Origin of the sequence: Kitasatospora sp. NPDC094015, assembly GCF_040304075.1 — a bacterium.
Classification (GTDB): Bacteria; Actinomycetota; Actinomycetes; order Streptomycetales; family Streptomycetaceae; genus Kitasatospora.
In genome coordinates this window covers 55770-112331 of record NZ_JBEOUL010000015.1, presented here as the reverse complement: position 1 = coordinate 112331, position 56562 = coordinate 55770, and the positions used below count along the sequence as shown (strand labels likewise).

Annotated in this window: 53 protein-coding genes and 1 pseudogene (2 of these 54 running past the window's edge); 30 read left to right on the top strand and 24 right to left on the bottom strand. The window is 74.6% G+C overall.

Annotated elements, in window-relative coordinates; genetic code table 11:
* The 4 genes from ABT014_RS19645 to ABT014_RS19630 all read left to right on the top strand — a co-directional run.
* A protein-coding gene (locus tag ABT014_RS19645) for a hypothetical protein (protein ID WP_350640251.1) crosses the window boundary here: on the top strand, positions 1-2820 show its 3' portion. The gene continues 1068 nt to the left of window position 1, outside the view; only the last 2820 of its 3888 coding nucleotides appear in the window; its start codon lies beyond the left edge, outside the window; its stop codon occupies positions 2818-2820.
* Positions 2817-3929, top strand: coding sequence for a type IV pilus twitching motility protein PilT (locus ABT014_RS19640; protein WP_350640250.1), 1113 nt, complete (start codon positions 2817-2819; stop codon positions 3927-3929). Before ABT014_RS19645 ends, ABT014_RS19640 begins: the two co-directional genes overlap by 4 nt.
* Before the next feature lie 180 nt (positions 3930-4109).
* Positions 4110-5144, top strand: coding sequence for an SGNH/GDSL hydrolase family protein (locus tag ABT014_RS19635; RefSeq protein ID WP_350640249.1), 1035 nt, complete (start codon positions 4110-4112; stop codon positions 5142-5144).
* A gap of 271 nt (positions 5145-5415) precedes the next feature.
* Complete coding sequence (locus ABT014_RS19630) at positions 5416-7194, top strand: hydrogenase maturation protein (protein ID WP_350640248.1); 1779 nt, start codon at positions 5416-5418, stop codon at positions 7192-7194.
* 567 nt (positions 7195-7761) lie between these two features.
* Here the strand turns inward: ABT014_RS19630 and ABT014_RS19625 are convergent.
* From ABT014_RS19625 to mgrA, 3 genes are all read right to left on the bottom strand, one after another.
* A complete protein-coding gene (locus ABT014_RS19625) occupies positions 7762-7926 on the bottom strand; it encodes a hypothetical protein (protein ID WP_350640247.1) in 165 nt (54 codons plus the stop codon).
* Between the two features lie 159 nt (positions 7927-8085).
* Positions 8086-8922: an undecaprenyl-diphosphate phosphatase gene (locus ABT014_RS19620; RefSeq protein WP_350640246.1), complete on the bottom strand. Its 837-nt coding sequence runs from the start codon at positions 8920-8922 to the stop codon at positions 8086-8088.
* Positions 8923-9109: 187 nt separating this feature from the next.
* Positions 9110-10150 carry an L-glyceraldehyde 3-phosphate reductase gene (mgrA, locus tag ABT014_RS19615; protein ID WP_350640245.1) on the bottom strand — a complete coding sequence of 347 codons (1041 nt, stop codon included), beginning with the start codon at positions 10148-10150 and terminating at the stop codon, positions 9110-9112.
* Positions 10151-10427: 277 nt separating this feature from the next.
* On the opposite strand from mgrA, the gene ABT014_RS19610 reads away from it, so the two are divergent.
* Positions 10428-11411, top strand: coding sequence for a cytochrome c oxidase assembly protein (locus ABT014_RS19610; protein WP_350640244.1), 984 nt, complete (start codon positions 10428-10430; stop codon positions 11409-11411).
* A gap of 97 nt (positions 11412-11508) precedes the next feature.
* Here the strand turns inward: ABT014_RS19610 and ABT014_RS19605 are convergent, their stop codons facing one another.
* On the bottom strand, positions 11509-12837 hold the full coding sequence (locus ABT014_RS19605; RefSeq protein ID WP_350640243.1) for a DUF2254 domain-containing protein: 1329 nt from the start codon (positions 12835-12837) through the stop codon (positions 11509-11511).
* Positions 12838-12900: 63 nt separating this feature from the next.
* Here ABT014_RS19605 and ABT014_RS19600 point away from each other — a divergent pair.
* Together ABT014_RS19600 and ABT014_RS19595 are read left to right on the top strand one after the other, a co-directional pair.
* Positions 12901-13794: pseudogene (locus ABT014_RS19600) on the top strand (helix-turn-helix domain-containing protein); the annotation flags it as partial.
* A 28-nt stretch (positions 13795-13822) separates the two neighbouring features.
* The gene (locus tag ABT014_RS19595) at positions 13823-14050 is read left to right on the top strand and encodes a DUF397 domain-containing protein (RefSeq protein ID WP_502895033.1); all 228 of its coding nucleotides are present in this window, start codon (positions 13823-13825) and stop codon (positions 14048-14050) included.
* Here ABT014_RS19595 and ABT014_RS19590 read toward each other — a convergent pair.
* Complete coding sequence (locus ABT014_RS19590; RefSeq protein WP_502895032.1) at positions 14037-14510, bottom strand: MarR family winged helix-turn-helix transcriptional regulator; 474 nt, start codon at positions 14508-14510, stop codon at positions 14037-14039. The genes ABT014_RS19595 and ABT014_RS19590 overlap by 14 nt on opposite strands.
* Positions 14511-14613: 103 nt before the next feature.
* On the opposite strand from ABT014_RS19590, the gene ABT014_RS19585 reads away from it, so the two are divergent.
* The 3 genes from ABT014_RS19585 (at position 14614) to ABT014_RS19575 (ending at position 18835) form a co-directional block, all read left to right on the top strand.
* The gene (locus ABT014_RS19585; protein ID WP_350640241.1) at positions 14614-16083 is read left to right on the top strand and encodes an MFS transporter; all 1470 of its coding nucleotides are present in this window, start codon (positions 14614-14616) and stop codon (positions 16081-16083) included.
* A 105-nt stretch (positions 16084-16188) separates the two neighbouring features.
* Positions 16189-17445, top strand: a complete 1257-nt coding sequence (locus ABT014_RS19580) for a hypothetical protein (RefSeq protein ID WP_350640240.1) — start codon at positions 16189-16191, stop codon at positions 17443-17445.
* 136 nt (positions 17446-17581) lie between these two features.
* Positions 17582-18835: an alpha/beta hydrolase family protein gene (locus ABT014_RS19575; protein ID WP_350640239.1), complete on the top strand. Its 1254-nt coding sequence runs from the start codon at positions 17582-17584 to the stop codon at positions 18833-18835.
* A 22-nt stretch (positions 18836-18857) separates the two neighbouring features.
* On the opposite strand, the gene ABT014_RS19570 is transcribed toward ABT014_RS19575, so the two are convergent.
* From ABT014_RS19570 to ABT014_RS19540, 7 genes are all read right to left on the bottom strand, one after another.
* Positions 18858-19655, bottom strand: a complete 798-nt coding sequence (locus ABT014_RS19570) for an urease accessory protein UreD (RefSeq protein WP_350640238.1) — start codon at positions 19653-19655, stop codon at positions 18858-18860.
* On the bottom strand, positions 19639-20343 hold the full coding sequence (gene ureG / locus ABT014_RS19565; protein WP_350640237.1) for an urease accessory protein UreG: 705 nt from the start codon (positions 20341-20343) through the stop codon (positions 19639-19641). The genes ABT014_RS19570 and ureG overlap by 17 nt, the downstream gene beginning before the upstream one ends.
* A complete protein-coding gene (locus tag ABT014_RS19560; RefSeq protein WP_350640236.1) occupies positions 20333-20983 on the bottom strand; it encodes an urease accessory protein UreF in 651 nt (216 codons plus the stop codon). The genes ureG and ABT014_RS19560 overlap by 11 nt, the downstream gene beginning before the upstream one ends.
* A complete protein-coding gene (locus ABT014_RS19555) occupies positions 20983-22707 on the bottom strand; it encodes an urease subunit alpha (protein WP_350640235.1) in 1725 nt (574 codons plus the stop codon). The genes ABT014_RS19560 and ABT014_RS19555 overlap by 1 nt, the downstream gene beginning before the upstream one ends.
* Positions 22700-23011 carry an urease subunit beta gene (locus tag ABT014_RS19550; RefSeq protein ID WP_350640234.1) on the bottom strand — a complete coding sequence of 104 codons (312 nt, stop codon included), beginning with the start codon at positions 23009-23011 and terminating at the stop codon, positions 22700-22702. Before ABT014_RS19550 ends, ABT014_RS19555 begins: the two co-directional genes overlap by 8 nt.
* Positions 23008-23310 carry an urease subunit gamma gene (locus ABT014_RS19545; protein WP_350640233.1) on the bottom strand — a complete coding sequence of 101 codons (303 nt, stop codon included), beginning with the start codon at positions 23308-23310 and terminating at the stop codon, positions 23008-23010. The genes ABT014_RS19550 and ABT014_RS19545 overlap by 4 nt, the downstream gene beginning before the upstream one ends.
* Before the next feature lie 266 nt (positions 23311-23576).
* A complete protein-coding gene (locus ABT014_RS19540; RefSeq protein ID WP_350640232.1) occupies positions 23577-24392 on the bottom strand; it encodes a TetR/AcrR family transcriptional regulator in 816 nt (271 codons plus the stop codon).
* 73 nt (positions 24393-24465) lie between these two features.
* On the opposite strand from ABT014_RS19540, the gene ABT014_RS19535 reads away from it, so the two are divergent.
* Positions 24466-25320: a siderophore-interacting protein gene (locus ABT014_RS19535; RefSeq protein ID WP_350640231.1), complete on the top strand. Its 855-nt coding sequence runs from the start codon at positions 24466-24468 to the stop codon at positions 25318-25320.
* A gap of 58 nt (positions 25321-25378) precedes the next feature.
* Positions 25379-26422: a HEAT repeat domain-containing protein gene (locus ABT014_RS19530; protein WP_350640230.1), complete on the top strand. Its 1044-nt coding sequence runs from the start codon at positions 25379-25381 to the stop codon at positions 26420-26422.
* A 36-nt stretch (positions 26423-26458) separates the two neighbouring features.
* On the opposite strand, the gene ABT014_RS19525 is transcribed toward ABT014_RS19530, so the two are convergent.
* Positions 26459-27271, bottom strand: coding sequence for an alpha/beta fold hydrolase (locus ABT014_RS19525; protein WP_350640229.1), 813 nt, complete (start codon positions 27269-27271; stop codon positions 26459-26461).
* Positions 27272-27334: 63 nt separating this feature from the next.
* On the opposite strand from ABT014_RS19525, the gene ABT014_RS19520 reads away from it, so the two are divergent.
* Positions 27335-27763 carry a MarR family winged helix-turn-helix transcriptional regulator gene (locus ABT014_RS19520; protein WP_350640228.1) on the top strand — a complete coding sequence of 143 codons (429 nt, stop codon included), beginning with the start codon at positions 27335-27337 and terminating at the stop codon, positions 27761-27763.
* A 53-nt stretch (positions 27764-27816) separates the two neighbouring features.
* Here the strand turns inward: ABT014_RS19520 and ABT014_RS19515 are convergent, their stop codons facing one another.
* The gene (locus ABT014_RS19515) at positions 27817-28782 is read right to left on the bottom strand and encodes an NAD(P)-dependent oxidoreductase (RefSeq protein ID WP_350640227.1); all 966 of its coding nucleotides are present in this window, start codon (positions 28780-28782) and stop codon (positions 27817-27819) included.
* A 13-nt stretch (positions 28783-28795) separates the two neighbouring features.
* Between ABT014_RS19515 and ABT014_RS19510 the strand changes: the two genes are divergently transcribed.
* Positions 28796-29350, top strand: coding sequence for a CGNR zinc finger domain-containing protein (locus ABT014_RS19510; RefSeq protein WP_350640226.1), 555 nt, complete (start codon positions 28796-28798; stop codon positions 29348-29350).
* Between the two features lie 14 nt (positions 29351-29364).
* Here ABT014_RS19510 and ABT014_RS19505 read toward each other — a convergent pair whose 3' ends face one another.
* Entirely contained in the window at positions 29365-30666 is a 1302-nt protein-coding gene (locus tag ABT014_RS19505) for an MFS transporter (RefSeq protein ID WP_350640225.1), read from the bottom strand.
* A gap of 389 nt (positions 30667-31055) precedes the next feature.
* Between ABT014_RS19505 and ABT014_RS19500 the strand changes: the two genes are divergently transcribed.
* Positions 31056-32519: an APC family permease gene (locus ABT014_RS19500; protein WP_350640224.1), complete on the top strand. Its 1464-nt coding sequence runs from the start codon at positions 31056-31058 to the stop codon at positions 32517-32519.
* A gap of 131 nt (positions 32520-32650) precedes the next feature.
* Here ABT014_RS19500 and ABT014_RS19495 read toward each other — a convergent pair whose 3' ends face one another.
* Positions 32651-33184, bottom strand: a complete 534-nt coding sequence (locus tag ABT014_RS19495; RefSeq protein WP_350640223.1) for a DUF4240 domain-containing protein — start codon at positions 33182-33184, stop codon at positions 32651-32653.
* Positions 33185-33391: 207 nt separating this feature from the next.
* On the opposite strand from ABT014_RS19495, the gene ABT014_RS19490 reads away from it, so the two are divergent.
* Positions 33392-35230 (top strand): protein kinase domain-containing protein, encoded by a 1839-nt coding sequence (locus ABT014_RS19490; RefSeq protein ID WP_350640222.1) that lies wholly within the window; start codon positions 33392-33394, stop codon positions 35228-35230.
* A 40-nt stretch (positions 35231-35270) separates the two neighbouring features.
* On the opposite strand, the gene ABT014_RS19485 is transcribed toward ABT014_RS19490, so the two are convergent.
* Both ABT014_RS19485 and ABT014_RS19480 read right to left on the bottom strand, forming a co-directional pair.
* Complete coding sequence (locus tag ABT014_RS19485) at positions 35271-36041, bottom strand: TetR/AcrR family transcriptional regulator (RefSeq protein WP_350640221.1); 771 nt, start codon at positions 36039-36041, stop codon at positions 35271-35273.
* A gap of 83 nt (positions 36042-36124) precedes the next feature.
* Positions 36125-37648 carry an MFS transporter gene (locus tag ABT014_RS19480; RefSeq protein ID WP_350640220.1) on the bottom strand — a complete coding sequence of 508 codons (1524 nt, stop codon included), beginning with the start codon at positions 37646-37648 and terminating at the stop codon, positions 36125-36127.
* Between the two features lie 169 nt (positions 37649-37817).
* On the opposite strand from ABT014_RS19480, the gene lepB reads away from it, so the two are divergent.
* On the top strand, positions 37818-38483 hold the full coding sequence (gene lepB / locus ABT014_RS19475; RefSeq protein WP_350640219.1) for a signal peptidase I: 666 nt from the start codon (positions 37818-37820) through the stop codon (positions 38481-38483).
* Between the two features lie 122 nt (positions 38484-38605).
* Positions 38606-39820: a glycerophosphodiester phosphodiesterase gene (locus ABT014_RS19470; RefSeq protein WP_350640218.1), complete on the top strand. Its 1215-nt coding sequence runs from the start codon at positions 38606-38608 to the stop codon at positions 39818-39820.
* 227 nt (positions 39821-40047) lie between these two features.
* Here the strand turns inward: ABT014_RS19470 and ABT014_RS19465 are convergent, their stop codons facing one another.
* The 3 genes from ABT014_RS19465 to ABT014_RS19455 form a co-directional block, all read right to left on the bottom strand.
* On the bottom strand, positions 40048-42159 hold the full coding sequence (locus ABT014_RS19465; protein ID WP_350640217.1) for a SpoIIE family protein phosphatase: 2112 nt from the start codon (positions 42157-42159) through the stop codon (positions 40048-40050).
* 147 nt (positions 42160-42306) lie between these two features.
* Positions 42307-42510 carry a type II toxin-antitoxin system antitoxin gene (locus ABT014_RS19460; protein WP_350640216.1) on the bottom strand — a complete coding sequence of 68 codons (204 nt, stop codon included), beginning with the start codon at positions 42508-42510 and terminating at the stop codon, positions 42307-42309.
* A gap of 12 nt (positions 42511-42522) precedes the next feature.
* On the bottom strand, positions 42523-43425 hold the full coding sequence (locus tag ABT014_RS19455; RefSeq protein WP_350640300.1) for an SPFH domain-containing protein: 903 nt from the start codon (positions 43423-43425) through the stop codon (positions 42523-42525).
* A 196-nt stretch (positions 43426-43621) separates the two neighbouring features.
* Between ABT014_RS19455 and ABT014_RS19450 the strand changes: the two genes are divergently transcribed.
* The 5 genes from ABT014_RS19450 to ABT014_RS19430 all read left to right on the top strand — a co-directional run bounded on the left by ABT014_RS19450 (position 43622) and on the right by ABT014_RS19430 (position 50455).
* On the top strand, positions 43622-44545 hold the full coding sequence (locus ABT014_RS19450) for a DMT family transporter (protein ID WP_350640214.1): 924 nt from the start codon (positions 43622-43624) through the stop codon (positions 44543-44545).
* A gap of 63 nt (positions 44546-44608) precedes the next feature.
* Positions 44609-45232, top strand: a complete 624-nt coding sequence (locus ABT014_RS19445) for an FxLYD domain-containing protein (protein ID WP_350640213.1) — start codon at positions 44609-44611, stop codon at positions 45230-45232.
* A 401-nt stretch (positions 45233-45633) separates the two neighbouring features.
* Complete coding sequence (gene sph / locus ABT014_RS19440) at positions 45634-46635, top strand: sphingomyelin phosphodiesterase (RefSeq protein WP_350640212.1); 1002 nt, start codon at positions 45634-45636, stop codon at positions 46633-46635.
* A gap of 116 nt (positions 46636-46751) precedes the next feature.
* A complete protein-coding gene (locus ABT014_RS19435; protein ID WP_350640211.1) occupies positions 46752-49058 on the top strand; it encodes a glycoside hydrolase family 65 protein in 2307 nt (768 codons plus the stop codon).
* 5 nt (positions 49059-49063) lie between these two features.
* On the top strand, positions 49064-50455 hold the full coding sequence (locus ABT014_RS19430) for an NADP-dependent succinic semialdehyde dehydrogenase (RefSeq protein ID WP_350640210.1): 1392 nt from the start codon (positions 49064-49066) through the stop codon (positions 50453-50455).
* A gap of 9 nt (positions 50456-50464) precedes the next feature.
* Here ABT014_RS19430 and ABT014_RS19425 read toward each other — a convergent pair whose 3' ends face one another.
* Entirely contained in the window at positions 50465-50737 is a 273-nt protein-coding gene (locus ABT014_RS19425; RefSeq protein ID WP_350640209.1) for a hypothetical protein, read from the bottom strand.
* 203 nt (positions 50738-50940) lie between these two features.
* Here ABT014_RS19425 and ABT014_RS19420 point away from each other — a divergent pair, with 203 nt between their 5' ends.
* The 6 genes from ABT014_RS19420 to ABT014_RS19395 all read left to right on the top strand — a co-directional run bounded on the left by ABT014_RS19420 (position 50941) and on the right by ABT014_RS19395 (position 55057).
* Complete coding sequence (locus ABT014_RS19420) at positions 50941-51237, top strand: DUF6317 family protein (RefSeq protein WP_350640208.1); 297 nt, start codon at positions 50941-50943, stop codon at positions 51235-51237.
* Positions 51234-52532, top strand: coding sequence for a putative T7SS-secreted protein (locus ABT014_RS19415; RefSeq protein WP_350640207.1), 1299 nt, complete (start codon positions 51234-51236; stop codon positions 52530-52532). The genes ABT014_RS19420 and ABT014_RS19415 overlap by 4 nt, the downstream gene beginning before the upstream one ends.
* A complete protein-coding gene (locus ABT014_RS19410; RefSeq protein ID WP_350640206.1) occupies positions 52532-53224 on the top strand; it encodes a hypothetical protein in 693 nt (230 codons plus the stop codon). The genes ABT014_RS19415 and ABT014_RS19410 overlap by 1 nt, the downstream gene beginning before the upstream one ends.
* Positions 53221-53760: a hypothetical protein gene (locus ABT014_RS19405; RefSeq protein ID WP_350640205.1), complete on the top strand. Its 540-nt coding sequence runs from the start codon at positions 53221-53223 to the stop codon at positions 53758-53760. Before ABT014_RS19410 ends, ABT014_RS19405 begins: the two co-directional genes overlap by 4 nt.
* A gap of 86 nt (positions 53761-53846) precedes the next feature.
* Positions 53847-54773, top strand: coding sequence for a non-homologous end-joining DNA ligase (gene ligD / locus ABT014_RS19400; RefSeq protein ID WP_350640204.1), 927 nt, complete (start codon positions 53847-53849; stop codon positions 54771-54773).
* A gap of 86 nt (positions 54774-54859) precedes the next feature.
* Positions 54860-55057: a YegP family protein gene (locus ABT014_RS19395; RefSeq protein WP_350640203.1), complete on the top strand. Its 198-nt coding sequence runs from the start codon at positions 54860-54862 to the stop codon at positions 55055-55057.
* A gap of 247 nt (positions 55058-55304) precedes the next feature.
* Here the strand turns inward: ABT014_RS19395 and ABT014_RS19390 are convergent, their stop codons facing one another.
* Both ABT014_RS19390 and ABT014_RS19385 read right to left on the bottom strand, forming a co-directional pair.
* Positions 55305-55817, bottom strand: coding sequence for a hypothetical protein (locus ABT014_RS19390; protein WP_350640202.1), 513 nt, complete (start codon positions 55815-55817; stop codon positions 55305-55307).
* A 40-nt stretch (positions 55818-55857) separates the two neighbouring features.
* Positions 55858-56214 (bottom strand): DUF488 domain-containing protein, encoded by a 357-nt coding sequence (locus ABT014_RS19385; protein ID WP_350640201.1) that lies wholly within the window; start codon positions 56212-56214, stop codon positions 55858-55860.
* A gap of 122 nt (positions 56215-56336) precedes the next feature.
* Here ABT014_RS19385 and ABT014_RS19380 point away from each other — a divergent pair, with 122 nt between their 5' ends.
* Positions 56337-56562: the beginning of an NUDIX hydrolase gene (locus ABT014_RS19380; RefSeq protein WP_350640200.1), read on the top strand. 860 nt of this gene lie beyond the right edge of the window; 226 of the gene's 1086 nt are visible here — the first part of the coding sequence; it begins with the start codon at positions 56337-56339; its stop codon lies beyond the right edge, outside the window.

The following is a 56562-nucleotide window of genomic DNA, read 5'->3' as shown; positions in this document are numbered from 1 at the left end:
GGGGTCCAGCCGTCGAAGCCGTCCCACACGCTGCGGGCGACCGCCGTGGTCGCGAACACCGGTTTCGCGAACCCGGCCCAGGCCCTGATCGGTGGCGAACGGCCGAACCTGCCCGGATGTCCGCAGCCGTCGGGCCCGGCGGGCTGCACGGCGGACGCCGTTCTCGGCCCGGCGAACCACGGGTCGGCCTCGATCCAGCTCGCCGGTTTCACCCCGCAGGTGCCGCCCGGCTCGCTCGTCACCGGCGCGACGCTGCACGTCAGGCATGCCGAGGACGGCGACCCGGCCGTCCCCGGCGGGCCGACCGTCACCGCCGCCGTCGGCCAGGACACCTGCCGCACCGACGGCCTGCCCCGGCACACCGCGCTCGCCACGGATCCCGCGATCGACCTGCTGGGCCCCTGCGGACTCACCGATCCGACCCGGCTCGCCGGCCTGACGGTGACCTACGCCGCTGCCCCGGACACCACCGGCGCCACCATGACGGAACGCCTGGACGGCATCTGGCTGGAGGTCGCCTACCGGACGCCGACCACGTTCAAACCGGCTGCCGTGGCCGCGTCGAGCGGGTTCACCGCCGCCGGCACCGATCCCGGCGACGCCCTGGAGATCGGCGAGCAGCCGACACCGTCGGTGGCCCGCGCCGACCTGAGCTCGGCGGCCCGGTCCGCGTCGATCACCTTGGCCGGGTTCGGCCGGCCGCCCCTGCCGCCGGGGTCGACCGTCGATTCCGCCGTGCTACGGGTGGCCCACCGGGAGACCGGCGACGCGGCGGCACCCGTCGTCACCGTCACCCCCGCGGGTGGCGGCGGCAGGTGCACCGCCCTGCCGCTCACCGCGCGGGCCGACCTGGGCGAGGACCGCATCGACCTGCGGGCCTGCGGTATCACCGACCCCGCCCAGCTGACCGGCCTGACCGCGACCTACACCGCCGCGCTGACCGCGGGCGGCGCCGCGGGCACCGGTTCGCTGGACGGCATGTGGCTCGAAGTCGTCCACGACCCGCCGCCGGCGCGTCCGGCGACGAGCGCGGAGTCGACGACGTTCGTCACTCCGGGCAACGCCGAGGCGATCGACGGCGCCGCCACGGCCCGCGCCGCCCTCGGCCCGGCCACGCCGACCGCCACCATCGACCTCGGCGGATTCGACACCGCCGCCGTGGCGACCGGCTCGGTCCTGGACGGGGCCCTGCTGCACGTCGCCCACCGCGACGATCCCGGGGCGGCCGGCGGACCGCCGCCGACGGTCGCGGTCACCCTGTCCGGCCCCGGCGCGCCCGGCCCCTGCACCACCCCGCAGCGCCTCCCCACCCACCAGGGCGCCCTGGGCACCGACACCCTGGACCTGGTCGCCGCCTGCGGGCTGACCGACCCCGCCCAGCTGACCGGCCTCGTCGTGACGTACACCGCCGGCCTCGGCGCCGGCAGCACCACCGCCACCGATCAGCTCGACGGCGTCGCGCTCGAACTGGTCTGGCGCCCCCCGGTCCCGGTCCGGCCCACCACGGCGGTCAGCACCGCGAAGCCCGCCGCCGCGGCGTTCACCGAATCCCGGAACGCGCAGGCGATCGACACCACGACCGCGAACGCGACGCTCGCCACGGCCACCCCGTCGGCGTCCATCCGGCTCGGTACGTTCGCGATGCCGCCCCTGCCGGCGGGGTCGGTGATCGACAAGGTCGTGCTGCGCGTGTCGCACCAGGACGACGACACCGGCCCGGCCCCGCCTCCGCCGGCGGAGCCACCCACGGCCGACCCGCCGAAGCCGCCGGCCCCGCCGACCGCCGCACTGACCGTCTCCGGCACCGGCACCGCCTGCGACGCGGTGCACGTCCTGACGAGCCATCAGGAGCGGTTCGGTGTCGACCTGGTGGACCTCGGCGCCTGCGGGGTGACCACGGGCGACCAGGTGTCCGCGCTCGTGGTCGACTACGCGGCGACCTTGGGCGCGGGCAGTACCGGCGCCGAAGCCCGACTCGACGGCGTCGAGCTCGACGTCGTGGTCCGGGCCCCGTCCATCCGGGCCCTGTCCGGCTGCCTCACCGCGGGCCGCGGCTGCGCGGTGCTGAGGTCGACCGACGACGCCGACACGGCCACCGATCACAGCCGCCTGGTGATCAACGGCACCGTCTACGCGCCGACCGGCGCCGTCGACCTGTCGATGGCCCAGGTCGGCTCGCAGGTCGTCACCCGCGGCATCATCGCCCGGACCATCGAGCTCGGCATCGCCCCGGCCCCCGGCTACCTCCGGCCGGTGATCGGAATCCCGCCGGAGCCGGTGCAGTTCACGACCTACCCGGCCGTGAGCGCCCGGCCGACCTCGGTCACGGCGGTCACCGGGTTCACGGCCCCGGCCCCGGGCGCTCCGGTCGACCTCGCGGACGCCGCCGTCCCCGGCGGTGGCCGGGCGTCCCTCACGCTCGGCGGCTACGCCCCGCCGGCGCCGGCCATCACCCGGCCGCTCGACCACGCCGCGCTCCAGGTGACGCACCACGAGAGCGGCGACGTGGCGTCGGTGAAGGTGTCGGTGGACTTCACCGGCAGCACCTGCAGCGGCGTCGACCGGGCACCGGCCCTCCCGGTCCGACCCGGCTCGGACGGCCCCGTGACCGACCGGATCGACCTGACGGCGTGCGGCCTGACCGAAGCCTCCCAACTGGCCGGGCTGACCGTGACCTGCATCGTCACCGCCGGGAGCAGCGGCGCGACCGAACACCTCGGCGGCACCCGGATCGACCTGCTGTCCGGCCCGCTGCTGCGGGCCGCCGTGTCCTTCGACGGCCACGCCGCCACCGTCAAGCAGTGGAGGGTCCTGCCATGAGCGAGCGCACCACCCCGGAGGCCACCCGGCCCGGTCCGGGTTCCGCAGTCATCGACCACCTGCTCGGCGAGCTGTGGCAGCGGGGCGGCAGCGACCTGCTGCTCACCGCCGGCTCGGCGCCGTTCCTGCGCGTCGACGGCGCCCTGCGACCGGTCGAGGGCGCCCCGCTGACCGAAACCGAGGTCGATCGCCTGGTGACCGGGGTGCTGGGTGGGGAACTCACGGACCGGTTCCGCCGCGAGAAGCAGGTCGACTTCGCGTTCAGCTGGGGCGAGCGGGCCCGGCTGCGCGGGAACGCCTTCGTGCAGCGCGGCGCGTCGGCGCTGGCGCTGCGGATCATCCCGTACGACGTGCCGTCCTGCGAGCAGCTCGCGCTCCCGGCGGTGGTCGCCGGGTGGGCGGGCCTGCCGCGCGGGTTCGTGCTGGTCACCGGGCCGACCGGGTCGGGGAAGTCGACCAGCCTGGCGGCGCTCCTCGACCACGTCAACCGGCACCGGCCGGCGCACATCCTCACCATCGAGGACCCGATCGAGTACCTGCACCACCACAAGCGCTCGGCGGTCAACCAGCGCGAGATCGGCACCGACACCGACTCGTTCCCTGCCGCGCTGCGCTCGGCCCTGCGCGAGGATCCCGATGTCCTGCTCCTCGGCGAGATGCGCGACCCGGAGAGCATCTCCGCGGCCCTGACCATCGCCGAGACCGGGCACCTGGTGCTCGCCACCCTGCACACCAACGACACGGCGCAGACCCTGGACCGAATCGTCGACGTGTTCCCGGCCGCACAACAGCCGCAGATCCGGCTGCAGTTGGCGCACACCCTGGTCGGTGTCCTGAACCAGACGCTGGTCCCCCGGATCGGCGGGGGCCGGGTGGCCGCCTTCGAGGTGCTGGTGGGCACGCCGGCGATCCGCAACCTGATCCGCGAGGGCAAGACCCGCCAGATCCGCAACCTGATCGCGACCGGCCACCGCGACGGCATGCAGACCCTGGAGACCGGCCTCAACGTGCTCGTCGCGACAGGCACCGTCGCCTACGAGGAGGCCGTGCGGCACACGGCCCACCCGGAGGACGTCCGGCGCCCGCCCGCCCCGGCCGGCCACGGCTGACATCCCGACGCGCTGCTCCGCCCGAGCCAGGTGGGCGGACGCGACGGGAAGGCGGAGGGCGCCCGGCCCGATCCGTGATCACCGGACCATCACTGTCCGTACACTGACCGATACGGTACGTAGTGATCCGGTCCCTCACCGTGCGGGGCCCGACGAAAGGGCGCAGCCATGCCATCGGCCATGCAGAAGAAGACCACGACACCTCCACCGGCGCGGCGGCTGGCCGCCGCGGCCGTAGCGCTGGGCTCCTGCCTCGCGCTGGCCGTCCCGGCGGGCAGCGCCGGCGCGGCGGCGCCCGCCGAGGCGGTGCAGACCGTGTTCTTCGGCGACTCCTACACCGCCAACTTCGGCATCGCCCCCCTCAACCACATCGACAAGCCCGAGGGCTGGTGCTTCCAGGCAACCGAGAACTACCCCGCCGTCGCCACCCGGCAGCTGGCGGACCAGGGCATCACACTCCGCGTCCAGGCGGACGTCTCCTGCGGCGGCGCCCTCGTCCACCACTTCTGGCAGAAGCAGGAACTGCTGCCCGGCAGCGGCCTGACGGTCCCGGCGCAGCAGGACGCGCTCAAGGAGGACACCCGGCTGGTCGTGGGCAGCATGGGCGGCAACACGCTGGGTTTCAGCAGCATCCTCAAGCAGTGCTCCGCCAAGCTCCGGGACCAGGCCCTGGTGCCCGGCGCACCGGTCGACCCGGACTCACCGGCCGGCGAGTGCAAGGACTTCTTCACCTCGGGCGACGGGAAGGCATGGCTCGATTACAAGCTCGAGCAGGTCGGGTACGAGCTGGAGGAGATGCTCCTGCGTGCGAGCTACCGCTCCCCGGGCGCCGAGCGCGTCCTGGTCGGCTACCCCCGGCTCGTACCCCAGGACACGGTCAAGTGCCTGACCGCGGCCCCCGGTCAGACGGACCTGCCGTTCGCCGACATCCCCGCCGACGCGCTGCCCGTCCTCGACCAGGCCCAGAAGCGGCTGGACGACGTCATGAAGCAGGCCGCCGCCGACGACGGCGCCGATTTCGTGGACCTCTACGAGCACACCGGGAGCACCACCGCGTGCGACGGCGCGAACCGGGGCATCGGCGGCCTGCTGGAGAAGTCCGAGCTCGAACTCCTCGGCCAGGCGATCCCGTGGTACGCCCACCCCAACGAGAAGGGCCGCGACATCCAGGCCCGGAAGGTCGCCGACAAGATCGCGGAGGTCCTCAACCGCTGACCGGGCCACGCACCCCCGCACCCGAAGGACTCCGGCTCACGTGGGTCAGCCGCGTGCTCGCACCCGGTGAGGTACTCGTCCGGGCGGGGGACCGGGCGGGGCTCGGGCGGCTCGCCTTCCGGCTGATCGCCCGGTGGCGCGCTACGGTCCGAGTCCGGCCGGCCCCGGCCGGAGTTGATGACGGTCCGTCACGGTCCTGGCGCCCGCGTCGGGTCCGATCCGCTCCGGCGCCGGCTGTTCCGGGCGGGCCGCCGTGCCGCCGGAGGGCGCCGTGCGCATCCTGCTCCTCGCCAGTGCGTTCAACAGCCTGACCCAGCGCATCCACTGCGACCTGCGCGAGCAGGGCCACACCGTCGGCGTGGAGCTGATCCCCGGCCGGGAGCCTCCGGCCGCCGCTGTCGAACGCTTCGCCCCCGACCTGCTGGTGGCGCCGATGCTCACCCGGGCGGTCCCCGAGGACGTCTGGCGCCACCACCCCGTACTGATCGTGCACCCCGGCCCGCCCGGCGACCGCGGGCCCTCCGCACTGGACTGGGCGATCACCGACGGCGCCGCCGCCTGGGGCGTCACGGTGCTCCAGGCCACCGCCGAGATGGACGGCGGGCCGGTCTGGGCGTCCGTACCGTTCGCCGTCCGGCCCTGCGACAAAAGCGAGCTGTACCGCACCGAGGTCGCCGACGCGGCCGCCGAGGCCGTCGCGCTCGCGGTCGAACGCTGGGCCGGCGGCTCCTTCGTCCCCGCCGCGGGCGCCACCGGCCCGCTGCGCCCGTACCACGCGCAGGAGTTCCGCCGGATCGACTGGGCGGTGGACGGCACCGGGGACGTGCTGCGCCGGCTGCGCGCCGCGGACTCCCAACCCGGCGTGCTGGACGTGCTGTTCGGCCGCGAGTACTACCTGCACGGCGGCCACCGGGAGGACCGGCTCCGGGGCGAGCCGGGCGCCCTGCTGGCGACCAGGGACGGCGCGCTCTGCCGGGCCACCGCGGACGGCGCGGTGTGGATCCCGCAGCTGCGCCCGCGCCGGGAGCCGGGCGGCCCGGCGACGTTCAAGCTGCCCGCCGCCCACGTGCTCGGCGACGCCCTCACCGGGGTGCCCGAGGTGCCGGTGACCCCGGCCGCGGCGGCCTGCCGGGACACCTGGTCCGAGCTGCGCTACCGGGAGCGGGCCGACGTCGGATACCTCGAATTCGCCTTCCCTGGCGGGGCGATGAGCACCGGGCAGTGCGAACGACTGCTGGCCGCCTACCGCGCGGCGTGCGAACGGCCGACCGCGGTCCTGGTGCTCGGCCCGGCCCGGGACTTCTTCTCCAACGGCATCCACCTGAACGTGATCGAGGCCGCCGCGGACCCGGGCGAGGAGTCCTGGCGGAACATCAACGCCATGGACGACCTGGTGGAGGCGGTGCTGACCACCGAGAAGCCGACCGTCTCGGCGCTGGCGGGCAACGCCGCGGCCGGCGGCCTGATGCTCGCCCTCGCCGCCGACGAGGTGTCGTGCCGGGCCTCGGCGGTGCTCAACCCGCACTACCGGCTGATGGGCCTGTACGGCTCCGAGTACTGGACCCGCACGCTGCCCCGGCGGGTCGGCGAGGAACAGGCCCGGCGGCTGACCGGGGCCGCACTGCCGGTCGGCGCGCACGAGGCCGCCCGACTGGGGCTGGTCGACCGGGTGCGGGACGACGGCACCGCGGGGTTCCGGGCCTGGGTGGAGCGGGAGGCGGCGGCGCTGGCCGCCGAACCCGAGCTCACCGAGCGGTTGCTCGCCAAGAAGCAGCGCCGGTCCGCCGAGGAGCGGGAGCGGCCGCTGGCGGCCTACCGGGCGCACGAACTGGCCCGGATGCGGGAGACCTTCTTCGACCCCGACGCGCCCTACCACGCGCTGCGGCGGGCGTTCGTGCACCGCACCCCCGCCGCCGGAACACCGGAGCACCTGCGGGGCCAGGCACCGCGGCGGCCCGGAGAGCCGGGGCCGGCTCCGGTGGGGCTCGGTGACGCGACCGAAGTTCGGGTGCGACCGGTCACCGCGATGGTGTGGGATGCGGGGACATGACGATCGTTCTGAACGAGCCCGGGGCCGGCGGGCTGACCGATGCCGTGGACGCGCTCCGCGCCTGGCAGGACGACCGGAGGCCGCTGCAGCTCCATCCGGGGGACCTCGGCTGGGCCTGGGCGCCGGGCGCGGAGCGGCTGGCCACGGCCGCCCGTACCTGGAGTGCCGGCGGGCGGGTCGTCGCCGTCGGATACCTGGACGCCCCTGATGTGCTGCGCCTGACGACCGCGCCGGACCTGAGCCGGGACGAGGCGCTGGCGCGCCGGCTGGAAGCCGGACGAGCCGTGGACGCCGTTCCGCCGCGACCTCTCCGAGCCGGTCGAGGCGTCCGGGCTGCGGATCGAGGTGGCCGGCCCGGGGACGGCGGAGGTGCGGACCGCGGTGCACCGCTCGGCGTTCGGCAGCCCGAGGTTCACCGAGGAGGTCTGGCACGTCCTGGCGGCCGGGCCGGTCTACGCCGACGCCCGCTGCCTGATCGGCTACGACCACCGGGACAACGCGGTGGCCGCCGTGACGGTGTGGCCGGCCGGCGCCGGCAGGCCCGGCCTGCTCCCCCGCCGCCCGGGGTCAGCCGGTGGAGCGGGCGTGACGGGGACGCCCGGTGTCCTCGCCCCGGCTCCGTGCGACCGCGGCCCGCGCGCCGCGATGGCGCGGGTCACGGCCGGGAGCCGTGGCGGTCACGACGGCCGCGAGCACGAGCGGGGCCAGCAGCAGCACCGTGGTGGTGGTCATGCGCACCTCCGGAGATCGACCGTTACGTGACCATCGACTGCCCCCACCGGCGGAGAACATGTCGGCGTACGCACGGGTTCACCCCACCGGCCCACCCGGTACGGCGAGAGGCCGCCCCCGCGCGCGGTGCGGGGGCGGCCTCTCGGCGAGCAGTTGGGATCAGGCGTCGATGACGCCCGCGCCCAGCAGGCCGAACAGCAGGAAGCCGATGATCAGGCGGTACACCACGAAGGCGTTGAAGGAGTGCTTGGCGATGTACTTCAGCAGCCAGGCGATCGAGGCGTAGGCCACCACGAAGGACACCAGGGTGCCGACGGCCAGCGGGGCGATGCCGACGCCGCCGCCGGTCGCGTCCTTGAGCTCGTACAGGCCGGCGCCGGTCAGGGCGGGGATGGAGAGGAAGAACGAGAGGCGGGTCGCCGCCACCCGGTCCAGGTCACGGATCAGCGCGGTCGACATGGTGGCGCCCGAGCGGGAGAAGCCGGGGAAGAGCAGCGCGAGGATCTGCGAGGAGCCGACGATCATGGCGTCGGCGAGCGTGATGTCCGCCTCGCCGCGCCGGTGGCGGCCCATCTGGTCGGCGCACCACATCACGATGCTGCCGGCGATCAGCGAACCGGCCACCACCCACAGCGAGGCCAGCGGCCCGTCGATGAGCGGCTTGGCGGCCAGGCCGACGACCACGATCGGGATGGTGGCGTAGATGACCCACCAGGCGAACTTGTAGTCGTGGTTGGCGCGTTCGGAGCGGTTGACGATGCCCCGGCCCCAGGCGGTGACGAAGCGGAGGATGTCCTTGAAGAAGTACAGCAGCACCGCGGCGATCGCGCCGACCTGGATGACGGCGGTGAAGCCGACCACCGCCTTGTCGTCGACGGGGATCCCCATCAGCCCTTCGGTGATCTTCAGGTGTCCGGTCGAGGAGATCGGGAGGAACTCCGTCACTCCTTCCACGATGCCGAGGATGACGGCCTGGCCGACACCGATTGCGCTCATCTGAAATGTCCTCGCGGTGGTCTGAACGGTCGGAAATGCAGTGCCCAGCGCACGGCAGAGTCGGCCGGACGGCCACGGCTGCGTCTACAGGCTTGTAGATGCTAGGGGATGAAGATGTCGGCCCGCACCGCCGGGTACCACCGGGCCGCACCCTCGGGTGCGGCCCGGGGCCCGACAGCCCGTCCGGTCAGCCCTCGGTGGACCGCGCCCAGAGGTTGAGACCCGCGTCGGTCGCGTACTTGTCGATCTCGGCGAGCTCCTCCTCGGTCAGCTCGGGGCCCTGGATCGCGGCGACGTTGGTCTCCAGCTGCGCCACCGAGGAGGCGCCGATCAGCGCCGAGGTCATCCGGGGGTCGCGCAGCAGCCACTTCAGGGCGAGCTGGGCCAGCGACTGACCGCGGCCGGCGGCGACCTCGTTGAGCTTGTTCAGCTTGTGCCGGGTCTCCTCGGTGAGCGCCGCCGGGTCCAGCGACTTGCCCTGCGCGGCGCGGGAGCCGGCCGGGATGCCCTGGAGGTAGCGGTCGGTCAGGATGCCCTGCGCGAGCGGCGCGAAGCCGATGCAGCCGGCGCCCTCCTCGGCCAGCACGTCGAGCAGGCCGTCGTCCTCGATCCAGCGGTTGAGCATCGAGTACGAGGGCTGGTGGATCAGCAGCGGCACGCCCAGGTCGCGCAGGATGGCGGCGGCCTCGCGGGTCTTCTCGGCGTTGTACGAGGAGATGCCGGCGTAGAGCGCCTTGCCCTGCCGGACCGCGGAGGCGAGCGCCCCCATGGTCTCCTCCAGCGGCGTCTGCGGGTCGAAGCGGTGCGAGTAGAAGATGTCCACGTAGTCCAGGCCCATCCGCCGCAGCGACTGGTCCAGGCTGGCCGTCAGGTACTTGCGCGAGCCCCACTCGCCGTACGGGCCGGGCCACATGTCGTAGCCGGCCTTGGTGGAGATGATCAGCTCGTCCCGGTACGGGTGGAGGTCGGCGGCCAGGTGCCGGCCGAAGTTGGCCTCGGCGGAGCCGTACGGCGGGCCGTAGTTGTTGGCCAGGTCGAAGTGGGTGATCCCGAGGTCGAAGGCGCGGCGCAGGATGGCGCGCTGGGACTCCAGGGTGCGGTCGTCCCCGAAGTTGTGCCACAGGCCGAGCGAGATCTCCGGCAGCTGGAGGCCGCTGCGGCCGCTGCGGCGGTACTGCATGGACCCGTCGTAGCGGTCCTCGGCGGCCCGGTAGGGGGCGGTGGTCATCAGTGCCTCCAGAAGAGATTTGTTTCGTTCAAGAACATATCGGATCGGGCAGCCCACCCCAAGCTGCGAGTCCACCACGCCCCCACCGGCCCGCTCCACCGGGCGCGCCGGACCGGGCCGGCCCGCGCGCCGGACGGGGGCGGCGGGGGCGCGCCGGACCGGGGGCGGGTGCGGGCGCCGCGTAAGCCCCGCCTAGGCTGGGCCCGAAGCAAAACGGACGAAACCGGACCGCGGCCCGGGCCCGACCGACGCAGCACGAGGAAAGCAGGACGCGCCGATGGGCGACGGCATGGCAGGCATGCACCACCACGGAGGGGACCCGCTCGGCCCGTTCACCCTCTCCGCCAGCCTCGGCTGGTCACCCGACTGGCCGTTCCTGATCGGCGCCCTGCTGGCCCTCGGCCTCTACCTCGGCGGCGCCGTCCGGCTCTGGCGCCGCGGCGACCGCTGGCCGATCGGCCGGGCCGTCGCCTGGGTCGCGGGCATCGGCTCGATCGGCCTGGTGACCTGCACCGGGCTGAACGACTACGGCATGGTGCTATTCAGCGCCCACATGATCCAGCACATGGTGCTGAGCATGCTCTCGCCGATCCTGCTGCTGCTCGGCGCCCCGATCACGCTCACCCTGCGCGCGCTGCGCCCGGCCCGCAAGGGCAGCGGCCGCGGGGCGCGCGAGCTGGTGGTGGCGCTGCTGCACAGCCGGTACATCCGGGTGGTCTCGCACCCGGCCTTCACCATTCCGCTGTTCGTCGCCAGCCTGTACGCGCTGTACTTCAGCCCGCTGTTCGACTTCCTGATGAAGTACCGCCTCGGGCACATCGTGATGATGGTCCACTTCCTGGCGGTCGGCCTGCTGTTCTTCTGGCCGATCATGGGCGTGGACCCGGGCCCGCACCGGCCCGGCTTCGTGATGCGGATCATCGAGCTGTTCATGGGGATGCCGTTCCACGCGTTCTTCGGCGTCGCGGTGATGATGGCCACCCACCCGCTGGTCACCACCTTCAGCGCCGGGTCCGCGCCGCCCGGCACCGACCTGCTGAACGACCAGAAGATCGCCGGCGGCATCACCTGGGCGTTCGGCGAGATCCCGACCGCGATCGTGCTGATCGCCCTCACCCTGCAGTGGGCGAAGTCCGAGGAACGGCAGGCCCGCCGCCGCGACCGCGCGGCCGACCGGGACGGGGACGCCGAGCTGGTCGCCTACAACGCCTACCTGGCCTCGCTGGACAAGCGCGGCCGGCAGGCGACCGAGGCCGGCTGAGCGCAGCCCGTACCCCACCTCCGCCGGGCCCCGGCCGACCCTCTGCCCGAGGGCCGGCCGGGGCCTTCGCCGTCGCGGCGGCGCGACCGGGTACCGGTCAGCCGATGCCCTGGCGGTCGGGCCGCAGGGCGAAGGCCCGGTCCTCCGGGTCGCCGACGTTCGCCGCGACCGCCCTCACCAGCAGCTCGCGCTGGGCCCGCAGCGGCGGGCGGTGCGGCTCGGGCGCGATCCGGAGCAGGTCGTCCAGGGCCGCCGCGAGCCGCCGGGTGACCTGGGGGTGGGCGGCGCCGCAGAGCCGGATCTCGGTGAAGGCCAGGTCGACGGTGTCCGCCCAGCCCGCCACCGGCTGCACCAGCCGGACCCGGCCCGCCCGGTCGCGGTAGCGGAGCTCGCCGAAGGACTCGGCCGCCAGCACCGCGGTCAGCTGGTAGATCCGGTCGATGGCCTGGACGGCCGTGGTGGGGTCGTTGACCGCCGGGGAGAGCGCCCGGATGGCGATGTCCACCAGCTGCCGGAACCCGAAGCTGAGGTCCTGGTGCATGGTGCGGTCGACGCCGACGTTCAGCGCGGCCGCGATCCGGCGCGGACGCGGGGCGCCGGCGCCGGTCACCACCACGGTGGGGGTGCCGGGGGCGATGAAGTCCCCGATCCGCGGCACCAGGCGGAGCACCACGTCGTGCCGCCGGGCCACCCGGACCAGCCGGCCGATGTTGACGTCCCGGAGCACCCCGGCGCTGCCCTCGTGCAGCAGGGTGCGACCGCCCTGCGGCCGGCCCGGCTCGGCCTCCTCGGGGGCCAGCCGGTGGTACTGCGTCAGGACGGCGAGCGACTCCCGGGTCACCCGGTCGATCACGTGCGGCACCCGCAGCAACCGCAGGGTGGCCTGGACGTACAGCACGAAGAAGGCGAGGCTCAGCATGACCAGCAGCACGGCCGCGAGGGTCGAGGTGATCGGGACGGACACCGCCTTGGCGGGGTCGGTGGTGTCGTCGTAGGTGAGCTGCACCAGCAGGGTGAAGACGAAGGTGGCCAGGCAGGTCGAGAAGGTCGCCTTGGTGAGCCGGCTGCGGACGTACAGCCGGAGCACCCGGGGGCTGAACTGGCTGGCGGCCATCTGGAGCGACACCAGCGAGATCGAGAACACCACCCCGATGAACGTGAGCATCGCCGAGCTGACCGTGGAGACCACGCTCTTGGCGGCGCCGGTGAAGCGGAGCAGGTCCTCGGCGGACCCGTTCTCCCGGAGCGTCGAGCGGTAGACCTCCTGGTCGAGCCAGTCGGTCAGCCCGGCCAGCAGCACCGCCCCGACGCAGGCGACCAGCGGGGCCACCCAGAACGAGTCCCGCAGGTGCTCGCGCAGCGGGGAGAGCGGCCGGTACCGCCGCTGCCGCCCGGGCTGCCTCGGGGCGGGCCGACGGTCGCTCATGCCCTCACGGTAGGGCCTGGCGATGGGGGGCGCACGGGCGCGTTACACGCGCTCCCTCGCTGGATGGGCTTCCGGCATCCGGGGTTGGCAGGGGCGGTCAACGGCGCAGAATTGGTATCGGTCCGTGCGGGGTGTGTCACGGACCGTACCGGCACAGCGGGAGGGGATCGCATGGGAGCCACGACGACACGGACCTGGGGCACCGTGCTGCGGGACCACCGGGAGGCACAGGGGCTCAACCAGGGGGAGGTGGCCCACCGGATGCACTGCCACCAGTCCATGATCAGCCGCCTGGAGCTGGACAAGAGCCCGCCGACCCGCAGCTGGGCCGAACGGCTGGACGAGATCCTCGGCAGCGGTGGGCAACTTCTGACGGCGTACGAGCTGGTCGCGCCCTACCTCCAGGGGCGGCACCCGCGGTGGGACTGGTTCGAGGAGTTCGTCCGGGCGGAACGGACGGCCCGGTGCATCCGTGAGTTGCAGACGGGGCACGTCTCGGGCCTGTTGCAGACCGAGAGCTACATGCGTGCGCTGTTCGAAGCGCACAATCCGACCGACTCGCCGATCCAGATCGGCGAACGGGTCGCAGCGCGACTCGAACGCCAAGCACTGCTGTCCGGGCCGAAAGCACCGCTGCTGGTCAGCCTGCTGGACGAGGCCACCCTACGGCGGGTCATCGGTTCACCGGCGGTGATGCGCGAGCAGCTCGAACACCTGCTGACACTGGGCCAGGAGTCCGGCGCCGTGATCCAGGTCCTGCCTTTCGGCGAGGGCGAGGCCACCTGGACGCACATGACGGGCATGATCCTGCTGGAGCTGCCGGACGGGCAGCACCGGATCTACTCGGAGAGCCTGGCCCGCGGACACTTCATCGAGGATGAGGCGGACATCGCCCGGTTCACCGAGGACTACGATCGGATCCGCTCCCACGCCCTACCGAAATCCCGGTCCGAACAGCTGATCCGTCGCATCCTGGAAGGGTTCGATGACCATGCCCCCGCTCCCCGAGCTTCGCAGCACCGTCTGGGTCAAGAGCAGCTACTCGGGCGGCAACAGCGGCAACTGCGTCGAATGGGCCCCCGGGTGCGCATCCCGCGGCGTCGTTCCGGTGCGTGACTCCAAGGATCCGGACGGCCCCGCGCTGACCTTCTCCACCACCGCGTGGGCCGCGTTCACCCGGGCCGTGAAGAGCGGGGAGTTCAGCCGGCCCTGACCACGGGCGGGCGGGGCCAGCTGCGGCCCTCCTTCCGCTCGATGCTGGCGTTCAGCCGGGCGAGCATGCGGGCCAGGTCGGCGATCTCGTCGGCGGGCCAGTCGGCGAGCACCCCGCCGAGGCCGGCGATCGCCCAGTCCCGGTCGGCGTGCAGGCGGCGCAGGCCCTCGTCGGTGATCCGCAGCTTGCGGGCGAGGCCACCGTCCGGGTCCGGGATCCGTTCGACCAGGCCCTGCCGGAGCATGGCTGCGGTCTGCCGGTTGACGGTGGAGGCGTCGAGGGAGAAGGCCTCGGCGAGCCCGCCGATGGTCATCGGCCCCTCGGCCTCGATCCGGCTGAGCAGGGTGTACGCGCTGCGCTCCAGGCGGTCGGCCGGGCCGGTGGTGCGCAGCGCGGCCATCGCCTGGTGGCGGCCGATCAGCATCAGCTCGCGTTCGATCTCGCCGAGCTCCTCGCGCACCGTGTGCTCCTCCGTCTGCTTCCGTCCGCTCCCCGTCAAGGCTATCCCCCGACCATCACCTATGCATCATGCACATCATGTGTACGATACATAATCTGATCTCGTGAGTGGAGAACCCGTGCGCACAAGCTCCCCCGTCCCGCAGCGCAGCGGCACCGTGGTCGCCGTCCTGGCCGGTGCCGGCATCGTCGTCTCGCTGATGCAGACGCTGGTGGTACCGCTGATCCCCGAGCTCCCGCAGCTGCTGCACGCCAGTTCCGCGAACGCCTCCTGGACCATCACCGCGACCCTGCTGGCCGGCGCGGTCGCCACCCCGGTGCTCGGCCGGCTCGGCGACATGTACGGCAAGCGCCGGGTGCTGCTGCTCAGCCTCGGCCTGATGGTGGTGGGCTCGGTGGTGTCCGCGCTCGGCGGCTCGCTGGTGCCGATGGTGGTCGGCCGCGCCCTCCAGGGCTGCGCGATGGCGGTCATCCCGCTCGGCATCAGCATCATGCGCGACGAGCTGCCGCCGGAGCGGATGGGTTCGGCAATGGCGCTGATGAGTTCCTCGCTCGGGGTCGGCGGTGCGCTCGGCCTGCCCGCCGCCGCCGTGCTGGCCCAGCACACCGACTGGCACGTGCTGTTCTGGACCTCGGCCGCCTTGGGCGCGGTGGTGGCGGGCCTGGTGCGGGCGCTGGTGCCGGAGTCGCCGCTGCGCACCGGGGGCCGGTTCGACGTGATCGGCGCGCTGGGCCTGTCGGTCGGGCTGGTCTGCCTGCTGCTGGCCGTCTCCAAGGGCGGTGACTGGGGCTGGACCAGCGGGCCGGTGCTCGGCCTGGCCGCCGCCGCCGTCCTGGTGCTGCTGCTGTGGGGCGCGTGGGAGCTGCGGGCCCCCGGCCCGCTGGTCGACCTGCGCACCAGCGCCCGTCCGCAGGTGCTGATGACCAACCTGGTGTCGGTGGTGGTCGGCTTCGCGATGTACGCGATGTCGCTGATCGTCCCCCAGCTGCTCCAGCTGCCCGCCGCCACCGGGTACGGGCTCGGCCGGTCGATGGTGGAGGCCGGCCTGTGCGTGGCGCCGTCCGGGCTGGTGATGATGGCGGTGTCGCCGCTGTCCGCCCGGCTCTCGGCGCGCAAGGGCCCGAAGGTCTCGCTGTTCACCGGCGCGCTGGTGATCGCACTCGGGTACGCGCTGGCGCTCGTGCTGATGGACCGGGTCTGGGGCGTGGTGCTGTTCGCCTCGCTGATCGGCGCGGGCATCGCGTTCGCGTACGCGGCGATGCCGGCGCTGATCATGTCCGCGGTGCCGGCCTCCGAGACGGCGGCCGCCAACGGGCTCAACAGCCTGATGCGGGCGATCGGCACCTCGACCTCCAGCGCGGTGGTCGGCGTGGTTCTGGCCCAGCTGACGGTGCGGATGGGGCCGGTGGTCCTGCCGTCCGAGCAAGGGTTCCGGGTCGGGTTCATGATCGGCCTCGGCGCCGCGGTGCTGGCCGCCCTGGTGACGCTGGCGATCCCGGCCCGCCGCCCGTCCGGGGCGATGCCCCCGGCGGCTCCGCAGGCCGTCCCCGCCCGAGCGGCGGACCGGGTCTGAGGAGGCAGCGCCGCGCCGTTCCTGCCGTCCGACCTGCCCGTTCAACGGTTGTGTATCGGCTCGCGCCATCCTTGCGCCCACTCAGCAGCACCGGAGGAGGAACAGATGACCACCCCCGCCCAGCCCGCGAACACCAAGGCCCTCGCCCCCAACACCGGCAAGGTCGTGCCCCGCAGGAAGGGCTGGGCGGTCGGACCCATCAGCAACGGCAAGGAGAGGTACGCCCTGCCGGCGGAGTGGCAGAAGGGCGCACTGCACCACAAAATCTCCAAGGAGAAGCTGGCCTCCGTCGCCGAGCAGATCGCCCTCCTCCACAACAGCGAGCCGGGGAAGCTGAAGGATGCCGTGCAAGCCTTCTGGAGGCTCTGCTGGCAGCTGGCCGGGCGGGCGGTCACGGACGCGGTGCGGGACGCGGAGCCGAAGGTCAGCGCCCACCGGCTGCTGTGGAACCTGCCGATCAACCTCTCGCTGGGCCCCCTGAGCCCGGCCACCGACCCCGGCCAGGCCTTCGACCCCGACACCGTGCCCGACCCGCAGACCCCGGGCGGGCGCATGCTGGACGGCGTCAGCGCCAAGCTCCACGAGCTGGAGCAGCGGTGGGACGCGGCGAGCGCCGTCAACGACGGACAGGGCGACTTCAGCACGCCGGCCCTGTGGGAGGATCTGACCACCCTGCTCCGCGCGGCGCACGAGGCGGCCGACCAGACTACCCGCGAAGATCGGCTGCTCTACCCGCCGATGCCGGAGCAGTGGCTCTACGACACCAAATCCCACCTGCGCAAGGGCACCACCGAGTTCCTGGACGCGGCGGTGGGCGAACAGCGCTTCCGGGAGGCCCGGTTGAACGCGCCCTCGATCGAGGCCCACAAGGCCTCCGGGACCGCGCTGGCCACCGCACAGGCCACCACCACCTACCAGGGGAAATCCGTCACCCTGACGGTCACCATCACCGAGGAGGTCCTCCACCACGTCGCCGAGCGCCACACCTTCACCTTCTTCGCGTTCCCCGGTCGGCCCCGCCCCATCACCACCCTGTGGCCGCGCGTCCGCACCTTCGCCGACCTCACCACGACCGCCGGCGAGCTGGCCCCGCACCTGGCCGCCATCTGCCTGGCGCACCTGGTCGGCCTGGAGAGCGCCGACCCGGCGCGGTGGCCGTGGGAGGACATCGAGCTCGTCCAGCAACCGGCCGGCAAGCATTGCGTCTACTTCCACGCCGGCGTCGAGAGCATCGAGGAAGATCCCGCCGGCGTCACCGTCGACATCGCCATCAAGACCTTCGCCCCCAACGGCCCGAGCGGCCCCGGCCTCCTCCGGCCGGACCTGGTCACCATCGGAGAGGCCCTGAAAGCCCGCCCGTAGGAACGGCATCGGCGGCGCCGGGCGAACCCGGCAGCCGTCACGGTGAGCACCGTCGCGGCACCAGGGAGAATCCAGGGTCCGGATCAGGAGTGTCCCCGATGCCGCCCGGGCCCACCGGCGTAGCAGCATCGGGTCCATGACGACCCATCATTCGCCTGCCCCCGGCCGCCGGACCGCCCGGCGGGCGGCGGCCACCGCCTGCGCGGCGGCCGTGCTCGCGCTGCTCGGCACCGCCGTGCCCGCCGCAGCGGCCGACCGGCCCGCGCCCATCCGGCTCACCCTGCCCGCGCCCACCGGGCCGTACCAGGTCGGCGTGAGCGCCCTGCACCTGGTCGACCCGGGTCGGGCCGACCCGTGGCAGCCCGACCACGGCCGGCGCGAGCTGATGGTCAGCGTGTTCTACCCGGCCGCCGGGGCGGGCGGCCGGCCGCAGGCTCCGTACATGCTGCCCGCCGCGGCCGCGCACTTCGACGCGGTGACGGCCGACGACTACCTCCAGCTGGGCGTGCCGGCCGGCCGCGCCGACTGGGCGGCCACCCGGACGCACGTGCGGCAGGACGCGCCGGTGGCGCCCGAGCGGGGCGGGCGGCCGGTGCTGATCTACTCCCCCGGCCTCGGCGAACCGCGCACCTGGGGCACCACGCTGGTGGCCGACCTGGCCAGCCGGGGCTACGTGGTGGTGACCGTCGACCACACGTACGAGGCGCCCGAGGTCCAGTTCCCGGACGGTTCGCTGGCGACCATGGTGGCGCCGGGCGACCCCGACGCGTTCATCCGCAAGGCGCTCGCGGTCCGGGTCGACGACACCCGGTTCGTGCTGGACCGGCTCCACCAGCTGGCCGCCGGGCGGAACCCGGACGCGGACGGGCGGGCGCTGCCCGCCGGGCTCGGCCGGGCGCTGGACCTGTCCGAGGTGGGCATGGTCGGGCACTCGATGGGCGGCACGGCGGCGGCTCTCACGATGGACGCCGACCGGCGGATCGCGGCCGGCCTCGACCTCGACGGCAACCTCACCAACGTCGACGGCTCCCTGATGCCGGTGGCCGAGCACGGGCTGGACCGGCCGTTCCTGCTGGTGGGCAAGGACGGCGAGACCGACACCGGGCCGGGCTGGCAGGCGTTCCGCGCCCACACCCCGGGCTGGACGCGGCAGTTGACGCTGGCCGGGGCGGAGCACGCCTCCTTCACCGACGCCGAGGCGCTGATCCCGCAGCTCGGCCTGGATCCGGAGGTACGGGCCGCCGACATCGGCAGCATCGAACCCGCCGTCGCGATCCGCACCACCGAGGCCTACGTCGCGGCGTACTTCGACCACTGGCTGCGCGGCCGGTGCGGCACCCTGCTGGACGGGCCGTCACCGCTCTACCCGGAGATGGAGTTCGTCGGCTGACCCGCCCGCCGGCCGCCCCCGGTCAGCCCGGCGGGAGGGTGAGCAGGCGGCGCAGCGCCAGCGCGTCCGGGGCGAGGGCGGTCAGCAGGGTGGCGCCGGTGCCGGGGAGGGCGAGCAGGGCGGCGTCCGCCCCGGGTGGCGGGGATGGTGGCGCCGGCAGGCCGACGGTGAGCAGCTGGCCGAGGGTGCGGTGGCCGCCGAGCGCCGCCGGGCCGGACCAGCCGGGGGCGTCCGCGCCGAGGTCGGTCTGCTGGTCGAGCAGCGGGTGGCCGTCCCGGTGGACGGTCAGGCGGGAGGTGAGGCGGCCGGGTGGGGCGCCGCGGGCCCAGTCGTGGTGCCGGCCGAGCACCTGTTCCTCGCGCAGTCGCAACCGGGCCCCGGCGGCGAGGGTGATCCGGGTGGTGAGCACCAGGTGGCTGCCGGCCGCGGCGACCACCGGTTCGGGGAGCCAGTCGAGGCGGGCGCCCTCGCCGACCAGGAGGTCGATCGTGTAGTGGGCCGGGCCGCCGCCGCGGCCGGGCAGGCTGATGGTGGCGGCGGCGCTGGTGACCTGGAGTTCGGCGCCGGGCCGGACGTCGACCCTGAGTGCGAGCCGGTCTCCGCCGAGCGGTGCGGCCATGGTGCCGACCAGGGTGACCCGCCCGCCGCGGGTGCGGCGGATGGCGATCGGTCCGGCGCCGGCCAGCACGGGCAGGGCGGTGCCGCCCCGCCCGTCCGGCTCGGCGGTGATCCGGGCCGTGGCCTCCACCGCGCTGCCGAGCGCGGCGGGATCGGCCGGGCCGGCGGGATCGGCGGGCCCGGCCTCAAGCGTGCTGGTCAACGGCGATCCAGGCGGCCCGGCGGGCGCGGACCCACGCGGCGATCGGCTCGATGCCGTCCGGGGTGGCGAGCGAGCTGAACAGGGTGGGCAGCTCACCGCGCTGGGCGGCGGCGTCGCGGGCCATCACCCCCAGGTCGGCGCCGACCAGCGGGGCGAGGTCGGTCTTGTTGATCACCAGCAGGTCGGAGGTGGAGACGCCGGGCCCGCCCTTGCGCGGGATCTTGTCGCCGCCGGAGACGTCGATCACGAAGATCTGGTGGTCCACCAGGCCCCGGCTGAAGGTGGCGGTGAGGTTGTCGCCGCCGGACTCGACCAGGATCAGGTCCAGCGGCCCGAGCGCGTCCTCAAGCTCCTCGACGGCCTCCAGGTTGGCGGAGATGTCGTCACGGATCGCGGTGTGCGGGCAGCAGCCGGTCTCCACGGCGATGATCCGCTCGGGCGGCAGGACGGCGTTGCGGAGCAGGAACTCGGCGTCCTCGGTGGTGTAGATGTCGTTGGTGACGACGGCGAGCGAGAGTTCGTCGCGCAGCACCCGGCAGAGCGCGGCGACGGTGGCGGTCTTGCCGGAGCCGACCGGCCCGCCCAGTCCGATCCGCAGGGCGCGCGGCCGGTCGCCGCCGGTCCGGTGGGCGGCGCTCCAACTGTGGTGCGCGGGGGCGTCGTGGGGGTCGACGTGGTCACGATGCAAAGAGTCGTACCTTCCAGGAGGCGTGCTGCTCGGCGTGGATGTCGAGCAGGGGGGCCGAGGCGGCGGGCAGCTGTCCGGCCCGGGCGGCGTCGACGGCCTCGGCCGCGACCGCGGCCAGCTGCGGGCCGAGCCGGGCCAGTACGGCCGCGACCCGGTAGGGGTCCAGGCCGAGCAGCCGGACGCAGGCGGTGGCCGGCCCGTTGACGCTCTCGTACGCGGCGAGCTCGGCCGCCTGTTCGGGGGTGAGGCCGGCGGCGTGCGCGGTGACGCCGAGGACGATCGGCTGGTGGGCGCCGCGGGGGTGCAGGGCGTGCAGCCGGTCGAGGGCGGGGTGCGGCCAGGCGGCCCGGGCGGCGCGCAGCAGTTGGCGGCCCAGGCGCCGGCTGGTGGCGCGCTGGGCGGGTGAGGGGGTGCGGGCGTCGGCCTGCCGGTCGAGGTCGGTGAGCTCGCCGCCGGCCGCGGCGGCGGCCGCGAGGGCGGCGGCGACCAGCCCGGCGGTGTGCAGGCGGCCGGTGAGGAAGGCCGCCAGGCTCTCGGCGTCGTGGATCCGGCCGGCCTTGACGGCGGCCTCGGCGCCGCCGGAGTGGGCGTGGCCGCCGGCCGGGAAGCGCCCGTCGGCGAGCAGCAGGAGCGCGGACATCAGAACAGGAAGTACCGCTGCGCGAGCGGCAGTTCGGTGGCGGGCGCGGGGGTGACGACCTCGCCGTCGATGGTGACGGTGAAGGTGTCGGGGTCGACCCGGACGTCGGGCCGGGCGGCGTTGTTGACCATGTGGTCCTTGGTGACGCCGCGGGTGTTGCGGATCGCCCGGAACTGCTTGCCGAGGCCGAGCCGGTCGGGGAGGCCGTCGTCCAGGGCCGCCTGGGCGGTGAAGTTGAAGGAGTTGCGGGCCGGTGCGCGGCCGGTGGCGCCGAACATCGGCCGGGGCAGCATGGGTTGGGGGGTCGGGATGGAGGCGTTGGCGTCGCCGGCCTGGGCCAGCGCGATCTGCCCGCCCTTGAGCACCAGGTCCGGTTTGACGCCGAAGAAGGCCGGTGACCAGAGCACCAGGTCGGCGAGCTTGCCGGGCTCCACCGAGCCGATCTCGTGGTCCAGGCCCTGCGCCACGGCCGGGTTGACGGTGTACTTGGCGACGTAGCGCCGGGCCCGGTGGTTGTCGGCGCGGCCGTCGCCGGGCAGCGCGCCGCGGCGGAGCTTCATCACGTGGGCGGTCTGCCAGGTGCGCATCACCACCTCGCCGATCCGGCCCATCGCCTGGGAGTCGGAGCTGATGATGGAGATCGCGCCGAGGTCGTGCAGCACGTCCTCGGCCGCGATGGTGGACGGGCGGATCCGGGACTCGGCGAAGGCCAGGTCCTCGGGCACGTGCGGGCTGAGGTGGTGGCAGACCATCAGCATGTCGAGGTGCTCGGCCACCGTGTTCACGGTGTGCGGGCGGGTCGGGTTGGTGGAGCTGGGCAGCACGTTCGGCTGGGAGACCACGGTGATGATGTCGGGTGCGTGGCCGCCGCCCGCGCCTTCGGTGTGGTAGGCATGGATGCCCCGGCCGGCGATCGCCGCGAGCGTGTCGGCGACGAAGCCGGCCTCGTTCAAGGTGTCGGTGTGGATCGCCAGTTGGGCGCCGGTGAGCTCGCAGACCCGCAGGCAGGCGTCGATCGCGGCGGGGGTGGCGCCCCAGTCCTCGTGGATCTTGAAGCCGAGCGCGCCGCCGCGCAGCTGGTCGTGCATGGCCGCGGTGTTGACGGTGTTGCCCTTGCCCAGCAGGCCGATGTTGAGCGGCAGGTCGTCCAGCGCGGCGAACATCCGGGCCAGGTGCCAGCCGCCGGGCGTGACGGTGGTGGCCTTGCTGCCCTCGGCCGGGCCGGTGCCGCCGCCGATCAGGGTGGTGATGCCGGAGCCGAGCGCCTCGTCGGCCAACTGCGGTGCGATGAAGTGGACATGGGCGTCGATCGCGCCGGCGGTCAGGATCCGTCCGTTGCCGGAGATGACCTCGGTCTCCGGGCCGATCACCAGGGCGGGGTGCACGCCGTCCATGGTCTCCGGGTTGCCGGCCTTGCCGAGTGCGGTGATCCGGCCGTCCCGGATGCCGATGTCGGCCTTGACCACGCCCCAGTGGTCGAGCACCACCGCGCCGGTGATCACGGTGTCCGGCGCGCCCTCGGCGCGGCCGGTGCGGGCCTGGCCCATCGACTCGCGGATCACCTTGCCGCCGCCGAAGACCGCCTCATCGCCGCCGGCGCTGCGGTCCTCCTCGATCTCGATCAGCAGGTCGGTGTCGGCCAGCCGGATCCGGTCGCCGGTGGTGGGGCCGTAGAGGTCGGCGTAGCGCTCGCGGGACAGCCGCAGGGCGTACCGGTCAGCCATCGAGGCCTCCGGCGACCTCGCCGCGCAGCCCGTGCACCTCGCGCCGGCCGCCGATCGGGATCAGCTCGACCTCCACCGGGATGCCCGGCTCGAAGCGGACGGCGGTGCCGGCGGGGATGTTCAGGCGCAGCCCGTACGCGGCCCGGCGGTCGAACTCCAGGCCGGGGTTGGACTCCGCGAAGTGGTAGTGCGAGCCGACCTGCACGGGCCGGTCGGCGGCGTTCACGGCGGTGAGCCTGGTCACCGGGCGGTCGGCGTTGAGGCCGATCCCGCCCTCGCCGTACAGGATCTCACCGGGCGTCACAGGATCGGCCCGTGCACGGTGACCAGCTTGGTGCCGTCCGGGAAGGTGGCCTCGACCTGCACGTCGGGGATCATCTCGGCGATGCCCTCCATGACGTCCTTGCGGCCCAGCACGTGCCGGCCCGACTCCATCAGCTCGGCGACGCTGCGGCCGTCGCGGGCGCCCTCCAGCACGTGCGAGGTGATCAGTGCGACCGCCTCGGGGTGGTTCAGGCGCAGGCCGCGGGCCTGCCGGGCCCGGGCCACGTCGGCGGCCACGTGGATGAGCAGACGCTCCTGCTCGTGCGGGGTGAGCTTCATCGGCGGACCTCGGGTAGGGCGTCAGGATCCTGCGGGCACGGCACTGTGCCCGGACGGCCTCGGGCGCGCAGGTTCGACCGGGCGGACGGTCGGGGCGCACGGGCTGCGTCGCCCGGCGGACCGTCCCGGCCCTGCACAACAGGAGGGTGGAACTCGCGGTTACGGTAGCCGACGAACTTCCGCCCTCCCAGGGCCCGGCGGCCGGATGGCGGGGAATTTACCCAGACTTGCCACGACCCTGGGGTGGCGGTCGGAGAACGAAACACTCACCCGCCGGCGGCGGCCGCCTCGATCCCGTCGAGCAGGACGGCGAGCCCTGCGGCGAAGGTGGCCCTGGCCTCCCGCTCAGGGTAGGGCACGTCGTCCCCCGGCGCACCGGGCCGGTCGGGCCGGTAGGAGGCCGCCCGGTCCTGTTCGAGGGCGCCGAGCAGCGGGTAGCGGTCGGTGAAGTCCGGTGCGACCTCGGCGAGTCGGGACGCCCGGCTGAACCACCACTCCTCGTCGGACACCCCGGTCGCCGCGGCCGCCTGCCGGGTCTCGGCGACCGCACCGGCGGCGCCGCGCACGTAGTTGACCAGGGTGCCGGTGATCCGGCGCAGCCGCTCCCCGCTCAGGCCGGTGCCGCGCAGCGCCCCGAGCAGCGCCTCCAGCATCCGGTACTCGCCCGGCCCGAGCACCGGGCGGGCCTGCGAGACCTGGAGCACCCAGGGGTGGCGCAGGTAGCAGGCCAGGCCGTCCTCGGCCCAGGCGGTGACGGCCGGGCGCCAGCCGGCCCCGTCCGGGTAGCGCTCCGCGAGCTCGGCCAGCACCTGGTCGTACATCAGGTCCAGCAGCTCGCTCTTGCCGGGCACGTAGGTGTAGAGCGCCATCGCGGTGGTGCCGAGGCGCTCGCCGACCGCCCGCATGGAGAGAGCGGCCATGCCCTGGGCGTCCGCGATCCCGACCGCCGCGCCGACGATGGCGTCCACGCTCAGCCCGGGGCGGCGGCCGGGGCGCGGGCGCGGGTCGTCGGCGGGTGCGCCGGCGCGCCACAGCAGGGCCATCGAACGTCGGGGGTCGCCCTGCCCGGCGAAGACCACCACCACTATCTCCTTATGGCGTAAAGTATTGCTTCCGATCCCGTTCCTTACGGCATAAAGATATCAGGAGGGCCCCATGCAGCAGCTGCCCGTCTCCTCGGTGCGGGTCGCCGGACTCCGGCTGGTCACCCCGCGGATGCTGCGGATCACCTTCACCGGCGACGACCTGGCCGCGCTGCCCGACCACTGGCCCGACCAGCAGGTCAAGCTCTGCTTCCCGCCGCCGGGCCGGCCCGCCCCGGTGCTGCCGGCCGCCGATCCGGACGGCGACCCGATGCGCTGGTACCAGGCCTTCCTGGCGATCCCCGAGGACAGCCGGCCGGCGATGCGCGGCTTCACGATCCGCGCCCGGCGCCCCGAACGCGGCGAGCTGGACATCGACTTCGTCCTGCACGGCGACACCGGACCGGCCGGCCGCTGGGCGCTGACCGCGGCCGTCGGCGACACCCTCGGCATGGTCGGACCCTCCGCCGCCTACGCCCGACCCCTGCCCGCCGCCGACTGGCTGCTGCTGGCGGGCGACGAGACGGCCCTCCCCGCCGTCTCCACCCTGCTCGAAGCCTTGCCCCCCGGCGCCCCGGCGATCGCCTTCCTGGAGGTGGCCGACCCGGCCGAGCAGCAACCCCTCGACACCCGGGCCGACCTCACCGTCCACTGGCTGCACCGGGACGGCCGGCCCGCCGGTCACGGCACCGCCCTGCTCGACGCGGTGCGCGCGGCCGCACTCCCGGCCGGCACCGGCAGCGCCTGGCTGGCCGCCGAGGCGGGCACCGCCCGGGCGCTGCGCCGGCACCTGGTCGGGGAACGCGGCCTGGCCAAGCGGTCGGTGGAGTTCGCCGGCTACTGGCGCCTCAGCCTCACCCAGGACGACGCACCCACCGCCGAGGATCTCGCCGAGGCCCGCGAGCGACTGGCCGACGCCCAGGGGTGACCCGCACCGCGGGCCCGCCACCAGCAGCGGTGGATCACCGTCCAGCAGAATGGGGGGCATGGATCCCGTGGGCGCGTCGGCGCTGATCGACCAGGCCCTCGCGGCCACCCGCCGGCACGACGAGCAGGCCGCCGGCGACCTGCTCGACCAGGTGGCGCAGGACGGGCCGGCGGCGCTGCGCCTGGGCACCGGGCTGCTGTTCGACCCCGACCCCACCGAGCGGGCGGTCGGCTGCCGGCTGCTGCGGCGCGCGGGCGACCAGCACGAGGAGGTCCGCCCGCCGGCCGCCGCCCGGCTGCTCGCCGCCCTCCCGGACGAGACCGATCGGACCGTCCGCCGGCTCGCCGTCGAGGCGCTCGGCGCGACCGCCGACGAGCGCGCGGCACCGCTGCTGGTGGCGCTGGCCGACGACGCCGATCCCGGGCTGCGCGAGGCGGTGGCGGGGGCGCTGGCGTCGACCGCCCCGGAGGCGCCGGGCGAACCGGAGCTGTCCACGCTGATCCGGCTGACCGGCGACCGCGAGCCCGAGGTCCGCAACTGGGCGACCTTCGCGCTGGGCTTCCGGCTGGCGGTGGACACCCCCGCCGTCCGGGCCGCGCTGTGGGCGCGCACCGGCGACCCGTACCACCAGGCCCGCGCGGAGGGGATCCGCGGCCTGGCCGTCCGTCACGATCCGCGTGCCCTGCGGCCGCTCGGCGAGTTGCTGGCCTGGTCCGGCGGCGACCCGCTGACCCTGCGCGCGGCCGCCGTGCTCGGGGCGCCGGAGCTGCTCCCCCGGCTGCGCGCCCTCGACCCCGCCACCCCGGGCCTGGCCGAGGCCCTGGCCGCCTGCGACCCGGTCCTGCGCGCCGCGCTGGACCGGCAGGCCTGGGCCCTGGTCGAAGCACTTCAGCGACTGCTGCCCGACCGGGCCGTGGCGATCGGCTCCGAGCGCTTCGAGCCGGGCCTGACCCTGACCGTCGGCACGGCCGAGGACGCCCTGCACTGGTCGGCCGGCCACCTGCTCGCCCGCGCCGGCGGCACGGTGGAGCGCGCCGCCACACTCGCCGCCGAGGACGTCGCTGCCGCCGCCGACCACCCGGGGGCACCCCGAACGGCGTGAGGCCGCCCCGACGAGCCGGCTGCGAGGCCGGGGCGGTCACGGAGCCGGGGTCACCCGGGCACCGAACTCGCGAAGCTGGCCGAGCAGTTGCTGCGGCGTCTCGAGCTGCGGCAGGTGGCCGGTGCCGGGGAGGAGCCGGAACTCGGCGCCGGGCACGGCCTCGGCGAAGGCCCGCCCGTACGCCGGGTGGACGACCCGGTCGCTCTCGCCCCACAGGACCAGGGTGGGCACGGTGATCCCGGCCAGCCGCGCGCGCAGCCCCGGGTCGGCCATCGCCGCACCCCGGCCGTAGACGCCAAGGGCCTGCCGGTTGCCGGCCGCGACGGCCTGCTGCGCCGGGGTGAGGGCGGCCGGGTCGAAGCGGAACAGCGCCGGGTCGTGGTAGCTGAGCCGGGAGAGCTCGACCGGCGAGAGGCCGGAGACGTCCGCGACCGGGGAGTGCGGGACCTCGATGCCGACCGCGTTGACCAGCACCAGCCCGGCGACCCGGGGGCTGTGCAGCAGGGCGAGCTCGGCGGCGATCCAGCCGCCGATCGAGTTGCCCACCAGGACGACGTCCGTCAGGTCGAGGCGGTCGAGCAGGTCGCGGTAGAGCGCGGCCAGGGCGGGGACGTCGGCCAGTCGCTCCGGCCTCGGGGTGCCGCCGAAGCCGGGGTGGGTCGGGAGGACGACCCGGCCCGGGCCGTCGGTGGCCAGCAGTCCGGCGAACGCGGCGACCGACTGCGGCCCGGCGCCGCCGTGCAGCAGCAGGTAGGTGGGGTGTCCCTCGCCCAGCTGGGCGACGGTGAGCTCGGCAGCGGTCGGTTCGGCGCGGTCCGGGCCGGCGGCGGGGTTCGTTTCGACGTTCATATCAACAACCTTAGATCAGCATGTTGATATAAACAACCTGTCTTTCCGGGCTAGGATCGCCCCGTGAGCACTTCCCTCCCGCACCTCGGCCGGGCCGTCAAGCGGCTCCAGCACCGTCACCACCAGGCGATGAACGCCGAACTCAAGTCGCTCGGCGTCAGCCTGGTCCAGTGGGACGCGCTGCGGCACCTGGACCGCAACCCGGAGGCCTCCCTGCACGACCTGGCCCTGCTGACCTTCCAGACCGACCAGGCCTTCGGCACGCTGGCCGGCCGGATGGTGGACCGCGGCCTGATCGAGCGCGTGCCCGGGCCGGGCCGGGCCGTACGGCACCGGCTGACCGCCCGCGGGCAGGAGGTCCGGGAGGCCGGCGAGGAGCGGATGGACCGGGTCCTGGCCGAGTCCTTCGCCCCGCTCACCGCCGGCGAGCGGGAGACCCTCGGCGCCCTGCTGGACCGCCTGCTGACGGGCGGACCGGACTCGACTCCCTGACCGCCCGGTCGTCCGCACCGGTCCGGGCGGGCCGCGGTCACGGCCGGCGGCGGTCACCGCGGCTGCTGTTCCGCGATGACCGCCCAGTCGTCCTCCCCGCGACCGTCGGCGAGAGCCTGATCGAAGACGGCCCGCAGCAGCTCACCGACCGGGAGCGCGATGTCATGGTCGCGCGCCGCATCCAGCGCGAGGTGGAGGTCCTTGCGACCCAGGACCGTGGTGAACCCGGCCGGCCGGTAGCGCCGTTCGGCAATCATCGACCCGTAGCCGGCGTAGACGGCTCCCGGGAAGAGTGTCGAGGTCAGCATCTCGACGAACTGCCCGGAGTCGACACCGGCGCCGTCCGCCAGGCTGACGGCCTCACCCAGCGACTGGATCGCGCAGGCGATCAGGTAGTTCCCGAGGATCTTCACGATGTTGGCCTGCTCCGGACGATCGCCGAGCCGCCACGTCCGCGAGCCGATCACGTCGAAGTACGGCTGCACGCGGTCGACCAGCCCCGGATCGCCCGCCGCAAGGATGTTGAGCGCCCCGGCCTCGGCCACCGGGACACGGCCGAATACGGGTGCCGCGACGTACCCGACACCGTGCTCGGCGTGCGCCGCGCCGAGCCGGCGGGCCAGGCCGGCACTCACCGTGGCGAGGCCGACGTGCACGGTCCCGGCCGGGGCCTGGGCGAGCACGCCGGAGTCGAGGAACGTCTCGGTGACGGCCCGGTCGTCGGCCAGGACCGAGAAGACCACCGGCGAGCGCATGGCGTCCGAGACCGAAGCAGCTCGACGGGCACCCGCCGCGACGAGCTCGTCCGCAGGCCCGTCGGACCGGTTCCACACCACGACGTCGTGGCCGGCCCCCAGGAGGTTGCGTGCGATGGGCCGCCCCATCGCCCCCAGGCCGATGACCGCGATGCTGCTCATTCGGAGACCCCTCTCTGCGAACCGTCCAAGACGGTTCCACGATGCCACGGGGGTTACCATCGTGTCGAACCCTCTGAGACGGTTCGCGAGATGGCCGCTCACCGTGGAGGTTGAAATGTCCGAGGACGTGCACCGCGTGTTCCGCATGGACAACGAGGTCCTGGCGTTCCGGTTCACCGCCACCGTCAGCGACCGAGCCGGCGCGGCGCCGCGCGAGCGACTGACCGACCCCGCACGACTGACCATGTGGCTGCGGGCCACCCGGCTCGACGCCAGGGACGTGTCGCCGACCGAGCTGAAGGCCGCCGTCGAACTGCGCGAGGCGATCTACCGCATCGGGTCGGCGATCGCCGCGGACGGACCGCCCGATGCGCAGGACGTCCGCACCCTCAACACGGTCGCCGCCGCCGGACACGCGAAGGCCGTGCTCGAACACGGTCGCGCAGGATGGCACTTGACCGGGGCGACACCGGTCGGCGACGCCCTCGGGGTCCTCGCCACCGATGCCGTCCGGATCCTCGGCGGCCCCGACCGCAGCCGGATCAAGAGCTGCGAAGGCCCCGGATGCGCGGGGCTCTTCCTCGACACCAGCCGCGGCGCCAACCGCCGCTGGTGCTCCATGAACACCTGCGGCAACAAGGTCAAGAAAGCACGGCTCGCCGCGAACTGACCCGACGGCCGCACTCAGGCCGGCAGGCCCGCCGCGACGGCCTCCGCCGTCCGGTCCGCCGCCACGGCCGCTCGTCCCGTCCGGAGCAACCGCGCGCAGCGGCGCTGCTGCACCACCGAGAGGCCCGCCACCGCCACCCCCAGCAGCACCCACCCGGCCGGGCCGGCCGCCATCACCACGCCGGTCAGCAGCGGCGGGCCGGCCGACTTCTGGATGGACTGGGACATCCCGGCCACGCCCAGGTACGAGGCACGGGCATCCTCGGGGGCGAGCAGCACCGCCAGCTCCCAGGAACTCACCGAGCGCATCAGCTCCGCCAGGGTGGCCAGCAGCGCGGCCAGCAGCAGGACGGCGCCGGCCGCCCAGCCGCCGGCCCACCCCGACAGCCACCCGGAGCCCGCCACCACCAGGCAGCACACCAGCATCACCGCGCCGTACACCCGCACCGCCCCGGCGGCCCGGCCGGGCCCCTCCGCCCGGGCCGAGACCCCCACCTGGAGCAGGACGACCAGCACGGTGTTGAGGATCAGGAAGGCCGGGACCAGCGCGGGCGGCGCCGAGGTGCGGTGGACCAGCCAGAGCGGGAGCGCGACACCGAGCACCGAGTCGTCGAGGTTCATCGGGATGTCCAGCAGCACGAAGGTGAGGTAGCCGCGATCGCGCCACGGGCTCGCCCGCCGGGGCGCCGGCCGCTCGCCGGCCTCCCCGGCTTCGGCAGCCGTCACCGCGGTCGAGGTCGCGGCCGGCTCGGTGGTCCGCCACACCAGCGCGGCGGCGGCGGCGAAGGACAGCGCGTCGCCGAGGATCATGACCCGGTAGGCGTCGTCGGAGGCGACCGCAAGGCCGATCGCCGCGATGCCCGCGCCGACGGCGTAGCCCGCGTTGGCCGCGCTGCGCGACAGCGCCTGGTACGCCGGACGCCGCTCGCCCGCCGTCCGGGTGGCGAACAGCATCTCCAGCGTCTTGGCCGCCCGGTCGCCCAGATAGGTGACCGCGACCACGGGCAGCAGCGCCTCGAAGCCGGTGCAGAACAGCAGCACCAGAAGCGTCAGCAGCCGCAGCAGGTGACAGGCGATCAGCAGCGGGCAGACCGGGAAGCGGACGGCCAGCCGCCCGGCCAGCGGCGAGCCGAGGATGCCCGCGACTCCGGCCGTGCCGAGCAGCAGGCCGATCTGTTCGGCGGTCAGGTGGGCCACGAAGGTGAGGTAGAGCACCGAGGCCGAGGCCCACAGCCCCGAGCCGGTGCGGTCCAGGGCCAGCGCGAGCAGCATGATCCGCGCGTTCCGCCCGCCGGGCGGGCTCCGCACCTGCGCCACCAGCCCCGATCCGCCGTCCGACCGCCGCCTGCCCCGCCCGCCCCGCACCATCGCCTACCCCCGCAACTATCTTGACATCAAGAGATCAGGGGAAGCCTGCCCGCAGACTATCTCGATGTCAAGATACTTGATGTCGACAGAACTCCGGCGACCGAGTGCCTGCCGGGCCGGCGCGGCTGCACAGTGTCAAAGGCGACACACGACGCTTGTCATGATGATCGATTGTGGTGACGCGCCGCAGGCCGGAGACTCCTAGGACTCCGCCGGGCCAGTTGGCGGGGGCGCTCCCGGGAGCGGTTCGACCACCCGGCCGGATCGGACCAGGCGCCGCGCGGCCGGCCCGGGTGCTCGGGGTGCCACGATCCCCGCCGACCCCCTCCGAGGTGACCATGACCGCCGTTCCGGTGGCCCCTGCCCCGAACCGCCTGCCCGCGCCCAAGCGGGTACGGATGATGCCGCTGGTCGCACTGATCTTCTTCAGCGTCTCCGGTGGCGCGTACGGCATCGAGGAGCTGTTCTCGACCTCCGGGCCCGGCATGGCGATCCTGCTGATCATGGTGACACCGCTGATCTACAGCGTGCCGCACGCCTTGGTGGTGGCCGAGCTCGGGACCGCGATCCCGGAGGAGGGCGGCTACTACCACTGGGTCAAGCGCGGGCTGGGCAAGTTCTGGGGCTTCCAGCAGGGCCTGCTGCAGTGGATCTGCAGCTTCGTCGACATGGCCGTCTACCCGGTGCTGTTCACCAGCTACCTGCAGAGCCTGGTGGGCGCGGTCGCCCCCGGCGAGCACGTGCTCTTCCGGCTCGGGAACCTGCAGTTCGACCTGAACTGGTTCATCTGTCTCGCGGTCATCGTGGTGTTCACCCTGCTCAACCTGCTCGGGGCCGGCTGGGTCGGCGAGTCCTCGGTGGTCTTCGCGGTGGTCTGCCTGCTCCCGATGCTGATCCTCTCGGTGATCGGCATCGCCCACCTGGTGGGCGACGGGATCAACCCGGTCGGCTCGCTGACCACCGGCGCCGACCAGTCGACCTGGAACGCCTTCGGCGCGGGCCTGTTCATCGTGATGTGGAACTACTGCGGCTGGGACAGCGTGTCCAACGTGGCCGGCGAGATGGAGAACCCGCGCCGGCACCTGCCCCGGGCGCTCGCGGTGTCGATCGTGCTGATCATGGTGGGCTACCTGCTGCCGACCATCGCCTCGCTGGCGACCGGCGCGGACGGCGACGCGGGCTGGCAGAACTGGGAGGCGGGCTCGTTCTCCGCGGTCGCCGAGCAACTGGCCGGGCCCTGGCTCCAGGTCACCGTCACCGTGGGCGGCATGTTCGCCGCCGTGGCCATGTTCTCGGCGCTGCTGGCCTCCAACTCCCGGCTGCCGGTGGTCCTCGCCAAGGACGGCTACTTCCCGGGCTGGCTCGCCAAGGAGAGCCCGCGCTACCGGGTGCCGATCGCCTCCGTGGTGGGCTCCTCGGTGATCTACGCGGTGTTCTGCCTGAGCAGCTTCACCAACCTGGTGATCTTCGACGTCTTCCTCACCAACATCGGCATCCTGCTGGAGGTCGCCGCGCTGATCGCCCTGCGGATCAAGGAGCCGAGCCTGGAGCGCCCGTACCGGATCCCCGGCGGCTGGTGGAGCATCGGCGCGATCGTGCTCAGCCTGCTGGGCGTCTGCGCCTGGGCCGCCTGGCAGCAGTACGTGGAGAGCGGCACCCAGGCCGTGACGTACGGCCTGGTGGTGATCGGCGGATCGTTCCTGCTCTACCCGCTGCTGGCCCGCCGGGCCCGGCGGGTCCGGGACCGCGCGGCGCAGCAGCCCGCCCCGGTGGCCGCCGACCTCACGTCCACCGCCTCCTGACCGGCCGCACTTGATGGCCCGCACCTGACCGACCCCGCTCGACCCACCGACCGACGCCGGTGCCCGCGACCCCCACCGCGGGTACCGGCGTCCTGCTGTCGGCTCCCGGGTGACGCGGACGCCGCCGGGGCTCAGCCGTACAGGCCGGCGAGCCGGGGCAGCAGGGCGGCCAGCTGGGCGTCGTCGTCGAAGTCCAGCGCCCCGGACGGCTCGGGCTCCGGGCGCTCGGCCGTGCCGGCGTCGTCCGGCAGCTCGGCGCCGGTCGCCGCGAGGTGCGCGTCCCAGGCGATCGCGAGGGTGGCCTCGCACTCCAGCACCTCCTCCTCGGCGGCGGCCTCCCGGACGGCGGGCAGCTGCGCCAGCGTGTCCGGCTCCCGCAGCGCCTGTTCGAAGGTCTCCCGGCCCTGGAGGATCAGCCAGCCGCGGAAGTAGTCGAAGCCGTCGTCCGAGCAGCCGCCGTTGATCAGGTACGCGGCCGCCCACAGCGGGTCCAGGTAGGAGTCGGCCATCAGCTCCCAGAGCACCCGGTCGGCGGCGGCTATCTCCTCCCGCGGCCGGGCCGCGAGCAGCTCGGCGGCGCGCTCGGCCACCGCCTCGTCGTCGGCGCGGTCCGGCACGCTGTCGCGGGCCTGCTCGATCAACTGCCAGAACTCGTCCCTGTCCATGCCGCAGAGCATGCCGTCCGGCACTGACAATCCGGCGGGCGCCGGGACCGCACGGCGACCGGTCCGCGTGGACCCGTCCGAAGGGCCGGGAACGCCGAGCTGACGGGGGCTCAGGCGGGAGGCGCCTCGGCGGACCGGCACCGGACCCCCTCTGGCAGACTGGGCGATGATCGCCCGTTGGGTCGGGCATGACAAGGGGGCAGGGGCATGAGGGGTCGGGGGACCGTGCTCGGGGGGCGTTACACGCTGACCGAGCGGATCGGCGGCGGCGGCATGGGCGCCGTCTGGCGCGCCGACGACGAGGTGCTGGCGAGACCGGTCGCGGTCAAGATCCTGCACCCGGCGCTGCTGGAGGACACCACCTTCGCCAAGCGGTTCCGGCGCGAGGCCCAGCTGCTCGCAGCGCTCCGCCACCCCGGCATCGTCGACGTCCACGACTACGGCGAGAGCGCCGGCGACGAGGAGGACGGCGAGGGCCCGATCGCCTACCTGGTGATGGAGTTGATCGACGGCCGGCCGCTGCACGAGGTGCTCGCGGAGAGCGGGCCGATGCCACCGGAGCGGGCGCTCGACCTGCTCGCCAAGGCCCTGGACGCGCTGGACGCCGCGCACCGGCGCGACATCGTGCACCGCGACCTCAAGCCGTCCAACCTGATGGTCCGCGCCGACGACCAGGTGACGGTGACCGACTTCGGCATCGCGCGCGCCCTGGCCAGCACGAAGATCACCGCCTCCCACTCGGTGCTCGGCACCGCCCTCTACATGGCCCCGGAACAGGCCGAGGGCGCGGCCACCACACCCGCCTCCGACCTGTACTCGATCGGCGTGGTCTGCTACGAACTGCTCACCGGGCAGCCGCCGTTCACCGGCGAGAGCGTGCTGGAGGTGGCGCTCAAGCACATCCGCGACCCCGCGCCGGAGCTCCCGGAGGAGTTCCCGCCGGCGGTCCGTGCGTTCGTGGCCACCGCGCTGGCCAAGGAGCCGGCCGGCCGCCTCCCCGACGCGGCCACCATGGCGGCCGCCGCCCGGGCCGCGATCGGCGCCGGGCCCGCACCGGTGCTGCCCGCCGCCCCGGCGGCACCGCCCGCGGCACCGGCTCCGGCTCCGGCCGCACCGGAGGCGGAGACCCGACCGGCCCCGCGCCGCGGGCGGCGGGCGCTGCTGGTGCCCGTGATCATCCCCGTGGTGATCACGGTGGGCACCGGTACGGCGCTGCTGGTCGACCACACTCCGTTCTGGGCCGAGGCGAAGTCCGCGGACACCCGGCAGTCCGCCCCGGCCACCCCGTCGGGCGGCGGCACCGCCCCGCCGCCGTCCGGGGCGGCCTCGACCGCCGCCCTCGATGCCGCCGCCACCCCGGGAGGCGCGACCCCGGCGCCCGGCGCGAGCGCACCCGCGGACGGCGCGGCGGGCGGCGCCGCGGGCGGAGCAACGGCCGGCGGCGGGGCCGCCGGTGGCGGTGCGGCTGCCGCCGGCGGTGCGGGCGCAGGCGGCGCCGTGGCGGGCGGTGCGGGCGGCGGCGCGGCCGGGGGCGGCCAGGGCAGCGGCACCCAGCACGGCGGCGCCACCACGCCCGCCACCAACCCGCCCGCCCCGCCGGCCGGCACGCCCGCGCCCGGTACGCCGGCGCAGACGCCGAGCAAGGCGCAGGGCTGCGGCGGCACCGGCTGGGGCGCGATCGTCAACGTGGGCGACGGCCTCAGGCTGGGCCTGGCGAACGACAACCTCTCGGGCGGCAACGCGGCGGTGATGGGCGGGGCGACCGCCTACGGCTGGGTGCACACGGTGCCGAGCAGCTGGCACCACCTCAACGCGTGCAACCTCGGCTCCCCCGAGCTGGTCCAGGAGCAGGACGGCAGCGTCGACCTCTCCAACGGCTTCAGCTTCCTGAACAACTGGAAGATCGAGCGGGCCACCACCCCGGGCGCGTACACCCTCGCGGACTACATGGGGTACACCTGCCTGACCGACCGGGGCGCGGGCAACCGGGTCACCATGACCACCTGCACGCCCGGGAACAAGGCCCAGGAGTGGAAGATCCCCTGAGGCCGCGCCGGGCCGCACCGACCCCGACCGCCCCGCCGGCTCAGCGCGGGTCGTGCGGGTCGTGCGGGTCGTGCGGGGCCCGGACGAAGGCGTCGAGGCCGGCCAGCGCCATGTCGAGGCCCAGCTCGAACTGCCGGTCGCGGCCGGCCGCGACGCCGCCCTCGACCTCGGCCCGCAGCCAGGGGGCGTCCTCCAGGTAACGGGCCTCGGACCGCGCGACGATGCCGTGGACGTCGCGGTGCAGCTCGTCCTCGGTCCGGCCGGAGTCGTGGACCCGCTGCATCCACTGCGCCTCGGCCAGGGCGAAGCCGTACGCGTACTGGATGACCAGCCCGAGCCCCGCGCCCAGGGCGTCGCCGGACAGTCCGCTGCGGGAGACCGCGGCGACCGCGCTGGTGGAGAAGAACACGGCGTTCGGGCCGAGCGCCAGGAAGCGCCCCGCCAGCTGCGCGGCCCACGGGTGCCGCTGGAAGCAGCGCCGGTACTCGGCCGCCATGGTGCGCAGGTGCGCCCGCCAGTCGTCGCCTTCCCCCAGCGGCGGGACGACCATCTCGCCGAAGGCCTCGTCGAGCGCCAGCTCCAGCAGGTCGTCCTTGTTGTCGACGTACCAGTAGACCGACATCGGGGTGACGTCCAGCTCGCCCGCGAGCCTGCGCATCGAGAACGCCGGTACGCCGTCGGCGTCGAGCAGAGCGACGGCCGCGCGCACGATCCGGTCCCGGCTGAGCCCGGTGGGTGCGCTGCCCCGGCGGCGGGCCTTGGGCGGGGCCACCCAGATGCTGACGCCGGGGTCGCGGGGCTGCTCGGGCATGGTCCGGTCCTTCGGTGATCGCTGCACGGCCACCGGCGGGCGGCCGTGCAGCGATCGTAGAGGGAGCGATCGTGCAGCGGAGGTCAGCCCTGCTGGGCGACCGGCTCGACCGGATCGACCGGCGCGGGCGCCACCGGCGGCCGCTGCGCCGCCCGGCCCAGCAGCCAGGCGGCGACCAGGCCGCCGAGCAGCACCGCGGCGGCGCCGATCAGCTGGCCTCCCGTCAGGCTGTCCGCGAAGGCGGACCGGACCTCCCCGGCGGCCGCGGGACCGGCGGCGGCCAGCGCGTCCGGGAGCGAGCGGGCGGCCGACTCCGGCAGGCCGTCCGGCAACGATCCGGCGAAGCCGGCGGTGAGCACCGCGCCGAGCACCGCGACGCCGAGCGAGTTGCCGAGCTCGCCGAGGGTGCCCATCAACCCGGAACCGATCCCGGCCTTCTCCGGGGGGATCGAGCTCATCACCGCGCCCGCCATCGCGGGTTGGGCACAGGCCACGCCCGCGCCCATCAGCACCAGGCCGAGCAGGATGCCGGCATAGGAGCCGCCGTGGCCGAACTCGGCGATCGCGGCCAGACCCGCCGCCAGCAGGGCCAGTCCGGCGCCGACCGCGGCCGGCGGGCTGAGCCGGGAGGTGAGCCGGATGCCCGCGCCGGTGAGGTTGAGCGCGACCACGGTGAGCGCCATCGGGGCGGTGCGCAGCCCGGCGGCGAGCGGGGCGTAGCCGAGCACGAACTGCAGGTGCTGGGTGAGCAGGAAGAGCGAGCCGCCCATCCCGAAGCTGACCAGCACGCCGCCGGAGACGGCGCCGCGGAACCGCGCGTCGCGGAAGAATGCCAGGTCCAGCAGCGGGTGTTCGATCCGGCGCTCCCAGAGACCGAAGGCCAGCAGGAAGAGCAGGCCGAGACCGCCGGCGAGCAGCGTGTGCGGCGCGGTCCAGCCGCTGCCGGGGCCCTGGATCACCGCGTACACCAGGCCGACCAGACCGGCCGTGGACAGCGCGGCGCCGAGCAGGTCGGGGCGCTCGCCCCGGGGGTCCTTGGACTCCGGCACCAGCCGGGCGACGGCGACCAGGCCGAGCGCGGCGACCGGGAGGTTCACCAGGAAGACGGCGCCCCACCAGAAGTGGGCGAGCAGCAGGCCGCCGATCACCGGCCCGAGCGCCACCCCGAGCGAGGCCACGGCGGCCCAGGCGGCGATGGCCTTGGGCTGCTCGTCCTGCTCGAAGGTGCGCACCACGATGGCCAGGCTGGTGGCCAGCAGCAGGCTGCCGCCGACCCCCATGCCGGCCCGGGCGGCGATCAGCCGGCCGGGGTCGGTGGCGAGCGCCGCCGCGAGCGAGCCCAGCCCGAACAGCGCGAGTCCGAGCAGTTGCACCTTCTTGCGGCCGTAGCGGTCGGCGAGGCCGCCGGCCGCGATCAGCAGGCCCGCCTGGGCCAGCGAGTAGGCGCCGATCGCCCACTGGGTCTGCGCGGTGGTAGCGCCGAGGCCCTCGGTCAGCGACGGCACGGCGACGTTGAGGATGGTGTTGTCGAGCACCACCACCAGCTGGGCGAGGCAGATCACGGCGAGGATCAGCCACCGGTCCGGTCGGCGTTCGGGCTGGGTCACGCCCGCCCCCCTTTTCTTCTACGGTGTACAAGTCTTGTACACCGTAGAAGAAACGGTCGGGCCCGCGCCACCGTCTTTCCTCGGGGCACCTCCGCACCCACGCCTTCCGGCGGGTCCGTACGATGTGCCCGGTCCGGCCGCACGGCCGGCGCTACCAGGGCGGGGTGCGATGGAACAGGCAGTGACGGGTGGCCGGCGGGTCGGGACGTGGGTGGCGATCGGGGTGATCGCGGTGGGCGCCCTGCTGGCGATCGGCTCGGTGCTCAGCGTGTTCTCCCATTACCAGATCCAGCGGGTGGGCAGCGAGTCGATGGCGCCCACCCTGCACCAGGGCGACCTGCTCTTCCTTCGGACGGTGGACCCCGGCAAGGTCGGGCGCGGCGACATCGTGCTGTTCACCCCGCCCGAGGACCTCGGCCCCGGCCCGTTCGTCCAGCGGGTGGTGGGGGTCGGCGGCGACGAGCTGTCCAGCGACCCGACGGGCCACCTGGTACGGGGCGGCGCTCCGGTCGCGGAGCCGTACGCCACCGCCGCGGACCCGGGCAAGCGGGTGGCGGACGTGAAGGTCCCGGAGGGCCGGCTGTTCGTGATGGGCGACAACCGGCCGAATGCGCTGGACTCCCGGTTCTACGACAACGGGCAGCAGGGCACCGTCGCCGCGTACGAGGTGACCAGCCGACTGGCCTGGAGCCCTGGGGTGTTCGGGTCGGCCCCGGCCCCGTTCGTCGCGCTCGGCGCCGGACTCCTGGTCGCCACCGCCGGCACGGTGGCCCTGCTGGCCACCGTGCTGATCCGGCCCCGCCGCCGCACCGCGGCCGTTCTGCAGCCCGCCTGACGGATTGTCATGCATTCGGCACCGGTTGGTGACCGCGTCGCCCGCGGTTCACCGCCCGGAGGGGCCGAACGCCCTAGGGTGCGGGTCGGAATGCGCCGGCCCGCCACCAGGGAGTGCTGCACATGACGAACCGTCCGACCGGGGAGAACTCCTCCCGCCGCTCGTTCCTGCGCACCACCGGGGCCGTCGGCCTCGGCGTGGCCGCGCTCGGCGCCGCCGGGGTGCCGGAGGCCGCCGCCGACGACCTCGCGGCCGGGCAGCCGGCCACCGGCACCCGCCCGCCGGTCCGCACCGGGACGGGCCTCGACCGGCTGCCGCACCCGCTGGTGATCGGCCACCGCGGCGCCAGCGGCTACCGCCCCGAACACACCCTCGGCTCGTACGAGTTGGCGCTGGAGCTGGGCGCCGACGTGATCGAGCAGGACCTGGTGCCGACCAAGGACGGCCAGCTGGTGGTCCGGCACGAGAACAACATCGCCGAGACCACCGACGTCGCCGACCACCCCGAGTTCGCCGGCCGCCGGACCACGAAGACCGTGGACGGCGTGACGCTGACCGGCTGGTTCACCGAGGACTTCACCCTCGCCGAGCTGCGCACCCTGCGCGCCAAGGAGCGACTGCCGCAGCAGCGCCAGCGCAACACCCTGTACGACGGCCGGTGGCCGATCCCGACCTTCCGCGAGGTCACCGAGTTCGCCGCCCGCCGCGCCCGCACCCTCGGCCGCGAGGTGTGGCTGTACGTCGAGACCAAGCACCCCAGCTACTTCCGCTCGATCGGCCTCCCGCTGGAGGAGCGGCTGGCGGACGAGCTGCGCCGGGCCGGCCTGGCGGGCCGTCAGGGCCGGGCGATCATGCAGTCCTTCGAGCCCAGCAGCCTCCAGCGGCTCGCGAAGCTGGTCGGCAACCCCCGGGTCCAGCTGCTCGGCGCGGCCACCACCCAGCCGTACGACTTCGTGCTGGCGGGCGACCCGCGCACGGTCGCCGACCTGGTGAAGCCGGACGGGCTGCGCTGGCTGGCCGGGTTCTCGCACGGCATCGGGCCGACCACCGAGCTGATCGCGCCGACCGACCCGGCCACCGGCCGGCTCACCACGCCGACCACCCTGGTCGCCGACGCCCACCGGGCCGGCCTGGTGCTGCACCCGTACACCGTCCGCAACGAGAACGGCTTCCTGCCCGCCGACTTCCGCCGGGGCACCGACCCGGCGGCGTACGGGGACGCGATCGGCTGGGCGAAGCGGCTCTACGAGCTGGGCGTGGACGGCTTCTTCACCGACAACAGCGACACCACCGTGCTGGCGCGCGGTGACTTCTGGGCGTCGCACGGGGTGGGCTGACGCCCCGCCGGGGCCCTCGAACCGTTACGGATCGGGGCCCCGGTGTCCCTCGAACCGGTGGCTCCTAGGGGCTGCGCGCATGCGAACGGCGGGGCGGTGGAAGAGGTCGCGCAGACGACGACCGGCCGACCACGGGAGTGCGCATGACCACCGACGAGCTGATCGTGATCCCCGTCGACCGGGGCCCCGCCCACCGGCCCGGCGACCGCGGGCCGACCGGCGGCGGCTCAGCCGGCCGGCCCGACCGCGCGGGCGGCGAGCACGGTGACGTCGTCGGAGTGCCTGCGGTGCCGCAGTCTGCCCATCAGGCGGTCGCAAAGCTCGGGCAGCGGCACCTCGGCCAGGCCCGCGGACAGCTCCAGCAGCGAGGCCAGCCCCTCGTCGATGTGCTCGGCCCGGTTCTCGACCAGCCCGTCGGTGTACAGCACCAGCGTCTCCCCCGGGAGCAGCCGGGCGGTCAAGGTCCGGTACACCCCGCCGCCGACCCCGAGCGGCACCCCCGGCTCCACGGCGAGCAGCTCGGGGCTCCGGCCGGGGCCCAGCAGCACGGGCGGCGGGTGCCCGGCGTCGGCCATCCGGAGTTCACCGGTGGCCGGGTCGAAGATCCCGAACAGCGAGGTGGCGATCTGCGGGCCGATCTCCTCGGCGATCCGGTCGAGGTGGTGCAGCAGCCGGGCCGGCGGCAGGCCGAGCCCGGCCAGGGTGTAGCCGGCGGTCCGGAGCCGTCCCATGGTGGTGGCGGCCTCGATACCGCTGCCCATCACGTCGCCGACCGCCAGGCCGGTCCGGCCGCCCGGCAGCGCGATCACGTCGAACCAGTCCCCGCCGACCTCGTCCGCCTGGTCGGCCGGCTGGTAGCGGTAGGCGATCTCCAGGCCGGGCCGGGTGGCGCCGGGGCTGGGCAGCAGGCCGCGCTGGAGGGTGGCTGCCGTGTTGCGGGCACGCTGGTACCAGCGGGCGTTGTCGATGGCCACCGCCGCCCGGGCGGCCAGCTCGATCGCCAGCAGGACGTCGTCCTCCTCGATCGGATCGGGGTTGCCCGCCCGCTTGAGGTCGAGCACGCCGAGCACCTCACCCCGGGCGATCAGCGGCACCGCGAGGTAGGAGTGCACCCCGGCCTCGGCGAGCAGCGCCGACGCCTCCGAGCTGCGGGCGATCCGGTCCAGGTCGCCCGGGCCGACGGTGCGCAGGTGGACCGGCCGGCCCGTCCGGGCGCACCTGGTCACCAGGCGGTCCTCGCCGTACTCGGCGGCCTCGCCGGGCGGGTCGGCGGCCTCGGTGGCCGGCCCCGGGTGGTCGGCGGCGACGGCGAGCGCGCGGAAGCAGGTGCCTCCCGTGGTGCTCTCCGAGCGGCGGTGGCCGGGCAGCAGCGCGTCGATCACGTCCACCGCCGCGATGTCGGCGACCTCCGGGACGCACAGCTGGGCCAGCTCCTCGGCCGTCCGGGCCAGGTCGAGGGTGGTCCCGATGTGCAGCGAGGCGTCCGCGACCAGGGCGAGCCGGCGGCGGCCGCGCTCCAGCTCCTGGTGCTCGCGGTGGCGGTCGGTGACCTCCACGGCCGAGGCCGCCAGCCCGAGCACGGTGCCCTGGGCGTCGTCCAGCCGGTAGAAGGAGACCGACCAGGCGCGGGCCTGGCGGCCGTCGGAGCGCGCGGGCGCGGTGCCGGTGCGGTCCAGCACGGGCTGCCCGGTGGCGAGCACCTCGGCCGCGGCGGCGAGGAACTCCGCGCGGTCCAGGAAGGGCAGCGCGTCGGCGCCGCTGCGGCCGACGAACCGGGCGGCCGGGGCCCCGCTGACGGCGGCGAGCGCCGGATTGACGGCCACGCAGCGCAGCTCGGTGTCCATCACCGCGAGGCCGACCGGGGTCTGCGAGACCAGCCGGCCGGACAGCGCCAGGTCCCGCTCCAGCCGGACGGCGGCGGCCCGGTCGGAGACCAGCCCGAGGGCGTAGGGGCGGCCCAGCGCGTCGTGCAGGCGCATCGCGCGCACCTCCACGAGGGTGCTGCCACCGTCCTTGCGCCGGACCGGGAAGCCGCCCTCCCAGTGGCCGGCGCCCTGCATGACCACCTCGAACAGGCGCCGCACCTCGGCGGCGTCGGACTCGGCCGCGAGCAGCCGCAGCACGCTGCGGCCCAGCACCTCCGGCGCGGCGTACCCGAACAGCTGCTCGGCCTGCGGGCTCCACAGGGCGATCCGGCCCCGGGCGTCGAGCACCACGGCGGCCACCCCGAGGTCGTCGAGGACCGGGAGCGGGCGTCGGGCGGGGGCGCCGGAGGTCCGGAGCTTGGGTTGCGGGTGCGGGGCGGGCCGCGATCGCGGCCGTGGTCGGGCAGGCTTCATCGGCGCCCCTCTCCTCGGCAGGCTCCGGTACGCCCTTACCCCGCTCGCCCCTGGTCAACCGGGACCGCCGCGCGGGAGCGGCGGGGCCGGTCGGTCCGGGAGGGCGAGCGGGGTCGGTGGGCCACGGTCTCCCGGGGCCCGCGGCGGCTACTCCTCGGCCTTCGGGGGCCGGCCCCGGGCCGGGATGCGGGGCACGCCGCCCGGCATCCGGCCGCCCTCCGCCAGCGCCCGCCGGAGCAGGAACTCGATCTGGGCGTTGGTGCTCCGCAGCTCGTCGGCGGCCCAGCGGGCCAGGGCGTCGTGGACGGCCGGATCCAGCCGCAGCAGGATCTTCTTGCGTTCCGTCGCCACCTGGCTCCTCCCCTACTGGTACAGCGAACCGGTGTTGACCACGGGCTGGGTGCCGCGGTCGCCGCAGAGCACCACGAGCAGGTTGCTCACCATCGCGGCCTTGCGCTCCTCGTCCAGCTCGACCACATTCTCCTCGGCGAGGCGCTCCAGGGCGAGGTTCACCATGCCGACCGCGCCCTCCACGATCAGCCGGCGGGCCGCCACCACCGCGCCGGCCTGCTGGCGCTGGAGCATCACCTGCGCCACCTCGGGCGCGTACGCGAGCCGGGTGATCCGCGACTCGACCACCCGGACGCCGGCCGAGGCGACCCGGGCGTCGATCTCGGCGGAGAGGGTGCGGGTGATCTCCTCGGCGCTGTCGCGCAGCGACATCTGCCCCTCGGCGTGGGCGTCGTACGGGTAGCTGTTGGCGATGTGCCGCACCGCGGTCTCGGTCTGGATGGCGACGAACTCGACGTAGTCGTCCACCTCGTAGACGGCCTTGGCGGTGTCCTCGACCTGCCAGACCACCACGGCGGCGATCTGGATCGGGTTGCCGTCGGCGTCGTTGACCTTGGCGGTCTCGGTCTCGTGGTTGCGGATCCGGGTGGAGATCAGCCGGCGGCTGGTGAACGGGTTCAGCCAGGTCAGCCCGTCGGCGCGGACGGTGCCGCGGTAGCGGCCGAGCAGCTGGACCACCCGGGCCTGCCCGGGGGCGACGGCGGTCAGGCCGCAGCAGAGCACCAGCCCGGTCACCAGGACCAGCGGGCCGAGCACGATCATGGTGATCCCGGCGCCGGACCCGCCGTTCGCCTGCGTGACGATGCCCGCGACCAGCAGCACGATGCCGGCGAGGACGGTGAGCAGGCACAGCGCGAGCATGGGCAGCCCGGCGGCTCCGGTGATCACCCGTTCGGTGACCTTGGGGGCGGGCATCTCGACGGCGAAGCCCTCGACGGGGACGGGGTCGGCGGTGGGAACGGCCACGGTGGGCACTCCTTCGGCGGGTACGGCATGAAGTAATCATAGTGATATCACTTAATGGCCCGGCCGTCGAGATGTCGGCCCGGGCTGCGGGCCGCAGGATGGGGAGGGTGTCGGCCGTCCGCGCCGGCCGACCGAGGAGGGGCCCGTGCACACACCCCTCGCCGTGCTGTTCGCACTGCTGACCACCGTCAGCAACGCGCTGGCCACGGTGCTCCAGCGCAAGGCCGCCCAGCGGGTGCCGGTCAGCGGCGGCCTGGGCCGGGGCCTGATGTCCGCCCTGGTCCGCCAGCGGGTCTGGCTGGGCGGCATGGCCGCGGTCGGCGCCGCGGCCTGCTTCCAGGCGCTGGCACTGGCGAACGGGGCACTGTCGGTGGTGCAGCCGGTGTTCGTGCTGGAGCTGCCGATCGCGCTCCTGCTGGCCGGCGCGATCCTGCACCGGCGGCTGGCGGCGGACGTGTGGCGGGCGGCCGCCGGCGTCACGGTCGGCCTCGGCGTGGCCCTGTGGGCCGCCGCCCCCACCCCCGGGGACGCCCAGGCGCCGATGGGCCGCTGGCTGATCGGGCTCGCCTGCGGCCTCGGCGCCGCCGCGGTGCTCACCGCCACCGCCGTGCGCCGCGCCCCCGGAGCGGCCCGGGCGGCCTGCCTGGCCCTGGCCGCCGCGCTCTGCTACGCGCTGACCGCGGCGCTGCTGAAGTCCGCCGCCCAGACCTGGCAGACGGACGGCCTGGCCGCGTTCTTCTCGGTCTGGCAGACCTACGGCTTCGCCCTGGTCGGCGTGGTGGCCCTGTTCCTGCTGGAGAACGCACTCCAGTCCGGGCCGCTGACCTTCTCCCAGCCGGCGCTCACCCTCGGGGACGCCTGCACCAGCGTGGCGCTCGGGGCGCTGCTGTTCGAGGAGAAGCTGCGCGGCGGCTGGTGGCTGCTGCCGGAGGCGGCCGGGGTGGCGCTGATCCTGCTCGGCATCGTGCTGCTCAGCCGTTCCAGCGCGGCCCGGACCTTGATCACGCCGGCCCCGCCGGAGCCGGCCCCTGGACCCGGTCGGGCCACTCCCGATCGCGGCGCGCGCTGACCGGGTGTGACTGTAGGGGGACGAGGCAGGGGACGGCTCTGCTCTGGACCTCCGGGTGGATTCGTGGACAGAAAGTACGTGGGAGCACCCGCCGGCCCGCTCGGCGGCCGGCGCCGGACGCTGGGCGCGCTGGCACTGCTGCTGGCCGGGCTCGGGGTGGTCGTGGCCTGCAGCTCCTCCGGCGGATCGAGCAGCTCCTCGCCCGGCCCGTCCTCCTTCTCGCCCAACCCCTCCGCGTTCTCCTCGGGGGCCTCGGCGCTCGGCTCGCTGGCCTCCTCCGCCAAGGCCTCGGTCAGCTCGGCCGCCGCCTCGCTCTCCGCCGCCGCCTCCTCGTTCGCCGCCTCGGTCTCCGCCCAGGCCGGGGAGAACCGGGCGGGGGCGCAGTCGGCGCTCGCCACCGTCACCGGGAGCGGGAACGTCACCTCCGGGATCACCATCACCGGCCTGCCCAAGGCCACCACGGGTGGCCTGAACGCGGCCCTGGTCACCATCGTCAACAACACCTCCGGCACCGCCAACTACGCGATCCGGGTCAACTTCTCGGACGCCTCCGGCACGGTGGTGGACAGCACCGTGGTGAACCGGCAGAACGTCGCGGCCGGCGCCACCGCCACGGTGACCGCCTTCAGCACCCAGTCCCCCGACCAGGCGCTGGTCCCCACCGTCGCCCAGGCGCAGAGCTACTGACCCGCGTACCGAGAACGACGCCCGCCCCGGGCCGCCCCGCGAGGTGACGAACCTCCGGACCGGCCCTGGCGCGAGCCTCCGTGGCCCCGGCAGACTCCGACCGGGAACCGAGGAGGCATGCACATGCGGAAGAGCGGGACGAGCACCGGGCAGCGACCCGCGACGGCCTGGCCGGTGGTCCTCTGGCTGGCCGCGGGCCTGGTGCTGGACGGCCTGCTGCTGGTCTGGCGCTAGGCGCGCCCGAAAGCCCCGCCACTGTGAGAACTACTGTCTGGTAGCTCTGTTCCGGCCGAGTTCACCTGATGCTCGACCGGTGTCTTGAAGGACGTGGATCGCCACGAGTTGACTGAACAACACCTCGTCGCGTGACGAACCATCGACAAGACACCAGCGGAGCATCGATGCCCCTGCCCACGAGCCGTCGCACCCCCCGTCTGGCCGCCGCGGTCTGCACCGCGGCCGCGCTGCTGACCCCGCTCGCCGCCGCCCCGGCGTCCGCGGCCACCGCCGCCGAGAGCGCCCCGCTGACCGCGCCGCCGCTCGACGTGCTGACGTACAACGTCTTCCTGATGAGCAAGAACCTCTACCCGAACTGGGGCCAGGACCTGCGCGCCCAGGCGATCGCCGGGGCGGACTTCTTCCAGGGCCACGACGTGGTGGTGCTCCAGGAGGACTTCGACAACGCGGCCTCCGACGCGCTCGCCGCCAAGGCCGCGGCGGCCTACCCGTACCAGACCCCGGTGGTCGGCCGGTCGAAGAGCGGCTGGGACGCCACCAGCGGCAGCTACAGCTCCACCACCCCCGAGGACGGCGGGGTGACGCTGCTCAGCAAGTGGCCGATCCTGCGCAAGGAGCAGTACGTGTTCAAGGACGCGTGCGGCGCGGACTGGTGGTCCAACAAGGGCTTCGTGTACGCCGTGCTGAACGTCAACGGCCTGCGCACCCACGTGATCGGCACCCACCTGCAGTCCACCGACTCGGGCTGCTCCAGCGGCCAGCCCGCCACCGTCCGGGCCGCCCAGCTGAACGCGATGCGCGCCTTCGTCGACGCCAAGCAGATCCCGGCGAACGAGCCGATCGTGCTGGCCGGCGACCTCAACATCAACTCGCACGACTCCGAGTACCCGGCGCTGCTGGCCAACGGCAACCTGGCGCCCGCCACCCAGCGGACCGGCTGGACCAACTCCTTCGACACGGTCGACAACTCGATCGCCGCCTACCGCTACCCCGGTGAGCCCAAGGAGGACCTGGACTACGTGCTGTACCGGGCCGACCACGCCCGCCCGCAGCAGTACACCAACCAGGTGCACCGCTTCCACAGCGCGCCGTGGACGGTCAGCAGCTGGGGCACCAGCTACACGTACAACGACCTCTCCGACCACTACCCGGTGATCGCCGGCTGACCCGGCCCACCCGGCAGCACCGGCCCCGGGCGGCGCGTCCTGCGGGCGCCCGGGGCCGATCCGGGGGAGGGTGGTGCCATGGCCTGTCCGGCGACCAGCACGGGAGGTGCCGCGGCGTGATCGACCACCGCGCGTACCCCGTGGATCCCTGGTGCCTGCGCGAGACCGCGCTGGACCTCGACGTGCTCGCCCAGAGCGAGTCGCTGTTCGCGCTCTCCAACGGCCACCTCGGCTGGCGCGGCACCCTGGACGAGGGCGAACCGGCCGGCCTGCCGGGCAGCTACCTGAACGGCGTCTTCGAGCTGGCCCCCGGCGGCGACGCGGAGCCGGCCAGGCGGGTGGCGGACGTCCCGGACGGCCGGCTGGTCCGGCTGATGGTCGACGACGAGCCCTTCGACCTGCGCTACGGACGGCTGCACCGCCACCACCGCACGCTCGACCTGCGCACCGGCGTGCTGGCCCGCGCGGTCGAATGGAGCTCCCCCTCCGGCCGCACCGTACGGATCGCCTCCTCCCGGCTGGTCTCGCTCAGCCAGCGCGCGATCGGCGCGCTCACCTACCGGGTGGAGCCGCTGGACGGCCCGGCCCGGATCGTCCTGCAGTCCGAGCTGCTCGCCGCCTCGCCCGCGCTGGAGCCGGAGACCGCGCAGGCCGCCGGCACCCGGCTGCACCTGATGCACCGCACCCGCCGCAGCGGCCAGCGGATCGGCGTCGCCGCCGAGCACACCGTGGCCGGGCCCCAGGGCACGGCCACCGCCGTGGAGTCCGGCCCCGAGCTCGCCCGGCTGACCGTGACCGCCTCGCTGCGCGCCGGCCAGACCCTGGGGCTGGAGAAGCTGGTCGCGCACGGCTGGTCGGCGGTGCGCTCGCGGCCCGCGGTGCGCAGCCAGCTGGACGCCGCCCTGGCCCGCGCCACGGCCACCGGCTGGGCCGGCCTGGCGGCGGAGCAGCGGGAGGTACTGGCCGCGTTCTGGAGCCGGGCCGACGTGGAGCTGGAGGGGGACGCGGAGATCCAGCAGGCGGTCCGGTTCGCGCTGTTCCAGCTCCACCAGGCGGCCGCCCGGGCCGAGCAGCGGGCGGTCGCGGCCAAGGGGCTGACCGGCCCGGGGCACGACGGGCACTGCTTCTGGGACACCGAGACGCACGTGCTGCCGGTGCTCACCTACACCGCGCCCCAGCTGGTCGCGCAGGCGCTGCGCTGGCGGCACAGCACCCTGCCGGCGGCCCGGCGGCGGGCCCGGGCGCTGGGGCTGGAGGGCGCCGCGTTCCCCGCCCGGACCATCGACGGCGAGGAGTGCTCGGCCGGTCCGCCGGCGGGCGCCGCCGCCTTCCACGTCAACGCGGGGATCGCGGACGCGCTGGCGCACTACACCGCGGCCACCGACGACCTGGTGCTGGACCGCGAGGCCGGTCTCGAACTGCTCGTGCACACCGCCCGGTTGTGGCGCTCGCTGGGCCACCACGACCCGGCCGGCACCTTCCACCTGGACGGCGTCAGCGGGCCGGACGAGTACAGCGGGGGCGCGGACGACAACCTGTACACCAACCTGATGGCGCAGCAGAACCTGCGGGCCGCCGCCGACGCCGCCGAGCGCAACGCCGACCTCGCGGTGGCGCTCGGGGTCAGCGACGAGGAGACCGCGGCCTGGCGGGACGCCGCCCTGCACCTGGCGGTGCCGTTCGACGAGCGGCTCGGCGTGCACGAGCAGTCGGCCGGCTTCACCCGCCACCAGGTCTGGGACTTCGCCGCCACCGGGCCGGGCGAGTACCCGCTGCTGCGCCACCACCCGGCGTTCCAGCTCCGGCGCCGGCAGGTGGTGCAGCAGCCGGACCTGGTGCTCGCGCTGTACCGGCGCGGGGAGGCGTTCGGGCCGGAGCAGAAGGCCCGGGACTTCGCGTACTACGAGGCGCTGACCGTCCGGGACTCGCCGGTCGCGGCCGGGGTGCAGGCCGTGCTGGCGGCGGAGACCGGGCACCTGGAGCTGGCGTACGACTACCTGTCCGAGACCGCGCTGCTGGACCTCGACGGCACCGTGCACGACCTGCGGGACGGGCTGCAGCTGGCGGCGCTGGCCGGGGTGTGGCTGGCGCTGGTGGCGGGTTTCGGTGGGCTGCGGCACCACGGCGACACCCTGGCGTTCGCGCCGCGGCTGCCCGCGCGGCTGGCCCGGCTGGCGTTCACCGTGCAGTTCCAGCGGCGGGTGCTGCGGGTCGAGACCGGCCCCACCGAGGCCTGCTACCGCCTGCTGGAGGGCGCCGAGATGCAGCTGTGGCACCACGGCGAGCCGCTCACCGTCTCCCCCGACCAGCCCGCCCGGCGGCCGGTGCCGCCGCTGCCGGAGCGCCCCGCCCCGACTCAGCCGGCCGGCCGCCGGCCCCGCCACCGGCGCCGGTCCGAGGACCGCGCCAGCACCGAGGAGTGACGCCCATGCCCATCGCCACCGTCGACCCGGCCACCGGCGAGACCCTGGAGACCTTCGAGCCGCTGGACGGCGCGGCCGTCGAGGCGCGGCTGGCCCGCGCCGAGGCCACCTTCGCGCAGTACCGGACCACCTCCTTCGCCGAGCGGGCGGCGCTGCTGCACCGGGCCGCCGACCTGCTGGACCAGGACCAGGACGCGATCGCCCGGACGATGACCACCGAGATGGGCAAGCCGATCGCCGCCGCCCGCGCGGAGGCGGCCAAGTGCGCCAAGGCGATGCGCTGGTACGCGGACCGGGCGCCCGGCCTGCTGGCGGACGAGCACCCCGACCCGGCCGACGTGGCGGACGCCGGCGCGTCGGCCGCCTACGTGCGCTACCGGCCGCTGGGCGTGGTGCTGGCGGTGATGCCGTGGAACTTCCCGCTCTGGCAGGTGGTCAGGTTCGCCGCGCCGGCCCTGATGGCGGGCAACGTCGGGCTGCTGAAGCACGCCTCGAACGTGCCGCGGACCGCGCTGTACCTGGAGGAGCTGTTCGCCCGCGCGGGTTTCCCGGCGGGCTGCTTCCAGACGCTGCTGATCGCCTCGGGCGCGGTCGAGGCGGTGGTCCGCGACCCCCGGGTGGCGGCGGTGACGCTGACCGGCAGCGAGGGCGCGGGCCGGGCGGTGGCGGCGGCGGCCGGGGACGAGGTGAAGAAGACCGTCCTGGAACTCGGCGGCAGCGACCCGTTCCTGGTGATGCCGTCGGCGGACCTGGCCCAGGCCGTCCGGTGGGCGGTCACCGCCCGGGTGCAGAACAACGGCCAGTCGTGCATCGCGGCCAAGCGCTTCATCGTGCACACCCGGGTCTACGACGAGTTCGCGGCCGCCTTCACCGACCGGATGCGGGCGCTGAAGGTGGGTGACCCGAAGGAGGAGGCGACCGAGGTCGGGCCGCTGGCCACCGACCAGGGGCGGGCCGACCTGGAGGAGCTGGTGCAGGACGCGGTGGACCGCGGGGCCGTGGTGGAGTGCGGCGGCGGGCGGCCGGAGGGCCTGGACCACGGCTGGTACTACCGGCCGACCGTGCTGAGCGGGGTGACGCCGCAGATGCGGATCCACCACGAGGAGGCGTTCGGCCCGGTCGCCACGCTCTACCGGGCCGGCAGCCTGGACGAGGCGATCGCGGTCGCCAACGACACCCCGTTCGGGCTGAGCTCGAACGTGTGGACCGGTGACCCGGACGAGCGCGAGCGCTGCGTCAGGGACATCCAGGCAGGTGGGGTGTTCTTCAACGGCATGACCGCCTCGCACCCGGCCCTGCCGTTCGGCGGTGTCCGGCGCTCCGGCTACGGCCGGGAGCTGTCCGCGCACGGCATCAGGGAGTTCTGCAACATCACCACCGTGTGGCTGGCACGCTGAGCGACGGGTTCAGGCTGGCCGCTGCTGCTTCCCCAGCCGGGGGTGGCCGACCAGCCAGCCGGCCGTCAGCACCACCGTGATCAGCCAGATCAGGCTCAGCACGGCCAGGGCCACCGGGTTGTCCAGCTGGACCACGACGGCCGTGGTGCCGATCGCCAGGGCCAGCCAGAAGACCACGGCCAGCACCGGCGTGTGGCGCAGCGCGGTGGTGAACCGCTGTACCGGTCCCGGCCGCTTGTGGGCCGGGCCCCGGGACCTCCGGGTGCTCTCCGCAACTGCCATCGCGCCCACCTCCAGGACGTCCGGTCCGCCCCCTTGACCACCATAGGTCCGGCCGGGTGAAGCGGCGTGCCGAGCGGCGCCCGCCCCGGTGGGCGTTCCGGTTGTGAGGATCCGGTGCATTCCTCCGGGAGCGGGCGGGGAGCGGCCGGGGCGGGCCCGTAGCTTGGCCTGATCCGCTCGGGACACACGGGGAAGGTGCGGTCATGGGGGACTATTTCCGGGTCGAGGTACAGGACCTGGACCGGCTGCTGCAGCAGCTGAAGCAGAGTCAGGAGGACCTGCGGTCGGCGCTGAACGCGATGCGTGACACCGGGCCGAAGACCACCGGCAGCAAGACGCTCGACCACGCCTGCGACGAGTTCCACGACAGCTGGGACGACGCGATCAAGAAGATCGCGGACGGCACGGCGCAGCTGGAGGACCGGCTGACCGAGACCCGCAAGGGCTACGCCGAGACCGAAGAGGCGATCCGCTGCGCGTTCTCGGGGGCGGCGGCATGAGCGGCGACGCGGACTTCCCCGCGCTGGGCTTCGACCCTGCGCCGGGTCGGGTCGACAGCGTGGCGCAGCTGGTCTCCCGGCTGACCTCGACCGCGACCTCGCTGGAGAGCGCGCACCGCACCCTGGTCTCGGTCGGACAGGGCGGTGCCAGCTGGCAGGGTGACGCGGCCAAGGCCTTCGCGGGCAAGGTCGGCGAGCTGCCGAAGATCATGCAGGACAGCGTGGAGGCGGTCCGCTCCGCGGCCGGCCAGCTGGACGGCTGGAGCCGCCAGCTCAGCGGCTACCAGGACACCGCCAAGCGGTACGAGGCGGCCGCCCAGGACGCCAAGCAGCGACTGGAGACCGCCGAGTCGCGCAAGAACGAGGCGACCACCCGCTACAACCAGGCCGCCGAGGACCCGGCCTTCCAGCTGGCCGGGCGGTTCTTCACCGACGACCGGGAACTGGCCGACGCCCAGTCGAGGATCACCGCCGCCTCCCAGCAGCTGGACCGGGCGAACGGCGCGCTGGAGAGTGCCGCGCAGGAGTTCTCGCAGATCCAGGACGAGCTCGAGGACATCGTCAAGCAGGCCAAGGAGCTCCTGGCGCACCACCAGGACGACGCCGAGCAGGCCGCCAAGGCCCTGCGCAAGGCCAACCACGGGGCGCCGCACACCAGCATGTGGAGCAAGATCGGCGACGGCTTCAAGAAGGTCGGCAACTCCATCAAGGAGTGGGCCACCAAGCACGCCGACGTGCTGAAGAAGGTCGGCGACATCGCGGGCGCGGCCTCCGCCGTGCTGGGCATCGCGGCGCTGGCCACCATGTGGTGCCCGCCGCTGTCCGCCGCCCTCGGGGCCGGCGCGGCCGGCGCCTCGGTGGTCGCCCTGGGCGCCCACGGCCTGGCCAAGCTCGGTGGTGCCAATGTCAGTTGGACCACCATCGCACTGGACGGGGTGGGCGCGCTGCCGTTCGTGGGCACCGCCGTCAAGGGCGTCAAGGGGGTCGGCATGGGGGTGAAGGCGATCGCCGCCGAGCGCTCGATCGCGGCCGGCGGCGCGCGGCTGGCCGAGGCGGGCAACGCGATCACCAAGGCCGCCGAGGGCGGGACGCTGATGCACAAGTTCGGCATCGGCCCGCTGCTCACCAAGACCCCGCTGAGCAAGCTGCCCGGCGTCGCCGACAGCCTGGACGCGGCCGGGAAGCTCAGCCCGCAGTCCTGGTGGTCGCGCGGCATCCAGATCGGCATCAAGGGCACCGGCCTGGGCATCAACGCGCCCAAGCTGTACCACGAGTTCGTCCCCGGAGCCGCGTGATGACCACCGCCGAGCAGACCGTGCCCGAGGCCGCCGCGGACGACATCCGGTGGGAGGTGCCGGTCTTCTTCCACTCGCTGGGCGTCGCGCTCCCCGAGCCGGAGCGGGCCGCGCACCTGGCCGAGATCTCCGCCGAGATCTGGTCCGGCGGCACCCCCTTCCAGCGCGAGACGGTGGCCGGCTGGTACGGGGAGATCGCCGCCGACGCCGCCGAGGACGGCGCGGTCTACGCCGGCCTCAGCCTGCTGGGCACCGAGGACGACCGGATCACCGCCGCGACCCTGGTGATCCTGGCCGAGGAGGCCGACACCTCGGACCCGGAGGTGGCCGCCGCCGCGCTGGTGGAACTGCTCTCGCTGGACCCGGCGCACGAGGTGATCCGCACCGACATCGCCTGCGGGCCGGCGGTGCTGGTGGTCTCCGGCATGGTGCTGGACCTGACCGCGCAGGCCGGCGAGGACGGGGCCGCCGCGCTGGAACTGGCCCAGGCCGAGGTGTACATCCCCGTACCGGGCGCCGACACGCTGGTGGTGTTCCGGCTCAGCACGCCCTCGCTGCCCGAGTTCCCGGAGTACGTCACCATCCTGGCCCGGATGGCGGACACCGTCAGCTACCGGCCCCCGGGCGCGCAGGCGCCCGCGGCCGAGGTCGCCCTGCCCCAGCAGGCGAGGATCACGGAGGCCTTCGGGTGAGCACGCCCAGCACCACCGGTACGCCGTACGAGCCGCCGCCCGCCGGGGCGGCGGCGGGCCCGCTGCCCCCGCGGTCGGCGGTCGGCCTGGCGCTCCAGTTCTGGCTGCAGTGGCTCTGGCTGGTGCCGTGGGGCGTGCTGGTCGCGGTCTACTTCCTCGGCGCGCTGCTCGGCGCCGGCGGGGACTCGGTCGGCCCGAACATCGTCCGCTCCACCCTCACCCCGCGCCGCTACCGGCTGGAGCGGCACGGCGGCCCGCAGGAGTGGGAGGCCTTCGCCGCGGCCGAGTTGGAGCGGGTGGCCGCTCCGGCACTGGCCCGGGAGCGCGAGCACCGGGCCGCCAACGCGGCCGGGCGCAGCCGGTACAAGCACCCGGAGACCGATCCGCAGGTGCGGCTGCGCAGCCGCAGCTACCGGGGCATCGGCGCCGCGGGGCTGGCCGCCGTCGCCGCCCGGCAGGGCTGGCAGGTCGACTGGGCGAGGACCAGGCCGGCCGCGGAGGTCCGGCTGGTCCACCGGGGGCCCTTGGGCGGCTGACCGGGTTGTCCGCCCGGCCGTCCGGGTACGGCTCCCGGGTGCAGACCGCTCCCACCCCGTCGACCCCACCGGCCCCACCGGTCCCGATGCTGGCCACCGCAAGCACCCGGCGCGAGTTCGACGACGGCTGGCTGCTGGAGCGCAAGCTGGACGGCATCCGGGCGCTGGCCCGGCGGGACGCCTCCGGGGTGCGGCTGTACTCGCGCACCGGCAAGCCGCTGGAGGAGAGCTACCCGGAGCTGGTGGCGGCGCTGGCGGCGCAGCCGGTGGGCGAGTTCACCGTGGACGGCGAGATCGTCGCGCTGGAGGGCGGGGCCACCAGCTTCGCCCGGCTGCAGCAGCGGATGCAGCTGCGGGACGCGCGGGCGGCGGCCGGTGCCGGGGTGCCGGTCACCTACTTCCTGTTCGACCTGCTGGCGCTGCTCGGGCACGACACCACCGGGCTGGCGCTGACCGACCGCAAGGAGCTGCTGCGGGAGTCGATCGTCTACGGCGACCCGCTGCGCTTCACCGAGCACCTGCGCGCGGACGGCCCGGCCCCGCTCGCCGAGGCCTGCGCCCGGGGCTGGGAGGGGCTGATCGCCAAGCGGGCCGGCGGCCGGTACCTGCCGCGCCGCTCGGGCGACTGGCTGAAGCTGAAGTGCGAGCAGGGGCAGGAGTTCGTGGTCGGCGGCTTCACCGACCCGGCGGGCAGCCGGATCGGCTTCGGCGCGCTGCTGCTCGGTTACCACGAGCAGGGGCGGCTGCGGTACGCGGGAAAGGTCGGCACCGGCTTCGACACCCGGACCCTGACCGCCCTGCACGAGGTGCTCGGCGGGCTGGAGCGGCCGGACAGCCCGTTCGGTGAGCCGGTGCCCGAGCGCCGCCCGCACTGGGTGGTGCCCCGGCTGGTGGCGCAGGTGGGCTTCACCGAGTGGACCAGGGACGGCCGGCTGCGGCAGCCGCGCTTCCTCGGCCTGCGCCAGGACCGCCCGGCGGCCGAGGTGGTCCGGGAGCGGCCCGCCCCGGCGTGACCCGTCCGCCGGTGTCCGGGTGCGGGGGCGGGCGACGGCGCCTAGGTTGCCGCTGGGGGGCGGTCCTACGAGAGGTGGAGACGTCCATGGCAGGGAAGTTCGAGATCTACCAGGATTCCGCGGGCAACCACAGGTTCCGGCTCAAGGCGGCCAACGGTGCGGTCGTGGTGACCGGCGAGCCGGAGGAGTCGCCGGAGAAGTGCATGAAGAGCATCGAGTCGATCCGGAAGCTGGCGCCGTACGCGCAGGTCCAGGAGGTCCCGGAGGTTCAGGCGCGGTCCTGAGCACCCTGAGCGTCCCGGCCGGGCCGGCCACCCTCCGCGGTGGCCGGCCCGACCGCGTGCCGGAGCCGCTCCGGTGGCGGGCGCGGGTCGTGCGGGTGCATGGGATCTCCGCGAAAGCCTCACAGGTGGTACCTGTCGGCCCGGTCGGCGCCGTGCGTAGGGTCCATGACAGATCTCGCGAGGGTCGCGAGCGACACCACCCGAGGCGATACCGGAAAGCTCACATGGACCAGGGCACACCGCTCAACTACTGCGTACCGTGCCGCCGGCACCTGAACGGCGCGTACTCCTGCCCCGGCTGCGGGGCGCCCGCGAGCGCCTCCGTGCCGCAGCCGGCCACCGCGCCGGCCAGCGCACCCCGGCCGGCCGGGCGGGCCCGCCGGCGGACCGGGCGCGGGCGCCGGCTGGTGCTGGTCACGGCGGCCGGTCTGGTGATCGGCGGCGCCGGGGTGGTCGCGCTGGCCGCTCCGCAGGACGGCGGCGCCCCCCGGCCGGCGGGCGCGCCGGTCGAGGAGCATCCGGTGCAGTCCATGCCGAGCCCGACACCGGCTCCGGCGAGCAGCGCGCCGCCCTCCTCCGCGGCGCCGAAGCCCAGCCGCAGCGTCCGTACCGGCGCGGCGAGTTCGGCGCCCGCCTCGGCCGCGCCGTCGACCGGCCGCCCGGCGACGCCGAGCACCGGGCCGAGCGCGCCGACCTCCGCCGCGCCGACCGGGCAGCCGTCCACCGGCGGGCCCTCGCCCTCCGCCTCGCCGAGCTGCAAGCCGTTCCTGTTCTGGTGCACCTGACCGGCCGGGCCGGTCTCAGGCCCGCGCCCCGAGCAGTTCGGCCAGCACCGCGAGGTGGCTGAGCTCCGGCTCGCGGGTGGCCGTCAGCAGGGCGAGCGGCCCGGCGCCGGCCAGCGCGCGCAGCCGCTCCAGCGCCTGTGCGGGCCCGCCCGCGGCCAGCTCGGCCCGGTAGCGGGTGCGGAACTCCGCGTACCGCTCGGGAAGATGGCCGTACCAGCGGCGCAGCTCGGTGCTCGGGGCGACCTCGGGGAGCCACTCGTCGAAGGCCCCGGCGTCCTTGCGCAGACCGCGCGGCCAGAGCCGGTCCACCAGCACCCGGTGGCCCTCCCCGGCGACCGGGTCGGCGTAGATCCTGCGGACCGTGACGGCCACGCGTCCTCCTCGGGTCGGTTCGCTCCCCCACGGCCATCCTCGCGCGCGGACCGCCGGGACGCCTGCGTGCCCGCTGCCGTCTCCGGCATGCTGGGTGGCACGGGCGAGGACAGGGGGGCGTGATGGCGGAGCATCCGGTGGGCACGGACGGGCGGGACCTGTTGGCGGCGGCGGGGGTGCTGTTCACCGACGAACGGGGCCGGCTGCTGGTGGTGCGGGTCTCGTACGAGGCCGAGCACCCGGTGGCGGTGCCCGGCGGCGGCTGGGAGGAGCAGGACCTCTCGCCGCGGGCGACCGCCGTCCGGGAGATCGAGGAGGAGCTGGGCATCACGCCCCGGCTCGGTGCGC

Coding starts and splice junctions, on each gene's coding strand:
- lepB (WP_350640219.1), top strand. CDS start 37,818: ATGGAACAGGCAGTGACGGGTGGCCGGCGGGTCGGGACGTGGGTGGCG.
- ABT014_RS19640 (WP_350640250.1), top strand. CDS start 2,817: ATGAGCGAGCGCACCACCCCGGAGGCCACCCGGCCCGGTCCGGGTTCC.
- ABT014_RS19545 (WP_350640233.1), bottom strand. CDS start 23,310: ATGAAGCTCACCCCGCACGAGCAGGAGCGTCTGCTCATCCACGTGGCC.
- ABT014_RS19620 (WP_350640246.1), bottom strand. CDS start 8,922: ATGAGCGCAATCGGTGTCGGCCAGGCCGTCATCCTCGGCATCGTGGAA.
- ligD (WP_350640204.1), top strand. CDS start 53,847: ATGCTGGCCACCGCAAGCACCCGGCGCGAGTTCGACGACGGCTGGCTG.
- ABT014_RS19430 (WP_350640210.1), top strand. CDS start 49,064: ATGCCCATCGCCACCGTCGACCCGGCCACCGGCGAGACCCTGGAGACC.
- ABT014_RS19485 (WP_350640221.1), bottom strand. CDS start 36,041: ATGCCCGAGCAGCCCCGCGACCCCGGCGTCAGCATCTGGGTGGCCCCG.
- ABT014_RS19635 (WP_350640249.1), top strand. CDS start 4,110: ATGCAGAAGAAGACCACGACACCTCCACCGGCGCGGCGGCTGGCCGCC.
- ABT014_RS19530 (WP_350640230.1), top strand. CDS start 25,379: ATGGATCCCGTGGGCGCGTCGGCGCTGATCGACCAGGCCCTCGCGGCC.
- ABT014_RS19610 (WP_350640244.1), top strand. CDS start 10,428: ATGGGCGACGGCATGGCAGGCATGCACCACCACGGAGGGGACCCGCTC.
- ABT014_RS19495 (WP_350640223.1), bottom strand. CDS start 33,184: ATGGACAGGGACGAGTTCTGGCAGTTGATCGAGCAGGCCCGCGACAGC.
- ABT014_RS19455 (WP_350640300.1), bottom strand. CDS start 43,425: ATGCCCGCCCCCAAGGTCACCGAACGGGTGATCACCGGAGCCGCCGGG.
- ABT014_RS19410 (WP_350640206.1), top strand. CDS start 52,532: ATGACCACCGCCGAGCAGACCGTGCCCGAGGCCGCCGCGGACGACATC.
- sph (WP_350640212.1), top strand. CDS start 45,634: ATGCCCCTGCCCACGAGCCGTCGCACCCCCCGTCTGGCCGCCGCGGTC.
- ABT014_RS19575 (WP_350640239.1), top strand. CDS start 17,582: ATGACGACCCATCATTCGCCTGCCCCCGGCCGCCGGACCGCCCGGCGG.
- ABT014_RS19420 (WP_350640208.1), top strand. CDS start 50,941: ATGGGGGACTATTTCCGGGTCGAGGTACAGGACCTGGACCGGCTGCTG.
- ABT014_RS19395 (WP_350640203.1), top strand. CDS start 54,860: ATGGCAGGGAAGTTCGAGATCTACCAGGATTCCGCGGGCAACCACAGG.
- ABT014_RS19425 (WP_350640209.1), bottom strand. CDS start 50,737: ATGGCAGTTGCGGAGAGCACCCGGAGGTCCCGGGGCCCGGCCCACAAG.
- ABT014_RS19470 (WP_350640218.1), top strand. CDS start 38,606: ATGACGAACCGTCCGACCGGGGAGAACTCCTCCCGCCGCTCGTTCCTG.
- ABT014_RS19535 (WP_350640231.1), top strand. CDS start 24,466: ATGCAGCAGCTGCCCGTCTCCTCGGTGCGGGTCGCCGGACTCCGGCTG.
- ABT014_RS19605 (WP_350640243.1), bottom strand. CDS start 12,837: ATGAGCGACCGTCGGCCCGCCCCGAGGCAGCCCGGGCGGCAGCGGCGG.
- ABT014_RS19560 (WP_350640236.1), bottom strand. CDS start 20,983: ATGTCCGCGCTCCTGCTGCTCGCCGACGGGCGCTTCCCGGCCGGCGGC.
- ABT014_RS19555 (WP_350640235.1), bottom strand. CDS start 22,707: ATGGCTGACCGGTACGCCCTGCGGCTGTCCCGCGAGCGCTACGCCGAC.
- ABT014_RS19595 (WP_502895033.1), top strand. CDS start 13,823: ATGACCATGCCCCCGCTCCCCGAGCTTCGCAGCACCGTCTGGGTCAAG.
- ABT014_RS19625 (WP_350640247.1), bottom strand. CDS start 7,926: ATGACCACCACCACGGTGCTGCTGCTGGCCCCGCTCGTGCTCGCGGCC.
- mgrA (WP_350640245.1), bottom strand. CDS start 10,150: ATGACCACCGCCCCCTACCGGGCCGCCGAGGACCGCTACGACGGGTCC.
- ABT014_RS19415 (WP_350640207.1), top strand. CDS start 51,234: ATGAGCGGCGACGCGGACTTCCCCGCGCTGGGCTTCGACCCTGCGCCG.
- ABT014_RS19510 (WP_350640226.1), top strand. CDS start 28,796: ATGTCCGAGGACGTGCACCGCGTGTTCCGCATGGACAACGAGGTCCTG.
- ABT014_RS19525 (WP_350640229.1), bottom strand. CDS start 27,271: ATGAACGTCGAAACGAACCCCGCCGCCGGCCCGGACCGCGCCGAACCG.
- ABT014_RS19580 (WP_350640240.1), top strand. CDS start 16,189: ATGACCACCCCCGCCCAGCCCGCGAACACCAAGGCCCTCGCCCCCAAC.
- ABT014_RS19500 (WP_350640224.1), top strand. CDS start 31,056: ATGACCGCCGTTCCGGTGGCCCCTGCCCCGAACCGCCTGCCCGCGCCC.
- ABT014_RS19490 (WP_350640222.1), top strand. CDS start 33,392: ATGAGGGGTCGGGGGACCGTGCTCGGGGGGCGTTACACGCTGACCGAG.
- ABT014_RS19465 (WP_350640217.1), bottom strand. CDS start 42,159: ATGAAGCCTGCCCGACCACGGCCGCGATCGCGGCCCGCCCCGCACCCG.